The organism is Dyella sp. GSA-30, assembly GCF_027924605.1.
In the GTDB taxonomy this organism is placed as follows: Bacteria; Pseudomonadota; Gammaproteobacteria; order Xanthomonadales; family Rhodanobacteraceae; genus GSA-30.
Window position 1 is genome coordinate 2,182,686 of record NZ_AP027042.1, and the last position, 57,335, is coordinate 2,240,020.

49 protein-coding genes and 3 tRNA genes (2 of these 52 cut by a window edge) are annotated in these 57,335 nt (G+C 62.3%); 32 read left to right on the forward strand and 20 right to left on the reverse strand.

Going from position 1 to position 57,335, the window contains the following annotated elements; translation table 11 throughout:
• Positions 1-1,903 carry the 3' portion of a S9 family peptidase gene (locus tag QMG46_RS09625; protein WP_281852293.1) on the forward strand. Its footprint begins 173 nt before the window's first position, so 1,903 of the gene's 2,076 nt are visible here — the last part of the coding sequence; its start codon lies off the left edge, out of view; its stop codon occupies positions 1,901-1,903.
• 81 nt (positions 1,904-1,984) lie between these two features.
• Here QMG46_RS09625 and QMG46_RS09630 read toward each other — a convergent pair whose 3' ends face one another.
• The 7 genes from QMG46_RS09630 to miaB form a co-directional block, all read right to left on the reverse strand.
• The gene (locus tag QMG46_RS09630) at positions 1,985-3,004 is read right to left on the reverse strand and encodes a magnesium and cobalt transport protein CorA (RefSeq protein WP_281852295.1); all 1,020 of its coding nucleotides are present in this window, start codon (positions 3,002-3,004) and stop codon (positions 1,985-1,987) included.
• 42 nt (positions 3,005-3,046) lie between these two features.
• Complete coding sequence (locus QMG46_RS09635) at positions 3,047-4,249, reverse strand: lipoprotein N-acyltransferase Lnb domain-containing protein (RefSeq protein ID WP_281852296.1); 1,203 nt, start codon at positions 4,247-4,249, stop codon at positions 3,047-3,049.
• A gap of 96 nt (positions 4,250-4,345) precedes the next feature.
• On the reverse strand, positions 4,346-5,197 hold the full coding sequence (locus QMG46_RS09640; RefSeq protein ID WP_281852297.1) for a CorC family transporter: 852 nt from the start codon (positions 5,195-5,197) through the stop codon (positions 4,346-4,348).
• Between the two features lie 80 nt (positions 5,198-5,277).
• On the reverse strand, positions 5,278-5,739 hold the full coding sequence (gene ybeY, locus QMG46_RS09645; protein WP_281852298.1) for an rRNA maturation RNase YbeY: 462 nt from the start codon (positions 5,737-5,739) through the stop codon (positions 5,278-5,280).
• Positions 5,726-6,730, reverse strand: a complete 1,005-nt coding sequence (locus QMG46_RS09650) for a PhoH family protein (RefSeq protein WP_281852299.1) — start codon at positions 6,728-6,730, stop codon at positions 5,726-5,728. The genes ybeY and QMG46_RS09650 overlap by 14 nt, the downstream gene beginning before the upstream one ends.
• Positions 6,727-7,161: a GNAT family N-acetyltransferase gene (locus QMG46_RS09655; protein WP_281852300.1), complete on the reverse strand. Its 435-nt coding sequence runs from the start codon at positions 7,159-7,161 to the stop codon at positions 6,727-6,729. Before QMG46_RS09655 ends, QMG46_RS09650 begins: the two co-directional genes overlap by 4 nt.
• A gap of 56 nt (positions 7,162-7,217) precedes the next feature.
• Positions 7,218-8,582 carry a tRNA (N6-isopentenyl adenosine(37)-C2)-methylthiotransferase MiaB gene (gene miaB / locus QMG46_RS09660; protein WP_281852301.1) on the reverse strand — a complete coding sequence of 455 codons (1,365 nt, stop codon included), beginning with the start codon at positions 8,580-8,582 and terminating at the stop codon, positions 7,218-7,220.
• Positions 8,583-8,919: 337 nt separating this feature from the next.
• Between miaB and QMG46_RS09665 the strand changes: the two genes are divergently transcribed.
• On the forward strand, positions 8,920-9,987 hold the full coding sequence (locus QMG46_RS09665; protein ID WP_281852302.1) for a lytic transglycosylase domain-containing protein: 1,068 nt from the start codon (positions 8,920-8,922) through the stop codon (positions 9,985-9,987).
• Positions 9,988-9,993: 6 nt separating this feature from the next.
• Here the strand turns inward: QMG46_RS09665 and QMG46_RS09670 are convergent, their stop codons facing one another.
• Positions 9,994-11,193: a S1C family serine protease gene (locus QMG46_RS09670; RefSeq protein WP_281852303.1), complete on the reverse strand. Its 1,200-nt coding sequence runs from the start codon at positions 11,191-11,193 to the stop codon at positions 9,994-9,996.
• Positions 11,194-11,383: 190 nt separating this feature from the next.
• On the opposite strand from QMG46_RS09670, the gene petA reads away from it, so the two are divergent.
• The 5 genes from petA to QMG46_RS09695 all read left to right on the forward strand — a co-directional run bounded on the left by petA (position 11,384) and on the right by QMG46_RS09695 (position 15,358).
• Entirely contained in the window at positions 11,384-11,989 is a 606-nt protein-coding gene (gene petA, locus QMG46_RS09675) for a ubiquinol-cytochrome c reductase iron-sulfur subunit (RefSeq protein WP_281852304.1), read from the forward strand.
• A complete protein-coding gene (locus tag QMG46_RS09680) occupies positions 11,989-13,290 on the forward strand; it encodes a cytochrome b (RefSeq protein ID WP_281852305.1) in 1,302 nt (433 codons plus the stop codon). The genes petA and QMG46_RS09680 overlap by 1 nt, the downstream gene beginning before the upstream one ends.
• Positions 13,283-14,014 carry a cytochrome c1 gene (locus QMG46_RS09685; protein ID WP_281852306.1) on the forward strand — a complete coding sequence of 244 codons (732 nt, stop codon included), beginning with the start codon at positions 13,283-13,285 and terminating at the stop codon, positions 14,012-14,014. Before QMG46_RS09680 ends, QMG46_RS09685 begins: the two co-directional genes overlap by 8 nt.
• 65 nt (positions 14,015-14,079) lie before the next feature.
• A complete protein-coding gene (locus QMG46_RS09690) occupies positions 14,080-14,706 on the forward strand; it encodes a glutathione S-transferase N-terminal domain-containing protein (RefSeq protein ID WP_281852307.1) in 627 nt (208 codons plus the stop codon).
• Between the two features lie 199 nt (positions 14,707-14,905).
• Complete coding sequence (locus tag QMG46_RS09695) at positions 14,906-15,358, forward strand: ClpXP protease specificity-enhancing factor (protein WP_281852308.1); 453 nt, start codon at positions 14,906-14,908, stop codon at positions 15,356-15,358.
• A 141-nt stretch (positions 15,359-15,499) separates the two neighbouring features.
• Here QMG46_RS09695 and QMG46_RS09700 read toward each other — a convergent pair whose 3' ends face one another.
• From QMG46_RS09700 to QMG46_RS09715, 4 genes are all read right to left on the reverse strand, one after another.
• Positions 15,500-15,898 (reverse strand): DUF3301 domain-containing protein, encoded by a 399-nt coding sequence (locus QMG46_RS09700; RefSeq protein ID WP_281852309.1) that lies wholly within the window; start codon positions 15,896-15,898, stop codon positions 15,500-15,502.
• A gap of 221 nt (positions 15,899-16,119) precedes the next feature.
• Positions 16,120-16,977, reverse strand: coding sequence for a carboxylating nicotinate-nucleotide diphosphorylase (gene nadC, locus QMG46_RS09705; RefSeq protein WP_281852310.1), 858 nt, complete (start codon positions 16,975-16,977; stop codon positions 16,120-16,122).
• Positions 16,974-19,271, reverse strand: a complete 2,298-nt coding sequence (locus tag QMG46_RS09710; RefSeq protein ID WP_281852311.1) for a DUF1631 domain-containing protein — start codon at positions 19,269-19,271, stop codon at positions 16,974-16,976. Before QMG46_RS09710 ends, nadC begins: the two co-directional genes overlap by 4 nt.
• A gap of 153 nt (positions 19,272-19,424) precedes the next feature.
• Positions 19,425-19,697, reverse strand: a complete 273-nt coding sequence (locus QMG46_RS09715; RefSeq protein ID WP_281852312.1) for a Trm112 family protein — start codon at positions 19,695-19,697, stop codon at positions 19,425-19,427.
• A 72-nt stretch (positions 19,698-19,769) separates the two neighbouring features.
• Here QMG46_RS09715 and purE point away from each other — a divergent pair, with 72 nt between their 5' ends.
• Positions 19,770-20,273: a 5-(carboxyamino)imidazole ribonucleotide mutase gene (purE, locus tag QMG46_RS09720; RefSeq protein WP_281852313.1), complete on the forward strand. Its 504-nt coding sequence runs from the start codon at positions 19,770-19,772 to the stop codon at positions 20,271-20,273.
• A 56-nt stretch (positions 20,274-20,329) separates the two neighbouring features.
• On the forward strand, positions 20,330-21,430 hold the full coding sequence (locus tag QMG46_RS09725; RefSeq protein ID WP_281852856.1) for a 5-(carboxyamino)imidazole ribonucleotide synthase: 1,101 nt from the start codon (positions 20,330-20,332) through the stop codon (positions 21,428-21,430).
• 217 nt (positions 21,431-21,647) lie between these two features.
• Here the strand turns inward: QMG46_RS09725 and sodB are convergent, their stop codons facing one another.
• On the reverse strand, positions 21,648-22,226 hold the full coding sequence (gene sodB, locus QMG46_RS09730; protein ID WP_281852314.1) for a superoxide dismutase [Fe]: 579 nt from the start codon (positions 22,224-22,226) through the stop codon (positions 21,648-21,650).
• A 120-nt stretch (positions 22,227-22,346) separates the two neighbouring features.
• Here sodB and grxD point away from each other — a divergent pair, with 120 nt between their 5' ends.
• The 9 genes from grxD (at position 22,347) to QMG46_RS09775 (ending at position 34,711) form a co-directional block, all read left to right on the forward strand.
• Complete coding sequence (grxD, locus tag QMG46_RS09735) at positions 22,347-22,673, forward strand: Grx4 family monothiol glutaredoxin (RefSeq protein ID WP_281852315.1); 327 nt, start codon at positions 22,347-22,349, stop codon at positions 22,671-22,673.
• Positions 22,670-23,449, forward strand: coding sequence for an SDR family NAD(P)-dependent oxidoreductase (locus QMG46_RS09740; RefSeq protein ID WP_281852316.1), 780 nt, complete (start codon positions 22,670-22,672; stop codon positions 23,447-23,449). The genes grxD and QMG46_RS09740 overlap by 4 nt, the downstream gene beginning before the upstream one ends.
• Before the next feature lie 37 nt (positions 23,450-23,486).
• Positions 23,487-24,086, forward strand: a complete 600-nt coding sequence (locus QMG46_RS09745; protein WP_281852317.1) for a YhgN family NAAT transporter — start codon at positions 23,487-23,489, stop codon at positions 24,084-24,086.
• A 131-nt stretch (positions 24,087-24,217) separates the two neighbouring features.
• Entirely contained in the window at positions 24,218-25,936 is a 1,719-nt protein-coding gene (locus QMG46_RS09750; RefSeq protein WP_281852318.1) for a bifunctional ornithine lipid synthase OlsF, read from the forward strand.
• 458 nt (positions 25,937-26,394) lie between these two features.
• Positions 26,395-28,821 carry a TonB-dependent receptor gene (locus tag QMG46_RS09755; protein ID WP_281852319.1) on the forward strand — a complete coding sequence of 809 codons (2,427 nt, stop codon included), beginning with the start codon at positions 26,395-26,397 and terminating at the stop codon, positions 28,819-28,821.
• A gap of 322 nt (positions 28,822-29,143) precedes the next feature.
• Positions 29,144-32,446 (forward strand): TonB-dependent receptor, encoded by a 3,303-nt coding sequence (locus QMG46_RS09760; RefSeq protein WP_281852320.1) that lies wholly within the window; start codon positions 29,144-29,146, stop codon positions 32,444-32,446.
• 160 nt (positions 32,447-32,606) lie between these two features.
• Positions 32,607-34,007, forward strand: coding sequence for a nucleotide 5'-monophosphate nucleosidase PpnN (gene ppnN / locus QMG46_RS09765; RefSeq protein ID WP_281852321.1), 1,401 nt, complete (start codon positions 32,607-32,609; stop codon positions 34,005-34,007).
• 61 nt (positions 34,008-34,068) lie between these two features.
• Positions 34,069-34,145, forward strand: a tRNA-Asn gene (locus tag QMG46_RS09770).
• Between the two features lie 176 nt (positions 34,146-34,321).
• On the forward strand, positions 34,322-34,711 hold the full coding sequence (locus tag QMG46_RS09775; protein ID WP_281852322.1) for a cupin domain-containing protein: 390 nt from the start codon (positions 34,322-34,324) through the stop codon (positions 34,709-34,711).
• A gap of 27 nt (positions 34,712-34,738) precedes the next feature.
• Here the strand turns inward: QMG46_RS09775 and QMG46_RS09780 are convergent, their stop codons facing one another.
• Positions 34,739-35,257: a GspH/FimT family pseudopilin gene (locus QMG46_RS09780; RefSeq protein ID WP_281852323.1), complete on the reverse strand. Its 519-nt coding sequence runs from the start codon at positions 35,255-35,257 to the stop codon at positions 34,739-34,741.
• 174 nt (positions 35,258-35,431) lie between these two features.
• Here QMG46_RS09780 and uvrB point away from each other — a divergent pair, with 174 nt between their 5' ends.
• The 12 genes from uvrB (at position 35,432) to QMG46_RS09840 (ending at position 46,237) form a co-directional block, all read left to right on the forward strand.
• A complete protein-coding gene (gene uvrB, locus QMG46_RS09785) occupies positions 35,432-37,462 on the forward strand; it encodes an excinuclease ABC subunit UvrB (protein ID WP_281852324.1) in 2,031 nt (676 codons plus the stop codon).
• A 149-nt stretch (positions 37,463-37,611) separates the two neighbouring features.
• A tRNA-Val gene (locus QMG46_RS09790) sits at positions 37,612-37,686 on the forward strand.
• Positions 37,687-37,750: 64 nt separating this feature from the next.
• Positions 37,751-38,170 carry a CopD family protein gene (locus QMG46_RS09795; RefSeq protein WP_281852326.1) on the forward strand — a complete coding sequence of 140 codons (420 nt, stop codon included), beginning with the start codon at positions 37,751-37,753 and terminating at the stop codon, positions 38,168-38,170.
• A 284-nt stretch (positions 38,171-38,454) separates the two neighbouring features.
• Positions 38,455-40,356 (forward strand): threonine--tRNA ligase, encoded by a 1,902-nt coding sequence (gene thrS, locus QMG46_RS09800; RefSeq protein WP_281852327.1) that lies wholly within the window; start codon positions 38,455-38,457, stop codon positions 40,354-40,356.
• Positions 40,357-40,401: 45 nt separating this feature from the next.
• Complete coding sequence (infC, locus tag QMG46_RS09805; protein WP_345781800.1) at positions 40,402-40,926, forward strand: translation initiation factor IF-3; 525 nt, start codon at positions 40,402-40,404, stop codon at positions 40,924-40,926.
• A 358-nt stretch (positions 40,927-41,284) separates the two neighbouring features.
• Positions 41,285-41,482, forward strand: coding sequence for a 50S ribosomal protein L35 (gene rpmI / locus QMG46_RS09810; protein WP_019467379.1), 198 nt, complete (start codon positions 41,285-41,287; stop codon positions 41,480-41,482).
• A 15-nt stretch (positions 41,483-41,497) separates the two neighbouring features.
• Positions 41,498-41,857, forward strand: coding sequence for a 50S ribosomal protein L20 (rplT, locus tag QMG46_RS09815; protein WP_017463630.1), 360 nt, complete (start codon positions 41,498-41,500; stop codon positions 41,855-41,857).
• A 105-nt stretch (positions 41,858-41,962) separates the two neighbouring features.
• The gene (pheS, locus tag QMG46_RS09820) at positions 41,963-42,958 is read left to right on the forward strand and encodes a phenylalanine--tRNA ligase subunit alpha (RefSeq protein WP_281852331.1); all 996 of its coding nucleotides are present in this window, start codon (positions 41,963-41,965) and stop codon (positions 42,956-42,958) included.
• Between the two features lie 25 nt (positions 42,959-42,983).
• A complete protein-coding gene (pheT, locus tag QMG46_RS09825) occupies positions 42,984-45,362 on the forward strand; it encodes a phenylalanine--tRNA ligase subunit beta (RefSeq protein ID WP_281852332.1) in 2,379 nt (792 codons plus the stop codon).
• Between the two features lies 1 nt (position 45,363).
• On the forward strand, positions 45,364-45,663 hold the full coding sequence (gene ihfA / locus QMG46_RS09830) for an integration host factor subunit alpha (RefSeq protein ID WP_281852333.1): 300 nt from the start codon (positions 45,364-45,366) through the stop codon (positions 45,661-45,663).
• Positions 45,644-46,000, forward strand: a complete 357-nt coding sequence (locus QMG46_RS09835; RefSeq protein WP_281852334.1) for a MerR family transcriptional regulator — start codon at positions 45,644-45,646, stop codon at positions 45,998-46,000. The genes ihfA and QMG46_RS09835 overlap by 20 nt, the downstream gene beginning before the upstream one ends.
• Positions 46,001-46,160: 160 nt before the next feature.
• A tRNA-Pro gene (locus QMG46_RS09840) sits at positions 46,161-46,237 on the forward strand.
• Between the two features lie 63 nt (positions 46,238-46,300).
• Here QMG46_RS09840 and serA read toward each other — a convergent pair.
• Entirely contained in the window at positions 46,301-47,533 is a 1,233-nt protein-coding gene (serA, locus tag QMG46_RS09845) for a phosphoglycerate dehydrogenase (protein ID WP_281852335.1), read from the reverse strand.
• Between the two features lie 104 nt (positions 47,534-47,637).
• On the opposite strand from serA, the gene QMG46_RS09850 reads away from it, so the two are divergent.
• Positions 47,638-49,044, forward strand: a complete 1,407-nt coding sequence (locus QMG46_RS09850) for a D-2-hydroxyglutarate dehydrogenase (RefSeq protein WP_281852336.1) — start codon at positions 47,638-47,640, stop codon at positions 49,042-49,044.
• 2 nt (positions 49,045-49,046) lie between these two features.
• Here QMG46_RS09850 and QMG46_RS09855 read toward each other — a convergent pair whose 3' ends face one another.
• The gene (locus QMG46_RS09855; protein ID WP_281852337.1) at positions 49,047-50,459 is read right to left on the reverse strand and encodes a sugar porter family MFS transporter; all 1,413 of its coding nucleotides are present in this window, start codon (positions 50,457-50,459) and stop codon (positions 49,047-49,049) included.
• A gap of 162 nt (positions 50,460-50,621) precedes the next feature.
• Here QMG46_RS09855 and pip point away from each other — a divergent pair, with 162 nt between their 5' ends.
• Positions 50,622-51,578: a prolyl aminopeptidase gene (gene pip / locus QMG46_RS09860; RefSeq protein ID WP_281852338.1), complete on the forward strand. Its 957-nt coding sequence runs from the start codon at positions 50,622-50,624 to the stop codon at positions 51,576-51,578.
• Positions 51,579-51,813: 235 nt separating this feature from the next.
• Here the strand turns inward: pip and QMG46_RS09865 are convergent, their stop codons facing one another.
• The 4 genes from QMG46_RS09865 to QMG46_RS09880 form a co-directional block, all read right to left on the reverse strand.
• The gene (locus tag QMG46_RS09865) at positions 51,814-54,675 is read right to left on the reverse strand and encodes a lamin tail domain-containing protein (protein ID WP_281852339.1); all 2,862 of its coding nucleotides are present in this window, start codon (positions 54,673-54,675) and stop codon (positions 51,814-51,816) included.
• Between the two features lie 170 nt (positions 54,676-54,845).
• A complete protein-coding gene (gene upp / locus QMG46_RS09870; protein ID WP_281852340.1) occupies positions 54,846-55,487 on the reverse strand; it encodes a uracil phosphoribosyltransferase in 642 nt (213 codons plus the stop codon).
• Positions 55,488-55,598: 111 nt separating this feature from the next.
• The gene (locus tag QMG46_RS09875) at positions 55,599-55,931 is read right to left on the reverse strand and encodes a PsiF family protein (RefSeq protein ID WP_281852341.1); all 333 of its coding nucleotides are present in this window, start codon (positions 55,929-55,931) and stop codon (positions 55,599-55,601) included.
• A gap of 118 nt (positions 55,932-56,049) precedes the next feature.
• Positions 56,050-57,335, reverse strand: partial view of an aminotransferase class III-fold pyridoxal phosphate-dependent enzyme gene (locus tag QMG46_RS09880; protein WP_281852342.1) — the 3' portion only. Its footprint extends 214 nt past the window's final position; the window shows 1,286 of its 1,500 coding nt (coding positions 215-1,500); its start codon lies off the right edge, out of view; the stop codon is at positions 56,050-56,052.

Here is a 57,335-nt window from a genome sequence, read left to right on the forward strand (position 1 = left end):
GGCCACCGACTATGCCGCGAACAAGGGCGTTACTGCGATCTATCTGCTCGATCTGGGCAAGGGCGGTCAACCGGTCAAGCTGGTCGACAAGGCCTCGACGCCGCGCTGGTCGCCGCAGGGCGATGCGTTCTATTACACCGCAGCGAAGGATGGCGTGTCGCAGCTCTGGCGCCGCGGTTTTGCCAATGGCAAAGCCGTCGATAGCGCCACGCAGGTGACGCATGTCGCGTTGGATGTCGATGGCTACAAGATCTCCCCAGATGGCAAGAAAGCCCTGTTGAGCTACGAGGTCTACACCGACTGCGCCGACCTGGCCTGCACTAAGGAGCGCCTCGATGGCCGTGCCGCGGACAAGTCCAGTGGGACGGTCTACAACAAGCTGTTCGTGCGCCACTGGGATACCTGGGAAGACGGTCGTCGCTCGCAGCTCTACATCGCCGACATCAATGGTGGCGAAAGCGCCCAGCCGGTATTGCTGAGCCGCGGCATCGATGGCGATGTGCCAAGCAAGCCGTTCGGTGGCGATGACGAATTCTCGTTCTCGCCCGATGGCCAGACGGTGTATTTCGATGCGCGCATCGCCGGCAATAGCGAGCCGTGGTCGACCAACTTCGACGTGTACAGCGTGCCGGCCGATGGTTCGGCAGCACCGAAGAATCTCACCGCCGACAATCTCGCCTGGGATGCCAACCCTGTGGCTTCGCCGGACGGCAAGACGCTTTACTACCTGGCGATGAAGGAGCCGGGTTCCGAAGCGGACCGTTTTGCGATCATGGCGCTGGATTTGTCCACTGGCCAGAAGCGTGAGGTCGATCCGAGCTGGGATCGTTCTGCGGGTGGCCTGCAGATTTCCGAAGACGGCAAGACGCTTTATGCCACCACTGACGACAATGGCCAGCACCCGTTGTTTGCGATCGACGTGGCGACCGGCAAGGTCACCAAGCTGGTCACGGACGGTTCGGTAGGCGCCTATTCGCTGGGCAAGTCACGCGTGCTGCTGTCGCGCGATGATCTGAAGCGCCCCGCCGATCTCTATACCGCCACGCTTGCGGGCAAGGATCTCAAGCAGGTAACGCATTACAACGCGCAGCGCCTGAAGAATGTGCGCATGGGCGACCCGGAGTTCTTCACCTTCAAGGGTTGGAATAACGAGACGGTGCAGGGCTATGTGGTCAAGCCGGCCGACTATAAGCGCGGTAAGAAGTATCCGGTGGCCTTCATCATCCACGGCGGTCCACAGGGCGCAATGACCAATAGCTGGAGCTATCGCTGGAACGCGCAGACGTATGCGGGCCAGGGTTTTGCGGTGGTAACGATCAACTTCCACGGGTCGACCGGTTATGGCCAGGCCTTCACCGAGTCCATCTCGGGCGATTGGGGCGGCAAGCCGCTGGAGGATCTGAAGCTGGGCTGGAAGTCAGCACTGGGCAAGTACAGCTTTCTCGATGGCGATCGCGCCTGCGCGCTCGGTGCCAGCTACGGCGGCTACATGGTTTATTGGATGGCCGGCGTGTGGAACGAGCCGTGGAAGTGCCTGGTCGACCATGACGGCGTATTCGACGCGCGTGCGATGTACTACGACACCGAAGAGCTGTGGTTCGAAGAGAAGGAGAACGGCGGTACGCAGTTCGAGCACCCGGAGAACTACGAGAAGTTCAACCCGATCAATCATGTGAAGGATTGGCGCGTACCGATGCTGGTGGTGCATAGCGGTAAGGATTTCCGCATCCCCGACACACAGGGGATGGGTGCGTTCACGGCTTTGCAGCGTCGCGGCATTCCGAGCCAGCTGTTGCACTTCCCGGATGAGAACCATTGGGTGCTCAAGCCGCAGAACAGTGTGCAGTGGCATGAGACGGTCAATGCCTGGTTGAAGAAGTGGACGGCGCCGGACGGTAAGTAAGAGGTTTCGTGTGAAGAAAACGGCCACCTCTGAGGTGGCCGTTTTTTTGGAGGTTGTCGCGACTTCAGTCGCAATCCACGGTCAAAGCCACTTATTCCGTTTCAACCCCAGGAAAATTCCGCCGACTACACACACCACCACCGTGATGATGATCGGATAAGCCCAGGGCGAAGCCAGCTCGGGCATATGAGTGAAGTTCATGCCGTACCAACTGGTGATCAGCGTCGGCGCAGCAAGCATCGCAGCCCAGCCCGCCAGCTTCTTCATCACCTCGTTCTGACCGAACGTCACCAGCGACAGGTTGACGTTGATCGCCGCAGCGAGCATTTCGCGCATCGCGCTGATCGATTCGTTGACGCGAAAAACGTGATCATAGACATCGCGGAAATACGCGCGCAGCTCGTCCTGAATCAGGTGTGGGTGCATACGCACCAGCTGGCTGATGATGTCCTGCAGTGGCGCGACAGCTAGGCGCAACGTCATCAGGTCGCGCTGCATGTCGTAAAGACGTCGCACCGTCTGGCGCTTGAACGTCTCCGCAAAGATGTCTTTTTCCAGATCCTGCAACTCTTCGCGGAAATCGCGCACGATCGGCAACAGGTTGTCGACGATGAAGTCGAGTACGCCGTAGAGCCCGTAGCTCGGCCCTAACGCAAGCAACTCGGGTGAGTGCTCGCAGCTGCGTCGCGCCGGTGCGTAGGAGAGCGAGGCACCGTGGCGCACGGTTACCAGATAGCGCGGTCCCAGGAAGATATGCGTTTCGCCAAAGGCGATGTGGCCACCGACCAGCTGAGCGGTCTGTACGACGATAAACAACGAATCGCCATAGGCTTCGATCTTGGTGCGTTGATGCGCCTGCTGTGCGTCTTCGATCGCAAGATCATGCAGGTCGAATTCTTCCTGCAGTTTCAACAGCAGCTTCTCGTCGGGCTCGTGCAGGCCGACCCATACGAAGGTATCGGGCTCCTTCAGCACGTCACTGATGTGGTCGAGGCTGATGTCGCCGATGCGCTTCCCGTCGTTACGGTAGGCAACGCAATTGACCACCATGGAGGGCGCGAGTGCGGGTTCTAAGCTGGGCGTTGGGCTGGGTAGCGACATGCGCGCATGATGCCGCCCCACAAGAGACAGGGCAATGACGGCCTAAGCCGGGCGATTTCTGCGCAGCGTGAAAGCCAAGGCCAGCCAGCAAGGCAGGGCAAACAGGAGCCAGGGCTGGTTCTGCTGCACGACGCCTGGCAGCAGGTGCAATCCGATAGCAAGCAGTGCTGCCACGAGCTGTACGACTAGCACGATGTTCGCAAAGCGCGACGCGGACACGCCGCGCCGGGCTCGCCACACGCTGGCCAATAGCAGCCATGCCAGCGGATTGAACAGCAGCAGGTTGGCATTGGCCCAGGCGGAGTGATGGGCGGTCCCTAGCCAGAGGATCAGCAAGATGACGCCGACGACACCGGCCAGCAACAGATAGAGGCTGGCGAGGAGGGCGTAGCCGATCGGCCAGATTCGCTGCAGTGCGATCAACAGAGCCGCGAACACGAGGCCGGCAATGGCCAGTGGCAGGCGCAGGTCCGGTGCGTTATCCGGTGGTGCCTGCAGGCGATTGGGTGAGAGGACTTGTTCGTCGATAACCAGTGCGCGGCCGTCGCCGGTCTTGATGCCGGCGAGCTCGCGCTGCAGCACCATCGGCAGGAAGCTTTCCTGCCACGCGTTGAGCGGCTGGTCGGCGTAGGGGCCCAGGCCGAGGTCGAGGATCAGCATCAGCCATGACTGGTTGCTCATCAGGCGTGCTGTCTGCTGACGGTAGGTCATGCCGCCGGGCTTAGCCTGTAAGGCGGTTTTCAGAATGCCGCCCAGAGCCTTGTCCAGCGCATCGCGCACACGGGTACTGCAATTGGTGACGTAGTAGTCGTAGTCGTAGCGCACGTTTTCCGGGCGCAGGTTCCATAGCAGGTAGTCGCGCAGGGCAGTGGCTTGTTCGGGCGTAAAGGCCAGGCGCTGCCGTGTGACTGAGCGGCCGGTTTCGACGTAGTAGCGCTCGTCGTCTTCGCTGTGTGCGGCATCCATCAAGTAGTGCATGCGGCCGCGGGCAAAGTTGAACAGGAATCCGCTTTCGTCGAAGTCGAACACGCCGTAGTTGAAGTTGACCGCTTCGCCGCTGACGGTGTCGCGAATCTCGATGGCGTCGTGGCCGAAGCGTTCCCAGTAGGTTTCGCCGGGGCCGTAGGTGATCAGGGAGACTTCGAGGTTGGTGCCGGGGGCGTTGGCGACGTCGGCGTGGGCCGGGAGGATGGCCAGCCAGAGCAGCAGGAGCAGGGTGGCGCAGCGACGGATGTATGTGTTCAAGCGAGAGTCCGCGGTGGATGGAGAGCCCCCCTCACCCCAACCCTGTCCCCCGGCAAGCCAGGGGAGAGGGAGCTGACTGGGGCGAGCGTGTGTCGACTAGTCGCCGTTAGTGTGGCGGGTAACTCGAAACTGCTGCACGCGGCGGTCGTCGGCTTCGGTGACGTGGAACAGGTAGCCGCTGATGGCGATTTCCTCGCCCACTTCCGGCAGGTGGCCGAATTCGGACGTGGTCATGCCACCGACGGTGTCGAATTCCTCGTCGGAGAAGTCCGCGCCGGTCTGCTCGTTGAAATCGGCAATCGGGGTCAACGCGCTGACCAGCCAGCTGCCGTTGGCCTGCGGGTGCATCAGCTGCGGCTCTTCCTCGTCGTCGTGCTCGTCGTCGATCTCGCCGACGATCTGTTCGAGCACGTCTTCGATGGTGATCAGCCCGGCGACGCCGCCGTATTCGTCGACCACCAGCGCCATGTGGTTGCGCGTGTGGCGAAACTCGGCCAGCAGCACATTCAAGCGCATTGATTCGGGGATCAATACGGCCGGGCGCAGGATCGTGTGGATGTCGAAGGCATGGCCGTCGCCGACATACTTCAGCAGGTCCTTGGCCAGCAGGATGCCGACGATCTCGTCCTTGTCCTCGCCGTGCACCGGGAAACGCGAGTGTCCCGATTCGACCGCAGTGGCCAGAATGTCCGTGAGCGGGGCTTCGGCCGAGAGCATGACGATCTGGGTGCGCGGCACCATCACGTCGTCGACGCTCAGTTCGGTCACCTTGATCGCACCCTCGACCATGGTCAGGGTGTCGTTCGAGAGCAGGCCCTTGGCCTGGGCGGCGCGCAGCTCCTCGATGAGCTCTTGGCGATTACGCGGCTCGCCGGAAAACATGTGGCCCAGTCGATCCCACCAGGAGCGGTGGGCCGGGCCGCTGGTACTGCCAGGGTCCTCGTTCATTACTCTTGCGAATGCAGCCCGTATGCGGGCGGAAATTGGAGTCTATCGGAAAAAGCGTTTCGATTCAGGGACAAGGGCCGTCAGTACGGATCGGCGATTCCCAGCTTGGCCAAAATCCGTGTCTCCAGGGCCTCCATCGCCTCTGCCTCAGCGTCGACCATATGGTCATAGCCAAGCAGATGCAGCACGCCGTGGACGGTCATATGGGCCCAGTGATGGCGCGGCGGTTTGCCTTGTTCGACGGCTTCGCGGGCGACCACCGGGGCGCAGATCGCCAGATCGCCGATCAAGGGGAGCTGGACGCCTGGCGGGAGTTCGGCGGGGAAGGACAGCACGTTGGTGGCGTAGTCCTTGCCGCGGTAGTCGCGGTTGAGCTCCCGGCCTTCGGCGGCATCGACGATGCGGATCGAAAGCTCGGCCTGCCGGCGTCGTTTGGCGCCGGCCAGGGCGGCATTTACCCACTCACGAAAGCTGGCAGCCGAAGGCACCCCGGTACGGGCGACACCGTAGCTCACATGAACCTGGTGCTCAGCGGGGGGCATTGTCCGGCCTGGCGTTGGATTTGTCGGCGTCTTCGAAGGCTTCGTAGGCGCGCACGATCTTGGCCACCAGCGGGTGGCGCACCACGTCGCGCGAGGTGAAGAAGGTAAAGCTGATGCCTTCGACGCCGCGCAGCACTTCGATGGCGTGGCGCAGGCCCGAGCGCACGTGGCGGGGCAGGTCGATCTGACTGACGTCACCGGTGATCACCGCCACCGAGCCGAAGCCGATACGGGTCAGGAACATCTTCATCTGTTCGACTGTGGTGTTCTGCGCCTCGTCGAGGATCACGTACGAATCGTTGAGGGTACGACCGCGCATATACGCCAGCGGGGCGATTTCGATCACGTTGCGTTCGATCAGCTTGGCGACCTTCTCAAAGCCGAGCATCTCGTACAGCGCGTCGTACAGCGGGCGCAGGTACGGGTCGACTTTTTGCGACAGATCGCCGGGCAGGAAGCCGAGCTTCTCGCCGGCTTCGACGGCGGGGCGTACCAGCAGCAAGCGCTGCACGCGGTTGGCCTCCAAAGCCTCGACCGCACTGGCGACAGCCAGGTACGTTTTGCCGGTACCCGCCGGACCGACACCGAAGTTGATGTCGTGTGTGGTGATCGCGTGCAGGTAGCGCGCCTGGTTCGGGCCGCGGCCCTTGATCACGCCGCGCTTCACCCGGATGGTGACTTCCTGCGCGCCTTCGGCGGCTTCATCGACCATGGCATCGATGCCTGACTCGGCCAGATGCAGGTTGATGCGCGCACCGGTGAGCGCGTCTTTGGCCGTTTCGGCATAGAGCGCGCGCAGCACTTTTTCGGCGGCGCGGGCGGCACCTTCTTCGCCGATCACCTGGAACAGCTCACCGCGGTGATCGATCTCCACGCCCAGGCGCAGTTCAACCTGGCGCAGGTGTTCGTCGAACGGGCCGCACAGGTTGGCCAGCCGCGCGTTGTCGGCTGGCTCCAGGGTGAAATCGCGTTGGTTGAGTCCGTCGCTCATAGCGTTCGATGCATCACATAAATGTCGGTCGGCCCCAACTCGGCATGGCGAAAGGCGCCGGGGACCTGGCCTACGATCTGAAAGCCATGGCGCTGCCACAAGCGCACGGCGGTGGTATTGGTCGAAACCACAAAATTGAACTGCATCGCGGTGAAGCCGCTGCGACGCGCTTCGCCCATGGAGTGTTCGCACAACATGGACGCGATACCTTGCCCGCGCGCTGCCGGCGACACCATGTAGCCGGCATTGGCCACATGATCGCCCAGGCCCGGCTGATTGGGCTTGAGCATGTAGCAGCCAAGCATCTCGTCATTGCGTTCGGCGACGAAGCAGCGGCAGGGCGGTGTCGTCCACCATGCGCGCGCCTGCTCGATGCCGAGATCGGGCGGATAACTATAAGTATCGCCACCGGCGATGACAGTTTGAAACAACGGCCAAACGCGTTCGAACTCGCCGGCCTCGATCTGTCGAACGCGTAGCGGCTCCGTCACGAGGCGAGGGCGACCGGGTTATCGGTGGTTTCGTCGTGCATCCTGAGTCGTCCGCGCAGCGAATTGCTCATCGCCTCGGTGATCACCACGTCGACGAACTGACCAATCAGGCGGGTATGGCCGGGGAAGTTCACGTAGCGCATGTTTTCGGTGCGGCCTGTGAGCTCGTTGGCGTTCTTGCGGCTGGTCTTTTCGACCAGTACGCGCTGCACGCTGCCGACCATAGCGTCGTTGATCTTCTTCGCGTTGGCGTTCAGCACGGCCTGCAGTCGGGTCAGGCGTTCGTGTTTGACGGCCATCGGCGTGTCGTCGGCGATGTTGGCTGCCGGTGTGCCCGGGCGCGAAGAGAAAATAAAGGAGAAGCTCTGGTCGAAGCCGACATCGTCGATCAGCTTCATGGTCTTTTCGAAATCCTCGTCGGTCTCGCCAGGGAAGCCGACGATGAAATCCGAGGACACGCAGATATCCGGGCGCACGGCGCGCAGCTTGCGGATCTTCTGCTTGAATTCGAGCGCGGTGTAGCCGCGCTTCATGGCGCTTAGGATGCGGTCCGAGCCTGCTTGCACCGGCAGGTGCAGGTAGTTCGCCAATTGCGGCACGCTGGCATACGCCTCGATCAGCGAATCGGAAAACTCCAGCGGATGCGAGGTGGTGAAGCGGATGCGGCCGATGCCTTCGATCTGCGCGATCGCGTGAATCAGCACGGCCAGGTCGGCCACGCCGCCGTCGTGTGTCGGTCCACGATACGCATTGACGTTCTGGCCGAGCAGATTCACCTCGCGCACGCCCTGGTCGGCGAGCTGGGCAATCTCCACGATCACGTCGTCGAACGGGCGGCTGATTTCCTCGCCGCGCGTATAGGGCACCACGCAATACGAGCAGTACTTCGAGCAACCTTCCATGATCGACACGAAGGCGGTCGGGCCTTCGGCGCGCGGCTCGGGCAGGCGGTCGAACTTTTCGATTTCCGGGAAGCTGATGTCGACCTGCGACTTGCCGGTGGCGCGCTTGGCTTCGATCAGCTCGGGCAGGCGGTGCAGGGTCTGCGGACCGAAGACCAGGTCGACATAGGGCGCGCGCTTGAGGATGGCGTCGCCTTCTTGCGAAGCCACGCAGCCGCCGACACCGATGAGTACCTGCTTTTCGCCCTGCTTGTGCTCCTTCCAGCGGCCGAGCTGGCTGAAGACCTTTTCCTGGGCCTTTTCGCGGATCGAGCAGGTGTTGATCAGGATGACGTCCGCTTCGGACTCGTCCTGGGTCAACTCCAGGCCGTGCGATGCCTTGAGCACGTCGGCCATCTTGGCCGAGTCGTACTCGTTCATCTGGCAGCCGTGGGTCTTGATGAAAAGCTTGCCGCTCATGGCGTTGGGTACCGATCGGGGAGGCAGAAGCGCTTTGCGCCGAACCGCGTAGTTTACGCCGACCCGGGGCGGCCTGCCAGTCGGGTGGGGCTGGCGGATCAAGGACTTAAAGTGATGAAAGCCCCTCCTCACCCAACCCTCTCCCCCGGCAAAGCCAGGGGAGAGGGAGCCTACTGAGGCGAGCCTCAGCGTTTCGCACTACTGCAACCTGCTCCCTCTCCCCTGGCTTTGCCGGGGGAGAGGGCTGGGGTGAGGGGGCGCTCTAGTTCCTGCCAAAGCGCACGCTTTCAAAGTTCGACTATTGAGCGCCATCCCGCAGACCTGCACACTCCGCAGCATGTTTTCCGCCGTATTCCCGCCGATAGCCCGTTTCGGAGCGACCAGCCTGCTGCTCGTCTGCGTGGCTCTGTGCCCGGCGTTGGCCAGGGCAAGCGGCTTGTATCGCTGCACCGGTTCCAGCGGCGAGACGGTTTTCAGCAACAGCACGGCAGGCTATAGCGATTGCCACAAGTTGCCAGGAACGTCGGCACCGGCGCCGCGCCCGGCGCGAGCCGCGTCGGCACCGATCGCTTCGGTGCTCGGTGTGCGTGGCTCGGTCGAGACGACCGCGCGTCCGGTCGCGGGCTCCTTCGAACCCTCACTGGCTCAGGTGCAGGGCGATACCGAAACATCGGCGCGCGTACCCGCGCCGCCGGCACCGGCGGGCAAACCCGGCCAGTGGACGTACTCGGAATCGAAAAAAGCACTGGACGATACCGCCGCCGCGATCGCCGCACCGGGCGAGCGTGTGCTGCGCGGTTCGGTGTATCGCGTGGTGCATGCCGATGGCTCGGTGGAGTACACCAACGTCGCGCCTGCGGGAGAAAAGGGGCGCGCGGTCACCATGCTTTTCAGCTACATCTCCACCTGCGCGGCCTGCAATCTGCGCTCGCCGATCCACTGGGATAGCGTCGCGCTCCATCTTACGGAGTACGCGGAGACCATTCGCGCCGCCAGTGTCGAGTTTGGCGTCGATGAGGCATTCCTGCGCGCGATCATCCACGCCGAAAGCGCGTACAACCCGCGCGCGCTGTCGATCAAGGGCGCGCAGGGGCTGATGCAGTTGATGCCGGCGACGGCCAACGACATGGGCGTGCGCGATGCCTTCGACGCTGATCAGAACATTCGCGGCGGCGCGCGTTATCTTGCGTTGCTATTGCGCAACTTCAACGGTGACGAACGCCTGGCTGCTGCTGCCTATAACGCAGGTGCCACGGCGGTGCTGCGCTATAACGGTGTGCCGCCGTACGCGGAAACCCAGGTCTACGTCGAACGCGTGGGAACCTTGCGCAAGCGCTATGGGACGGCGACGCCACGATTGCCGCCGGTGGCGGCGATGGGGATGACGGGGCCTGGCAAAGGCTGAGCGGCGTTATCCGTCCAGCGAGGCCGTCGGCGTCATCGGCGGCCTCTGCGCCAAGGTCACCTCCGCACTGAATGGCGCGCCGTTGCGCAAGCCCGAGACCTGCACCTTGCTGCCTGGCTTGAGCGCCGATTCGTGGCGGCGCAGGTCGGCCGGGTCGACGATGTCTTCCGAACCGATGCGCAGCAGGATGTCGTGTGCCTGGATGCCGGCCTGGGCGGCGGGGCCGCCGGGATAGACATCCGTTACCTGGGCGCCGCGTGCGGCTGCAGGGAGACCGCTGTCGGCGGAGATCGCGACGAAGCCGTAGTCGGCGCCCATCCAACCGCGCACCACGTGGCCGGTATCGATCAATTGTTCCAGCACGCGCTTGGCCGTACCCACGGGAATGGCAAAGCCGATGCCTTCGGCATTGGCCGCCTTGCCGATCAGCGAGGTGTTGATGCCGACCAGTTCGCCTTCTGTATTAATGAGTGCGCCGCCGGAATTGCCCAGGTTGATAGCGGCATCGGTCTGCACGAAGTCCTCGGGGCTGGTGCTGCTGAGCTGGCGGCCGATCGCGCTGATGATGCCCATGGTCACGGTCTGGGTCAGGCCGAACGGGTTGCCGATGGCCAGTACCACGTCGCCGGTACGGATGTGTTTTTCGTCGGCGATCTGGATCACCGGCGGGTTGGCCACGTCGATCTTGAGCACGGCCAGATCCGTTTCGTCGTCGGCGCCCACGACCTTGGCCTTGGCGACGCGGCCGTCGTAGAGCAACACCTGGATGTCGTCGGCGTTGGAAATGACGTGGTTGTTGGTCAGCACATAGCCCTGGTTGTTGACGATCACGCCCGAGCCCAGGCTTTGTTCGCGCTTCTGGTAGGCCGGTCCGGTGGGGATGCCACCGAACAGCCGGCGCAGCACCGGGTCGGAGTACATCTGCATGGCGCGTGCGGTGACGATCTTGTTTGCGTAAATATTGACCACCGATGGCGCCGCCTTGGCGACGGCATCCGCGTACGAGACCGGCCCGGCCTGGCGCGGGAGTGCCGGCGCCTGACTCATGCTCGTGCTGGGCGCGGCACTGTGCGCACCAGTCAAACCGATGCCTGAGCGCAATCGTTCGCCGACGCCGGGCCACAGCAGACTGATCACGAACGCAGCCGCCAGCCCCAGGACGACGAAGCGGGCAATAAAGGCGAGCGTGCCGGCGGCATGTTTCATGTCGTGAAAAGTTTCGCTGCGATGCTTACGTGATGGGCCAAGGTCGTCAGGGCTTTAGCCCATTGTTCGCTTTGATTGTACGAGTCAGGGGCTGACGCTACACTAACGCGATTTTTGGGGATAACAGATTCTGGTTCGAGTGGGTCGGTAGTCCCTGCACCTCAATGGCATGCAAGTACCGGAGAGCCTGATGGCGAACGAAGTCGTCGATCATGGCCGCCGCCGTTTCCTCACAGCAACCACCGCGGTGGTTGGTGGTGTGGGAGTCGTCGCGGCGGTTGTGCCCTTTGTCAAATCCTGGGAACCCAGTGCGCGCGCAAAAGCTGCGGGTGCTCCGGTTACCGCCGATATCGGTAAGATCGAATCGGGCCAGATGGTCACCTTCGCGTGGCGTAGTCTTCCTGTATTTGTAGTCAACCGTTCCAAGGCGCAGCTCGATGCGCTGCCGAGCCAGAACAGCCGAGTCGTCGACCCCAAGTCCGACGCGATCTCGGCTGAGCAGCAACCGAAGTATGCGCAGAACGAAAGCCGCTCGATCAAGCCCGAGTGGCTGGTCCTGGTTGGCCTGTGCACGCACTTGGGATGCGTGCCCGACTTCGTCCCGGTGATGAAGCCCGAGCCGTTCGATCCGAACTGGCAGGGTGGCTTCTACTGCCCGTGCCACAAGTCGCGTTACGACATGGCCGGTCGCGTCTATCAGGGCGTGCCCGCACCGAAGAACCTGTTGGTGCCGGACTATCACTTCATCGACGACACGCACATCCAGATCGGTGTCGCCCCTGGGGAGAAAGGCTGATGGCTAACGTGTTCACGCGGCTTGGCGATTGGGTCAACGAGCGCGCACCGAATCTGGTGCCGACCTATCGCAAGCACATGACCGAGTACTACGCACCGAAGAATTTCAATCTTTGGTACTACTTCGGCTCGCTCGCCCTATTGGTGCTGGTCAACCAGATCGTCACCGGCATCTTCCTCACCATGAACTACAAGACGAGTGCGGCGGAAGCCTTCAACTCGGTCGAGTACATCATGCGCGACGTGGAGTGGGGCTGGCTGATCCGCTACATGCACTCTACCGGCGCATCGCTGTTCTTCATCGTGGTGTTCCTGCACATGTTCCGCGGCCTGCTGTACGGGTCGTACAAGAAGCCGCGCGAGCTGGTGTGGCTGCTGGGCATGTTGATCTTCCTGTCGCTGATGGCCGAGGCCTTCATGGGCTACGTGCTGCCTTGGGGCAACATGTCGTTCTGGGGCGCCAAGGTGATCATCTCGCTGTTCGGCACCATTCCGGTGATCGGCAGCGGGCTGCAGCAGTGGATCATGGGTGACTTCCTGCCCGCCGACGCCACCTTGAACCGCTTCTTCGCGTTGCACGTCATTGCCTTGCCGCTGGTGCTGTTGCTACTGGTGGTGTTGCATCTGGCTGCGCTGCACGAGGTGGGTTCGAACAACCCCGATGGTGTGGACACCAAGCATGGTCCCAAGGGCAACCGCTGGGATGCGAACAAGCCGGCCGATGCCATTCCCTTCCACCCGTACTACACGGTGAAGGATCTGGTCGGCGTGGGCTTCTTCCTGCTGATTGCCGCGTTCATCATCTTCTTCGCGCCGACCTTCGGTGGCTGGTTCCTCGAGCACGACAACTTCATCCCGGCCAACAACCTGGTCACGCCGACGCACATCAAGCCGGTGTGGTACTTCACCCCGTTCTACGCGATCTTGCGCATGATCCCGTCGTTCTTCGGTACGGCGTTCTGGGGCGTGCTGGCGATGTTCGGCGCGATCGCGGTGTTGTTCGTGCTGCCGTGGATCGATGCCGGTCAGGTGCGTTCGATCCGCTATCGCGGCGCGGGCTACAAGTGGGCGTTGGGTCTGTTCGTGGTTTCCTTCATCTCGCTCGGTGCCGTCGGCGCCGGTGTGGTGGCCGAAGTGATCCCCGAGTGGTTCGGCAATGTCGACGTAACGGTCTGGGAAAACACCTTCGGTCGAGTGATGACGCTGATCTACTTCGGCTATTTCGTGTTCCTGTGGCTGTACACGCATCTAGGCTGGGAAAAGACCAAGCCGGTTCCGGAACGGGTGACCACGCATGACTAAGCGTTATTTTTCTTCGATTGCGCTGGCGCTCGGTTTGCTGGTCGGTGCGAGTTCCGCGATGGCCGCCGAAGAGGGTGGTCTGCCGTCCGCTGGCACCAATGTAGGCGACCAGGCGTCGCTGCAGCGCGGCGCCAAGATGTTCTTCAACTACTGCGTGGGCTGTCACTCGCTCAAGTACGTGCGTTATTCGCGTCTGGCCGAAGACCTGGGTCTGTCGGAAAAGGACGTGATGGGCAACCTCAACATGACCGGTGCCAAGTTCGGCGATCCGGTGATCTCGCACATGCCTGAGGCCAACGCGCAGCAGTATTTCGGCAAGGCACCGCCGGATCTGTCGCTGGAAGTGCGCGCCAAGGGTGCGGACTGGGTGTTCGGTTACCTCAACTCCTTCTACCTGGACCCGAGCCGTCCGGTGGGTTGGAACAACGAGGTGTTCCCGAACGCGTCCATGCCCAACCCGCTGTGGGAGCTGCAGGGTCTGCAGACCGCGGTGAAGAAGCCGGGCGAAGACACGGTCGAGAAGCTGGAGCTGTCGCACCCGGGCAAGTTGACCCCGGTGCAGTACCAGCAGGCCACCCGCGACCTGACCAACTTCCTCGAATACGCCGCCGAGCCGGCGGCCTTGCAGCGCCAGCATTACGGTATCTGGGTGCTGTTGTTCCTTGCCGGTTTCACGTTCTTGGCTTATATGCTCAAGAAGGAATTCTGGAAGGACGTGCACTGAGGCGTCCGGTCGTCATAGGCAGGCGGCGCACACGCGCCGCCTGCTCTTGAAGGGGAGAATAGTGCATGGTCCAAAGCGCACGTTCGCGTACCGTACTTACCCTCTACACCACCGCCGATGACGTTCAATGTCACCGTGTCCGGCTGGTCCTGGCGGCCAAGGGCGTCAGCTACGAACGGGTAGAAGTCGACCCGAACAAGCCGCCCCCGGAAGACCTGATCGACCTCAACCCCTACGGCACCACGCCGACCCTGGTCGATCGCGACCTGACCCTCTATGACACCGCGGTCGTCTGCGAATACCTGGACGAGCGTTATCCCCATCCCCCGCTGATGCCGATCGATCCGCTGTCCCGCGCGCGTTTGCGCCTGGCTTCGGTGCGGATCGAGCTGGACTGGCTGAGCCAGATCGCCGCCATCCGCGAAGGCGGCAAGACTGCCGATACCGCCCGCAAGCACCTGCGCGAACAGCTGTTGACGTCGCTGCCGCTGTTCAAGGCCTCCAAGTTCTTCCTGAACCCCGAAATGAGCCTGGTCGACTGCCTGGTTGCTCCGGTGATCTGGCGCCTGCCCTGGCTGGGGGTGGACCTTGGACGGGAGGGCAAGCCGATCCTGGACTACGGCGAACGCCTGTTTCACAGCCAGGGCTTTGCCCGCAGCATGACCGCCGAAGAAAAGGCGATGCGGCCCTGACGCTAGCCTGTGGCAAAGCCGCCTATCGTCGGGAAGGCGATCTGGCCGTAAACTTGTGGGTTATTCCAAAGATCCGGCAGCCATAGCCGGACTATCTGCCTGAACTGGCTTTCAGCCGGTCTGGCGTTGCACTATGCGTATGCCGCCGGAGGGCCGGCCTCGATCGAGGCGGCCTTGGCGGCCTTGACAGGCTCTATCGATGACCGACGAAAACATTCCGATGACTTCCAATCGTCCGTACCTGTTGCGGGCCATCTACGACTGGATCACCGATAACAACCTCACCCCGTATGTGCTGGTCGACGCCGCCCGCGAAGGCGTGCGGGTGCCGCCGCAGGTGATCAAGAACGGACAGGTAGTGTTGAACCTGGCCATGCGTGCGGTTGCGAACCTCGATCTGGGCAACGACTGGATTACGTTTCAGGCGCGCTTTTCCGGCGTGAGCCAGCAGATTTACATTCCGATCCAGGCGGTCCTGGCGCTTTATGCGCAGGAAAATGGCCAGGGCATGATGTTCCCGGCCGAAGAGGGCGGCGATGTGCCGCCGCCGTCCGGTCCGGAAGACGATACGCCGCCACCGACCAGCGAAAGCGACGTGGGCAGCAGCGAGAAGCCCAAGCGTTCGGCTTCGCATTTGCGCATCGTCAAATAAGCGAAACGCCGCCTAGCTTGTAGGAGCGACTTCAGTCGCGACAGGGGCGAAGCGAGGCGGCGATGACCAGCTGCATCGTGATACTGCAGAGGGACGGTCGCGACTGAAGTCGCTCCTACAAGATAGCTGTGTTTGTCCGAATCAATGCAAATTGCGATCGCGCGGACGTAACGGCACGACATTGTCTTTGCTTTCGTCGAGCCGAACCCTTGGCGGTGCCTCAGGCAGATACAGCTCGATAGTCGGCAGACTCAGGCCAGTCATGACCGTCCCGATCAGCCAGAGCCGTCCCGGCTCCCGATCGTCGCCGTCGATACTTACCTCGAAGCTGTAACAGCGCTCGACGCCAAGCCGGCCACCGACGCGGCGCAACCGCAAGCTGCGCAGCCCGACCGTCTCGTCGAGCAACTGCAATCCATGCCGCAGGCATTGCTGGCGAGCTTCGGCGGTCGCCTGCTCGCGCGCGCGATTGAGCTTGAGCCACAGCCCGACGATGGTCAGCAAGGCCAATAGCAGGAACAGGTCGGAGAGTTCGCCCATGCCGCCAGTGTGGGGATGGGGTGGGGCGGTTGCAAGGAGCGGTAGCGAGAAGCTGCGCTCCTAAAAACCACTTTCTAAACCGTCATCCCGGCGAAGGCCGGGATCCACTCCTCAGTCCTCGCTTGTCAGATGACAGACGGTGAGCATCTACGCTGAGGAATGGCGGGATGACGATGAAGGGCGAGGTTTGTCGGGGTTCGTGAGTACTTTCGTGCGGTGCGCTAGTCGAACTGCAATCGCAGCGAGAGATCGATCGCCCGCACGTGCTTGGTCAATGCGCCGACCGAAACAAAATCCACGCCAGTGCCGGCGATATCGCCGATCGTGGTCAGGTCCACGTTGCCCGACACTTCGAGCGGAATGCGGCCGGCGGTGATACGCACCGCTTCGTGCATATCCGCCAACGTGAAGTTGTCCAGCATGATGCGGTCCACGCCAGCGTCGATCGCTTGCGCCAGTTCGTCGAAGTTCTCCACTTCCACTTCGAGCAGCAGGCCGGGATGCAGGCGTCGGCCGGCTTCCACAGCCGCTTTGATGCTGCCGGCGGCGATGATGTGGTTTTCCTTGACCAGGATCGCATCAAACAGGCCGATGCGATGGTTGTGACCGCCTCCGCAACGCACGGCATATTTTTGCGCCAGACGCAGGCCCGGTACGGTCTTGCGTGTATCGAGCACCCGCGTGCGACTGCCGGCCACCTTGGCGACATGTTCGGCGGTGGCGGTTGCCGTGCCGGAAAGCAGCTGCAGGAAATTGAGCGCGGAACGTTCGGCGCTGAGCAACGCACGCGCCGAACCGCTCAGATGACAGATAATGTCGCCGGCCGCGACATGGTCGCCGTCCTGCACCTTCCACTCGATCGCAACCTGTGGATCGAGCTTGCGGAAGCAGGCGTTAAACCAGTCGATGCCTGCCATCACCGCGTTTTCGCGGCAGGTCAGGGCGGCACGCGCCTGTGCATCGGCGGGAATCAGTTGGGCGGTAGCGTCGCCGTTGCGGATATCTTCGGCAAAGGCGCGCGTTACATCGGCCTCGATCGTTTCGGACGAGGGTGGGTCAAGAGGGAGCTTGGAAGTCATTCTCGAGTAGCGGAGGCCGCAGCTGTTTGGCTAAGACGGCCAACGATAGCATCGAGCGCGCGATCGAACAGTGCCGACGAATCGAGAATGCGCGCCATACCGCCCGATATCGCGGTGGCCAGCTCATAGGGCGAGTAGTCGCCCACTTTCAGGCCGCGGCGATTGACGAACAAATAGCGTCCGCTCATCGGGCTGATCCACGACAGTTTGGCGCGTTCGGAGGTGTCTTCGCCGGTGTTGAATTCGAGCCAGCTGCCCGGCTTCAATTCGCGCACGCTGGCCAACTCGGGGCTTTCCTCAAACGGCTCTTCGGCGTCGATTTCCGGATCGGCATCGAGCGAGGTGGTATCGACCACCGGCTGGATGCTTTCGGGAATCGGCAGCGTAGTGGCTTCTTCGATCGCGCGGACCTCGGCCTCGGGTACCGCTTCGCCCAGCTGATGACGGTAATAGGTATGCAACTGCGCCAGCAGTCGTTCGATATCGCTTTCCTGGAAGGCGACGTTGGCCAGGCCGCGGCGCAATGCGCGCTCGATGCCCGGCAACATCTGCCGCAGGACGCGGCGGTCGTCCGCTTCGCGTACCGGGCGCGTGCTGGCGATGAACTCGTTGACGAAACGCAGCGCTTCGCGGAATTCGTTGGAATCCTCGCCCTGGCGCAGCAAGGTAAGCACCAGGTAGTTCGCCCAGGCGCGCGTCAGCACGCCATGCACCAGCGGCGGCAGGGTGTGATCGCCGATGCGGGTGAGGATTTCGCGGGCGGCGCGACGGCGGGCCTGTTCCAGCTTTTCGCGGCCGCGGGTGGATTCGGCGACGCGCTGCTCGGCCAGGTCGGCGCGGCGGCGGCTGGTGTCCTGGAACTCCTGCAACTCGAGGTTCAGGCGATCGAAGATGCCGATATCGTCGTCGAAATCCTGCAACAGGCGATCGACGACGGATTTGATCTTGTCGTGCAGGCGATGGTCGCGGTCCGACTCGGCCGACCAGCCCTTGGCCGCATCGGCCAGCCCGTCGAGCAGGCGGCGTGCCGGATGCTGGCGGTGCGCAAACAGCTTGCGATCGATGATCGCCGCCTTGAGATACGGAATCTGCAGGCGCGCGAGCATGGCCTGCATCTCGGTCGGCAGGTTGCGGTCTTCGAGGATGAACTCGAACAGCATGCCGACCAGATCGATGGTGTCTTCGTCCATCGTGGCGACATGGCCGGGCTTTTCGCCGCGCAGCGAACCCAGTTGCACCAGCAGCTGTTCTTTCAGCTGTTGTACTTCGAGCGCCAGCTCGGTCGAACCGAGCGTAGTAGCCACGCCCGAACTGACCGCAACGCCCGAGGCGGCCTGGCTTTGCAGGACGCTCAAGGCGCCAAGCAATTCATTGGCCGTGGGCACCTGCACCGGACCGCCCAGCGGCGCGGCGCGGCTGTCGATCGGCCCACGGCGTGCGCTGAACAAGGTGCGCAAGGTTTGCAGCAGCTCGGCGCTCGAATCTTCGGCCAGGAAACTTTCGGCCGTTTCGTTGGCTTGCACGGCGTCGACGGCATTGCCGCTGGCGGCTGCTGTGCCGGTCCCGCGCTGGGCTGCATTGCGCGGCAGTTCGTGGCGTAGCTGTGGCAGGACGCCGGCGCGTACCAGTTCGTTGTTGACTTCCTGGTACAACTCATCCAGTGAGGCCATCACGTAGCGGTCGAACAGCTTGTAGATGATCAGCTTGACGCGCATGTCCGCGGCCAGCTCGCGCATCGCATGGCGGAATGCCTGGGCGAGTGCGGCGGGGCCGATCGGGTTGTTGGTGTCGTCGATCTTGATGCCGCCGTAGATCACCGACAGGCGCTGGTTCACGGCAAACAGTTCGCGCGTCAGGCGCGTCTCGTTCTTGCCGATCATGCTGGTGATGGCCAGCGATTCTTCCAGTTCGTTATCGGCCACCAGCGACAGCTCCACCGAACCGATCGGCAGCGAAGCGGCTACCGGGTTGCTCGATGGGCTGCGGTAACTGGTAGCGAAGTCGGCCAGCTCGCGGGCGACCTGGGCGAGAAAGGTGCGTTCGACACTGGGGCGGCGCTTGCGCACTTCGCGCATGCCGTCGAAGTAATGCATCTGCGCGGCGTTGTTCTCGGCCTTTTCGGCCAGATCGAACAGCGCATCGTCGACATGCTCGAACATGCCGTTGATCAGCAACTGCAAACGCTTGCCGGCGATGTCCCGAACGTTATGCAACAGCGCGCCTCCGCGCTCACTGGACGGATCCAGACGCTGGCTCAAACTGACTATGTTTGATGGCTCACTGGCGTCTTTCATCGCCACACCCCTGAAGTGTTGTCGCCGCGATGGCGGCCGTCCGTTGCCGCAAGCATGTAGAAGACTAAGCGAAATCGCATGGCCGCGCCACGTCCCAGTTGGTGTCCCAGTTGGCATTCCCTCGCGGGAACGCCGGTTCCGGCCTGGCCTGGCTTAGGCCGCGGCGGGAAAATCCCGGAACTGGACGGTGCCGATGCCCTCTTCGGGCAGCATGACCGGGATACCGTCGTCAACGCGGTAGATCACCTTGCCGTCGACCGTGATCAGCGCCTCGCCAATCTTGTCCTTGAGCGCCACGCCCGCCACGGTCTGGGCCTGGCCTTCGGCGATGGCAGTATTTAATGCCTCCAGCTCAGCCTTGCCGGTCGGGCGGAGCGGGGTCTTGCTGACGGGGCAGCAAAGGATGTCGAGCAGACGCTTGTCCATGGAAACGGGTATCGAAAAAGCGCGCCGAAACGCGGAAAGTCCGTACAATATCCCCTTTTGGGTGACCGAGTCATGACCTCACCAGCCAAGCCGCCACGTGTCGGCGTCGTTATGGGTTCCCGTTCGGACTGGGAAACCATGGAGCATGCGGCCCAGGTGCTGACGGAGCTGGGTGTGCCGCATGAGGTCCAGGTGGTATCGGCTCACCGTACGCCCGATCTGCTGTTCCGCTACGCCGAAGAGGCGGTCGGGCGTGGGATCGACGTGATTATCGCCGGCGCCGGTGGCGCGGCCCATTTGCCGGGCATGCTGGCGGCCAAGACCCGGCTCCCGGTGCTGGGCGTGCCGGTGCAGTCCAAGGCCTTGAATGGTATGGATTCTCTGCTTTCCATCGCGCAGATGCCGGCTGGTATTCCGGTCGGCACGTTGGCGATCGGCCGCGCGGGTGCGGTCAATGCCGGCCTGTACGCCGCCGCCATCCTGGCCCTGCACGATCCGGAACTGGCCACGGCGCTCGATGCCTATCGCGCCCGCCAGACCCAGACCGTCCTGGACAACCCGGACCCGCGCGCGTGAGTACGTCGCGTCGCCAGCCCGTACTGGGCATTTTGGGAGGCGGTCAGCTGGCCCGCATGTTGGCCATCGCGGCCGCGCCGCTCGGCGTAAAGACCCTTGTCGTCGATAGTGCTCCCGATGCCTGTGCCGGCCAGGTGGCTCCGCTGATTGCCGCCGACTGGACCGACTACGACGCGCTCGAGCGCTTTGCGGCCCAGGTCGATGTAGTGACCTTCGATTTCGAAAACGTGCCGGCCGAAACCGCGCACCGGCTTGCCGAAAAGGTCGATGTGTTTCCGGCGCCGCGTGCCTTGGCTGTGGCGCAGGACCGGTTGGCCGAGAAGACGCTGTTTCGTGAGTGCGGGCTGGGTACGCCCGAATTCATGGCTATCGATACGCGCGACGATCTGGATCGCGCACTCGCATCGATCGGCGCGCCGGCGATCCTCAAGACGCGCCGGCTCGGCTACGACGGCAAGGGACAGTTCCGCATTCGCGCTTTGGCCGATGCCGATGCGGCGTGGGAAGCACTGGGTGCGCAGGCCTCGGCGCATGGCCTGATCCTCGAAGCCTTCGTGCCGTTCGAGCGCGAGCTTTCGGTGATTGCCGTGCGCAGCCGCGATGGCGATTTCCGCACCTGGCCGTTGACACAGAACTGGCACACCGATGGTGTGTTGTCGCTCAGTCTTGCGCCAGCGACCGATATCGACGCGTTGCAGACGCGCGCTACCGATCTAGCGCGCACGCTTGCCGAACGTCTCGAGTACGTCGGTGTGTTTGCGTTGGAGTTGTTCGTCAAGGACGGCCAATTGCTCGGCAACGAAATGGCGCCGCGCGTGCATAACTCCGGGCACTGGACGATCGAAGGTGCGGTGACCAGTCAGTTTGAAAACCATGTGCGCGCGGTGTTGGGTTTGCCGTTGGGCGATACGTCGGCGCGCGGGTTTTCGGTGATGTTCAACTGGATTGGCGAGCTGCCGGATCCGACCCCCGTGTTGTCCATGGCCGATGCGCATTGGCATGACTATGGAAAGCAGTCGCGCGTTGGCCGCAAGGTGGGGCATGCGACGGTGTGTGCGGTGGATGCCGGGACGCTGGTCAAACGTGCAGGTGATATTGCGCGTGTGTTGAAGCGTGATGAGCAGGTGCAGCCGTTGGCTGTGTTTGCGCAGACGTAGAGCCCCCCTCACCCCAACCCTCTTCCCCCGGCAAAGCCAGGGGAGAGGGAGCAAGTTGCGCAAGTGCGAAACAATGAGGCTCTCTCGATCTGCTCCCTCTCCCCTGGCTTTGCCGGGGGGAGAGGGTTGGGGTGAGGGGGCGGGGTGCTCGCGGGAACACCCAACAATGCACAAAAAAACGGGACCGTTGCCGGCCCCGTTTCTCGTCACCCGGCGCTTACGCCAGATTCTTCGCCGCAAAGTCCCAGTTCACGAGGTTCCAGAAAGCCTCGACATACTTCGGACGCGCGTTGCGATAGTCGATGTAGTAGGCATGTTCCCACACGTCGCAGGTCAGCAGCGGCTTGTCGCTGCCGGTGATCGGCGTGGCGGCATTGCTGGTGTTGACGATGCCCAGCGAACCGTCCGGACGCTGCACCAGCCAGGTCCAGCCCGAGCCGAAGTTGCCGACGGCGGACTTGGTGAACTCTTCCTTGAACTTCTCCAGCGAACCGAATGCCTTGTTGATGGCATCGGCCAGCTTGCCGGTCGGTTCGCCGCCGCCGTTGGGCTTGAGCGAGTGCCAATAGAAGGTGTGGTTCCAGATCTGGGCGGAGTTATTGAACACGCCGCCGGACGACTTCTTGATGATGTCGACCAGGTCCGCGTTCTCGAACTCGGTACCCTTGATCAGGTTGTTGAGGTTGGTGACGTAAGCCTGGTGATGCTTGCCGTAGTGGTATTCCAGGGTTTCCGCAGAGATATGCGGTTCCAGGGCGTTCTTTTCGTAGGGCAGGGCGGGGAGTTCAATCGCCATGTCTGATGGCTCCTTGGCTTATGGGCTAGAGGGGAGTCGGACCGGCACGGCCGAACGGCCGCCGTGGTTCGACTGATACACTACCGATCTTCGTGCATTGTAATGATGAAATCCGAAGCTATGGACGTTAACGAACGAATCAAGGCTGTCCTCTCCGAGCACGCGATCGTGCTCTTCATGAAGGGCACGCCACAATTCCCGATGTGCGGCTTTTCCAGCCGCGCCGCGCAGGCGTTGAAGGCGGCAGGGGCGGATTTCCATGCGGTCAATGTATTGGCCGACCCGGAAATGCGTGCGGCGCTGCCGCACTACGCCAACTGGCCGACCTTTCCGCAGCTCTTTATCCAGGGCGAGCTGATCGGTGGTTGCGACATTGTCGAAGATCTGAAAAACGCGGGCGAACTCGAACGCATGGTCGCCGATGTAAGTGGAGCGTCACCCGGATGAGTCTGGCCAGCGTGCAATTCCCCGCCGACTGGCAACAACTGGCGCCGGCCAGCCTGGTCGGTCGCGTCATCGTGGTCACCGGTGCTTACGGCGGGCTCGGCAGTGCTGTCGCGCGCGCCGCGGCGCGTGCAGGCGCGACCGTGGTCATCACCGGTAAGCGCAAGCGTCAGCTCGAACAACTCTACGACGCGATGATTGCCGAGCAATTGCCCGAGCCGATTATCCACCCGCTGGATATGGAAGTGGCTACGCCGCGCGATTACACGGCCATGGCCGAAGGCCTGGAGCGCGATTTCGGACGTCTGGACGGCATCGTGCACACGGCGGCGAGCTTCGCCGGCCTGACCCCGCTGGCGATGCACAAGCCCGACGACTGGCTGCGCGCGCTGCACGTCAATGTATCGGCGCCGTTTGCGCTGACCCAGGCGTGCATGCCGCTGCTGCAGGAAGCCAAGGACGCCGCGGTGGTGTTCGTGCTGGACGATCCCGAGCTGCTCGGCCGCGCGCACTGGGGCGGCTATGGCGTATCCAAGGCGGCATTGGAGCGGCTGGTGGAAATCCTGCATCAGGAAACCGACCAGAGTACGCTGCGTACGCACGCGATACTGCCGGCGCCGATGCGCACGGCGATCCGGCGACAGGCGTATTTCGGCGAGGACACGACGATCCAGCCATTGCCCGACGCGACCGCCGACGCCGTGGTGTACCTGCTCAGCGCCGCCGGCATGCCGGCACGCGGCAAGGTGCTGGATCTGCGCCGGGAAACATCGTCTTGATCGCTACTGCTGGGGGGCGCTGATCGTGGAAACGCAGATGACGACCTTGTCGGCAGCGATCCTGCTGTTCCTGATCATGGACCCGCTCGGCAATATCCCGATTTTCCTCAGCCTGCTCAAGGACGTCGCGCCCAAGCGTCGCCGTTGGGTATTGGTGCGCGAACTGCTGATCGCGCTCGGCGTGCTGCTGGTGTTCCTGATCGGCGGTACGCATATTCTCCGGCTGCTGCAGCTGCGGCAGGAGTCGATCAGTATTGCTGGCGGTATCGTGTTGTTCCTGATCGGTATTCGCATGGTCTTTCCGCCGGCCGATGGTGGCGGCATCTTCGGCAAGCCCGGCGAGGGCGAGCCTTTCATCGTGCCGATGGCGATTCCGGGCGTGGCCGGCCCCTCGGCGATGGCCGCACTGTTGCTGTTGACCAATACCCAGCCGGGCCGCACGGCCGACTGGGCCATCGCCTTGCTGGGCGCCTGGCTGGCGACCTCGGTCATCCTGCTGTGTTCGACCTATCTGTTCCGTTACCTGGGCGAAAGCGTGCTCACCGCGCTGGAGCGTGTGATGGGTATGTTGTTGATTGCACTGTCCGTGCAGATGTTCCTGGGCGGCATTGCCGCTTACCTGCATTTAACGGTTTAGCCAGGGTTTTTGCGAAAGGCAGAACGTTTCAAACATGACCTTTTACGCGATCGCAAAATCTTAGTCCCACCAACATCACCATGCTGTCATAATCCGCCCCCAGGATCGTTATAGTCCTTAAGGAGGCGGTCATGCTCAGCATTGAACAGACACTTACAGAACGTCTGCCCTGGCTGGCCCAGCATCCCAAAATCCGTCGCCCCATGGCAGGCATGTTGGGTCGCTTGGCTGACGAAGCCGGGTTTAACCGGACCATGGAACACTGCGCGGCGTTCGAGGGCTTCGACTATGTCGAGCGTGCCCTGGACGTGCTTGGCACCAGTTACCGGATCAATCCACGCGAGCGCGAGAACATCCCGCTCGAAGGCGGCGTGCTTATCGTTGCCAATCACCCGCTGGGCATGCTCGATGCCCTGGCGCTGTTGCAGATGGTCGGCTCGGTACGCAGCGATGTGCGCATCCTGGCCAACGACTGGCTGACCATGATTCCGCAGCTGAACAAGCTGCTGCTGCCGGTCGACGTGTTCGGCAAGGGCGCCACGTCGCGCCTGCGGGACGTCTATCGCGCCCTGGATCGCGGCGAAGCCTTGATCGTGTTCCCGGCGGGCGAAGTGTCGCGCATGGGGCCGGCGGGCGTGCGTGACGGACGTTGGTCCGATGGATTCGCGCGCCTGGCGCTGCGCACCAAGGTGCCGGTGTTGCCGGTCCATGTGGCCGCGCGCAATTCGGCCATGTTCTATGGCGTGTCGATGCTGGCCAAGCCGCTCAGCACGGCGATGCTGCCGCGCGAAGCGGTGTCGCGCATGAAGCGCCGTATCGCCTTCAGCGTGGGCAAGTTGATCGACGCGGAAGAATTGAACGAGCGCAGCGGCGGTTCGCCCGAACAAGCCGCCAAGCTGATGCGTCGCCATGTGTATCGCATTGGTCGCCGCCGTGGCCTGATCTTCGGTGGCCAGGCGCCGCTGGCGCATCCGGAGCCTACGGAGCGTATCGTCGCCGAGTTGGCGGCTCAGGCTGAAAAGCTGGCCGATCTCAACGATGGCAAGCAGATCCTGCTATTCAAGGGTGCGGCCGACAGCGCCGTACTGCGCGAGATCGGCCGCCTGCGCGAGCTGACCTTCCGCAAGGTGGGCGAGGGTACCGGCGCACGCCGCGACCTCGACGCGTACGACCCGCATTACGAGCACCTGGTGCTGTGGGATCCGAAGGCCCTGCACGTCGTGGGTTCGTATCGTTTCGGTCACGGTGGTCGCCTGATTGGCGAACGCGGCATGGCCGGGCTTTATACGTCCAGCCTGTTCCATTACTCGCCGGCACTGGAATCGCGCCTGGCGCAGGGCCTGGAACTGGGACGCAGCTTTATCGCGCCGGCCTATTGGCGCTCGCGTGCGCTCGACCAGTTGTGGCAGGGCATCGGCCTGTACCTGCAGCGCCATCCGGAGCTGCGCTACCTGTTCGGCCCGGTCAGCATGTCGGTCAACCTGCCGCGCGAGGCGCGCGAGTGGATTGCCGCGGCCTATCAGCATTACTTCGGCGTATCCGGGCTGGCTTCGGCGCGCCAGCCGTTCGTGGTATCGCAGGACGTCATCGACCTGGTGCGCCACGCGCTCGAGGGCCTGGACTCCACCGCTGGCCTGGGCAAGCTCAAGCATCATCTGGATGCGCTGGGTGTGAGCCTGCCTGTGCTGTATCGCCAGTATGTCGACCTGGTCGAACCCGAAGGCGTGCAGTTCCTTGGCTTCGGCGAAGACCCGGGCTTCTCGGGCTGCGTGGACGGCCTGGTCATGCTGGACCTGGACAACCTCAAACCAGCCAAGCGCGCACGTTATCTCGGCAAGGCGGCGGAATAAGCGTTAGCTTTCGCGATATGGGGGTAGGTTCCTGCCCCCTGTGACGCGTGACGCAGTAGTAAAGATACTGTCAAATTTGTATGTGACCATGGTAGTGTAATTGCAAAGCGCGGCCGTGATTTCCGATTTATAGGGAATTGGAATTACGGAGTGGGAAGCTAAATTCGTAAGTTCATGCCTGATCGTCACTGATCGGGTTTTTTTACGCCCGGAATAAACGTTTAAAATTACGTTAAACGGCATGAAATTACGTTTACTTGCAAATACTTGCGAGGCTTTGTAGGGCGGCCTTTGGGCGCTTTGGGGTCTGCAATAGGTTTGGGCTTGCATGAATGCGACAGGGTTCCCTTCTGGCGAGGGGCATCAGCTCATTCCGCGCATTCGGCCGAGAGTTGCGGCCGGCTAATTCAACCACCTTGGAATGTTGGACTTAAAAAATGAAACGAACCCATCTTTCTATGGCAATCGCCGTTGTCTTCGCTATGTCCGCCAGCATGGCGGTGGCTCAGGATGCTGCCGATCAAAATACGCAGAGCGGTCGCAAGCCGGCTGTCGGCACGGTTGCCGCTCAGCGTGGCAACGCCAATGCGTCGAGCACCTCCAACACCACCAACGACAACGCCACGCTGCGTAGCGTGCAGCAGCTCAGTGCGGTGCAGGTCAGTGCCGATTCGCTGTCGCTCGGCGGTGGCCTGATGTCGGTGCAGACGGCGCCCAAGGCGGTGTCGACGATTACCCGCGATGCCATCGTCAAGGCGGGCCCCGGCAGCAACTTCACCCAGCTGATCTCGACCATTCCGGGCGTGAACTCGTCGACCGACGACGTCACCGGCCTGTCGGACGGCAACTACTCGATCCGCGGCTTCCAGTCGAACGAAATCGGCGTGACGGTCAACGGCGCGCCCATCAACGACTCCGGCAGCTACGCCGTGTTCGCCAGCGAATACGGCGACTCGGAAAACGTCGGCGACATCACCGTGCTGCAGGGCACGCCGGACCTGGACATGCCCGATGCGGGCGCCGCCGGTGGCCACATTGCCTGGGCAACGATCGATCCGTCGCACAAGGCCGGCGTGGACATCACCGAGTCCTACGGCTCGCATGATTACCACCGCACGTTTGTTCGTCTGAACACTGGCGACCTCGGTCCGGTGCGCTCGTGGATCTCGTTCTCGGACAACAAGGTCGACAAGTGGCGCGGTGCGGGCGACCTGGAAATCCGCAAGGTCGACGGCAAGGCACTGTGGACGATCGATGACAACAACTCGGTCAGCGCCTCGCTGCAGTACAACCGCGAAACCCGCGACCAGTATCGTTTCTTGACCAAGGCTCAGGAGCAGAGCAACTACTTCCTGGACTGGGACGAAACCTACAAGCCGAAGTCGAACGATACGAACTACTACGGCCTGCACCTCAACAATTTCACCAACTACATGTTCAGCCTGGACGGCGAGTTCAAGCTGGCTGACAGCCTGCGCCTGTCGGTGGTCCCGTACTTCCAGTACGGCGACGGCGGTTCGGGCGGCGGCAGCAGCTTCTTCGCCGAAACCACCAATGTCACGCAGAACCAGAACGAGAATGCGCACCAGGATCTGAACCAGGACGGCGCGATCGTCACCGGCCCGAATGGCAAGAAGGCGCTGGTTTACTCCTTCAGCAAGAGCACCACTTACCGCCCGGGCATCCTGTTCAAGTTCAACCAGGACTTGAGCATGAACAACAGCCTCGAGTACGGCCTGTGGTATGAGCGCACTCGCCAGGAGCAGGGCGAACCGTACAGCACGGCCAATTACCTGACCGGCACGCCGGACAACGTCTGGGGCGATTCGAACTACGTTTACTACCCCAACGGCCAGATCCAGTCGCTGTACAACGAATTCACCAAGACCGAAAACGAAAAGGTCTTCGTTACCGACACCTGGACCCCGACCGACCAGTGGACCTTCCAGTTGGGCGCGGCGTACCTGCATGCCGAGCGTTCGGGTTTTGCGTATGAGTACCCGGGCAACCAGGGTGGCTTCAATCCGCCGGGCTTCGGTGGCAACTTCGACCGCGATTACCACAAGGTCACGCCGGCGCTGGGCATCAAGTACCAGATCGACGAGAACAACCAGCTGTTCTACGGCGTGGGCGAAACCTACCGCGCACCGCAGAACACTTCGGTGTCGCTGAACCTGGTTACCGGCCGCCCGTCGAACAAGCCCGAGCAGTCGTGGAACAACGATCTGGGCTGGCGCTTCTATAACGACACGTTCTCGGCCAGCGCCGAGATCTACCGCGCCAACTTCAGCAACCGCGTGGTCAACGGCTTCGACCAGGATACCGGCGAGAGCTACTCGACCCAGATCGGCCGCGTGAAGCAGCAGGGTTTCGATGCCGAAGCCAGCATCAAGTTCCTCACGAACTTCAAGCTGTACGGTTCGTACACCTACACGCAGTCCAAGCTCGAGAGCAACTTCAACGCTGGTGACGACGGTATCTACCCGACCATCGGCAAGGACATGATCAATGCGCCGCGCAACATCGGTCACCTGGTCCTGAGCTACGACAACGGTCCGTTCTGGGCCAGCCTTGGTGCGAGCTTCCACGGTTCGTTCTACGGCGACTTCATGAACACGGAGAAGAACGGTGGCTACACCACCTTCAACTTCAACACCGGTTACCACTTCGACGACTTCTCGACCTGGTTCCGCAGCCCGTACATCAAGCTCAACTTCGCCAACATCACCGACAAGCATGCGCTGACGTATGCGACCAACTCGGCGACGCTGGCCAAGGGCACGATCCGCGACGTCGATGGCGTCAAGCTGTTCACCACCACGCCGACGTACTCGCTGCTTGAGCCGCGCACGTTCATGATCACCGTGGGCGCTTCGTTCTTCTAAGCAACCATCGGCGACAACGGCGGGGCTTTAGGCCTCGCCCAGTCTCGAAACCAAAACCGGTCCCGCGAGGGGCCGGTTTTTTTTCTTTTGACAGCAAGAACTTGAGGTGTCGATGTGAGAATTGCGTCAAAAAGTTACGAAACTGTAATATGCTACGACTACAGTTGCCCGGACGTTCTTGCGCCGGCTGCGGTGTGTGGCTGCGGTAAGCGTCAAATAAAATTAGGGGAATCAGCCACTTAAGCTTTATGGCGAGGAGACACGGGATCTCCGGAGCTGGCCCCACGGTTTTTTGTTGCGAATCTTAAGGGGTTATCTCTCAATGAATCTTCGTCTCCGCACGAAAGTGCTGCCGTTAGCTATTACCGCGCTTCTGGCCTCGTCGCCGGTGCTTGCGCAGGACACTTCCTCTTCCGTGAGTGGCCGCGTCCTCGACGCAAGCGGCCAGCCGGTCGTCGGCGCCAACGTCCAGATCGTGCACGCTCCGTCAGGCACGACCAAGACCACCCAGACCGATGCCAGCGGCCGTTACTCCGCGCAAGGTCTGCGCGTGGGCGGTCCGTTCGACATCAAGGTCGACAAGGATGGTCAGCAGAGCGAACAGGATGGCGTCTACCTGCAGCTGGCTGCCGACACCGCCGTCAACATCACGCTGAGCGGCGCGCACGCGGAAGCGGCGAAGGAATTGCAGGGCATCACCGTCTCGGCCAATTCGCTGTCGCAGACCTTCACGCCGGACAACAAGGGTCTGGCGACCAACGTCTCGCGTCGTGAGCTCGAAGCCACGCCGACCCCGGGTCGTTCGATCCAGAACATCGTGCGTCTCGATCCGCGCATCACCATTACCGATCGCGCGCGTGGCGAAATTTCGCTCGCCGGCCAGAACAGCCGCTACAACAACATCACCGTCGACTCGGTCAGCGCGAACGATCCGTTCGGCCTGAACGCCAACGGCCTGCCGACGCTCGGCACGCCGATCTCGCAGGACGCCATCGAGGAATACAACATCTCGCCGGCGAACTACGACGTGGGCACCCGTCGCGGCGTGGGCGCGAACATCAACGCGGTCACCAAGAGCGGTACCAACGATTTCCACGGTTCTGTGTACTACGCGTTCCAGAACCAGAACATGATCGGCAAGAACGAGCAGGATGTTAAGTACCAGGGCTTCGACCGCACCTGGACGGGCGGTGCAACGTTCGGTGGTCCGATCATCAAGGACAAGCTGTTCTTCTTCGGTTTGGTCGAAAAGAGCACCCAGATCGGCGCGGGTAGCCCGTTCGGTCCGGAAGATTCCAATGCCGGCACCAAGATCAAGGGCCTGACCACCGCGCAGGTGGATCAGATCCGTCAGATCGCCAGGCAGGTCGGTATTACCCAGGACCTGGGTTCGATCGGCGGCGGCAATTCCAACCTGACCGACAAGCGTTACCTCGGCAAGATCGACTGGAACATCGCCGACAACCATCGCGCCAGTTTTACCTATAGCCAGACCAAGGAAAACAAGCCGATCATCACCGGCAGCACGACCAAGCTGGTGCTGTCGAGCGGCTGGTACAAGACCTCGGTCAACAACAAGAGCTACGCGCTGCATTTCTACGACGATTGGAACGATACGTTCTCGTCCGATACCACGGTCTCGTATGCGGACTTCAAGCAGAACCGCGACCCGTACAACGGCGTGGACATGCCTGACATTACCGTCTATCCGGTAAATTTCAGCGGTCCTGCTGTCGAGTTCGGCACGGAGTTCTCCACCCAGGCCAACGTGCTCCAGGTGAAAACCTTGAACGCGGCTTGGGCCGGCACGCTGTTCCTCGGCGAGCACAATGTGAAGTTCGGTGTCGATTTCGAGAAGGACAAGTACTACAACCTATTCCTGCAGGGTGCCTTCGGTAGCTACACCTTCGAAGACCTCAACAACGGCGCCACCACCGGCTTGCAGAACTTTGCCAGCGGCAACTACTGGCGATACACCTATAACCGTCCCGCCAACGGTCTGTCGCTTGGCGATGTCGCTGCGCGTTACAGCCTGAACCAGTGGGGCGTGTTCCTGCAGGATACCTGGCAGGTCACCAACAACCTGTCGTTGCAGTACGGCGTGCGTGTCGACATCCCGTTGATGGACGACAAGCCGTTGTACAACGCTAAGTACGCCAGCACATTTGGCGGCACGAATCAGACCACGATCAATGGCAACCGCGTCATCCAGCCGCGCTTGTCGTTCAACTACAACTTCGACACCGAGCACATGACTCAGCTGCGCGGCGGCGCGGGTCTGTTCGTGACGAACCAGCCGGGCGTGTGGTTGGGCAATATCTTCTCCAACTCCGGTGTGACGCAGACGCAGTACACCTGCGGTCCGACACAGGCTGCGCCCTGCAATACGGTGGCGACGATGCCTCCGTTCAGCCCGGATGCGCATAACCAGCCTGATGGCCGCACCAACGGTGGCCAGATGACGGTCAATACCATTTCGCCGGGCTGGCGCATTCCCACTGCTTGGAAGGTCAGCCTGGGCATCGACAAGGAGCTGCCGTGGTGGGGCTTGGTCGCCACCGCCGACTGGCTGCATATCGACGCACGCGATGCAGTGTGGTTCCAGAACTTCAACCTCGGTGCGCCGGTGCGCACGCTGCCTGATGGCCGCGCTTCGTACTATCGTTTGCCGAACGATCCGAACTACAAGGCCCCGGCCGGTCAGCCATCGCAGTCGCCGCGCGCCAACGCCAATACCGGATTCTCCGGCTCGAACATCAACCTGGACAACACCGGCAAGGGCAAGTCGGACAGCATCTCGCTGTCGTTGAAGAAGGCCTTCTCGAACGACTGGTCGGGCATGGTCGGCTTCACCTGGAGCCGTGCGACGGAAGTGAATCCGGGTACGTCCTCGGTGGCGAACTCGAACTACTCCAACAACTACGTCTACAACTCCAACGAGAACGTCGCCAGCCCGTCCAACTACTCGATCCCGCGTCGCGTGATCGCTTCGTTGAACTGGCAGCACGCGTTCTTCGGCGACTACGTCACCTCGGCCAGCCTGTTCTACGACGGTCACTCGGCCGCTCCGTACAGCTGGGCCTTCGGCAACGACGCCAATGGCGACGGCTATAGCAACGACCTGGTCTATATCCCGCGCCCGGGTGAAGTCGAGTTCCGTCCGGGCACGTCGCAGGCGACGATCAATCAGTTCTATGAGTACATCCAGAAGAACGACTACCTGCGCGACCACCAGGGCCAGGTGGCCCAGCGCAACGGTGACCGAGCTGGCTGGATCAACCAGATCGACCTGAGCTTCAGCCAGGAAATCCCGGGCCTGTTCAAGGGCAACAAGGGCGTGATCAAGCTGGACGTCTACAACTTCACGAACCTGCTGAACAAGAAGTGGGGTATCGAGAAGCGTGTGAACTTCCCGGGTGGTCGCTTCCTGGCCGACTACTACGGTATCGATCCGGCCACCGGCAAGTACATCTACAACATCGATTGCACCGGCAAGCCGGCTTCCTGTGCCAACTACATCCAGGGCGGCAAGTACTCGCCCAAGGAAGTTCCGACCTATATCAACAACAACGACGACCTGGCCCAGCGCTGGTCCGTCCTGTTGACGGTGAAGTACACCTTCTAAGCAAAAGCTTGCGAAGAAGCTTCGACAGGCCGGTGCCCGCAGGGGTGCCGGCCTTTTTTTGGCTTGACCGTGCCGCCCCTAGCGCGAGAAGCTAAGCGGTCCGCCAAGAAAAAGTTTACGGACGAGAAAGCCGCGAGGGCGCGGCCTAGGAGATGAAGTGATGAATGCAGTACAAGCCGGCAAGGCCGGTCGGGCCGGTACCGTCAGCGCGCGTATTTCGCCCGCCGGTGGCCTGGATATTCTTTCCCGCAACGAAGTGGCGCGCCTGCGCAATGCCAGCGGTTCGGGCATGCACATGCTGCTGCGCCGCTGCGCGCTGGCGGTGTTGACCTCGGGCAGCATGAGCGACGACCCGCGTGGCATTCTCGAGCAGTTCCCGGATTTCGACATCCAGGTGCTGCAGCAGGACCGCGGCATCAAGATCGAGCTGTCGAATGCGCCGGCACAGGCGTTTGTCGACGGCCAGATCATCCGCGGTATCAACGAGCTGCTGGTGGCCGTGGTACGCGATATCGTCTACGTGTCGACGCAGCTGGAGCAGGGCGGTTTCGACCTCGACGATACCGTGGGCCTGACCCATGCCGTGTTCGAGATCCTGCGTAATGCGCGCATTCTCAAGCCGCAGATCGATCCGAACCTGGTGGTGTGCTGGGGCGGTCATTCGATCTCGCGCGACGAATACGAATACACCAAGCAGGTGGGCTATCAGCTCGGCCTGCGCGGCGCCGACATCTGCACGGGTTGCGGCCCGGGCGCGATGAAGGGGCCGATGAAGGGCGCGACGATCGCGCACGCCAAGCAGCGCCGCAAGCACAATCGCTATATCGGCATCACCGAGCCGGGCATCATCGCTGCCGAGTCGCCGAACCCGATCGTCAACAACCTGGTGATCATGCCGGACATCGAGAAGCGCCTCGAAGCCTTCGTGCGCATCTCCCACGGCATCATCGTGTTCCCCGGCGGCGTGGGCACGGCGGAAGAAATCCTCTATCTGCTGGGTATCCTGTTGCATCCGGACAACGCCGGCATTCCGTTCCCGCTGATCTTTACCGGCCCCAAGCAGTCCGCCGCGTATTTCGAGCAGATCGACCGCTTCCTGCGCCTGACCCTGGGCGACGAGGTGGCGCAGCACTACCAGATCATCGTCGACGACCCGGCCGCGGTAGCGCGGGCGATGGTGCGTGGCATCGAGAAGGTGCGCAATTACCGTCTCGACAACAAGGACGCGTTCTTCTTCAACTGGTCCTTGAGCATCCCGTTTGCCTTCCAGGTGCCGTTCCGTCCGACCCACGAAGCCATGCGCTCGCTGGCGATCCGCCGCGACCGGCCGCGTCACGAGCTGGCCGCGGACCTGCGACGTGCCTTTTCCGGCATCGTGGCCGGCAATGTGAAGGAAGAGGGCATCCGCGCCATCGAGCAGGAAGGCCCGTTCCAGATCGACGGCGAAGCTGACATCATGCGCGCGCTGGACGAGCTGCTGAAGGCTTTCGTCGTTCAGCATCGCATGAAGCTTCCTGGTGGTACGGCCTATGTGCCGTGCTACAAGGTGCTGGCCAGCTGAAAAAGTTAGGGTCGGTTGGCTTGACAGCTCCGACCCCTTTTCGCAGAATACGCAGCTCCCCGCCCGAATAGCTCAGCTGGTTAGAGCACTTGACTGTTAATCAGGGGGTCGTTGGTTCGAGTCCAACTTCGGGCGCCATATTCAGCAAAAGGCCGCGAGCGATCGCGGCCTTTTGCTTTGTCTGTCTGCGTCAAGTGCATAGGGTGTCGGCTAGAGTCTGCGCATCACTTGATTCACTAAAGGGCTGGGGCATGGCACAGGCAGGGGCGATCGGGCGTCGAGTCCGGATGTGTGCAGGGCTGGTCGCGGGGCTTATGTTTGCGCAGCCGAGCGGGGCGGCGGATGCCGTATCGGAAACGTTGCTGAAAACGACGAAATCCTGGGATGGAGCGCTCTACAAGGCCTATCCCTCGGGGCAGCCGGAGGTTACTGTGCTGCGAATCTATATTCCGCCGCACAGCACCCTGGCCTGGCACTACCATCCAGTGATCAACGCTGCCTATGTACTGAGTGGCGAGTTGACGGTTCAGCGTCGTGACAACGGTCAGCAGCAGGCGATTCGTGCGGGCCAGGTCCTGCCTGAAATGGTCGACAACGCGCACCGCGGCTTTACCGGCGACCAATCGGCCACCTTGATCGTTTTTTATGCGGGTGCCTCGGGCACGAGTATTACTGTGCCGATCACGGTGACTGCGACACACTAGATGTGCCATGCGGTTTGATCGCCGGACTCATTCTTCGTTGCGGCAAGTCTCGGCTGCTTCGGCCGTAGCTCGGGCGCCGCGAATGCGGCCTGAGTTTGAGACAAAGACCTGCAAAGCCAGTTCGGCTCGCTTTCGATCGCAAAGCAGGATGCCGATATTGCTGCCGCTTGCGTAGCCCGTCGCGCGGAATACGACCGAACGGCGCCCCTGTGAGCTGGCGATACTTAGGTTGGCATGCCCCGAGCTTGCATGCCAAGGCTCCCCTTGGATTCGATGGGTACCGGCATCCCGCTCGGCATAGCCTGCGATCCAACCATCTTCCCACTGCACGGTGACCTCGCAGTGCTGGCCATCTCGGCTGGGACAGACGATGGTTCGCCGGCCGCTGCGGCTGGCCTGTTCTCGTGCATAACGCAGGCTGGTCATGAGCTCGGTTTGTGCCGCAGTCAGCCGCTCTCGCGATACAAGTGCGGCAAAGGAAGGTATCGCGGCGCAGGTCAGGACGGCCATCACAGCCAATGCGACGACCATTTCGACCGTGGTCATGCCGCCGTTTCGACCTTGCCGGGATGCCCGTTTCTTCGCCATAGGCGGGCATACTAGGTGGCGCGGACCATGGTGGCAGCCGGTCCAGGCGTGAGCGTGCCTTCATCCTCTGCTGACAGGTCCTGTCAGTAGGGTCAATTTAAAATCATCCCACTCGACCGCATATGGGCTGCCATGACTGACCGTTTCCAGCTCGTTTCCCCGTATAAGCCCGCCGGCGATCAGCCGGAGGCGATCAAACGCCTGGTCGAAGGCTTCCAGGCCGGCCTGGCCGCGCAGACGCTGCTGGGCGTGACCGGCTCGGGCAAGACCTTCACGATCGCCAACATGATCGAGCAGGTACAGCGGCCGACCATCGTGCTGGCGCCGAACAAGACGCTGGCGGCGCAGCTATATGGCGAGTTCAAGGAATTCTTTCCGCACAATGCGGTGGAGTACTTCGTCAGCTACTACGACTACTACCAGCCGGAAGCCTATGTGGTCGCCTCCGATACGTTTATCGAGAAGGACGCCTCGATCAACGAGCATATCGAGCAGATGCGTTTGGCGGCGACCAAGGCGCTGTTGTCGCGTAAGGACTCATTGATCGTCGCGACCGTATCGGCAATCTATGGCCTCGGTGATCCGGAAGATTATCTGTCGCTGCGCCTGATCCTGGCCAAGGGCGAGCGCATCGACCAGCGGGCACTGATCCGTCAGTTGACTGAATTGCAGTACAGCCGCAACGAGATGGAACTGCGTCGCGGCACCTATCGCGTGCGCGGCGAGGTGATCGACGTGTTTCCGGCCGAATCGGAAACCGAGGCGTTGCGCATCGAATTGTTCGATGGCGAAGTGGAAAACATGGCGCTGTTCGATCCGCTGACCGGCGAGACGATTCGCAAGGTGCCGCGTTACACGGTGTATCCGCGTACGCACTACGCGAGCACACGAGAGAGCGTGCTCAATGCGATCGAGACGATCAAGGTCGAACTGAAGGATCGGCTGGAGCAGCTCTACAAGGACAACAAGCTGGTCGAGGCGCAGCGGCTGGATCAGCGCACGCGTTTCGACGTGGAGATGATGGCCGAGGTCGGTTACTGCCAGGGCATCGAGAACTACTCGCGGCATCTGACGCGTCGCGCGCCGGGCGAGCCGCCGCCGACCTTGTTCGATTACCTGCCTCCCGATGCCTTGCTGGTGGTGGACGAGTCGCACGTCACCATTCCGCAGTTGGGTGCGATGTACAAGGGCGACCGTTCGCGCAAGGAGACGCTGGTGGAGTTCGGCTTTCGCCTGCCTTCGGCGATGGATAACCGCCCGTTGCGTTTCGAGGAATGGGAGCGTCGCGCACCGCGTTCGATCTACGTCTCCGCGACGCCGCGCGATTACGAGTTGCAGCATTCAGGCGATGCCGTGGTCGAACTGGTGGTGCGTCCCACCGGTCTGATTGATCCGGAAGTCGAAGTGCGGCCGGTACGCACACAGGTCGACGATTTGCTCAGCGAAGTGCACAAGCGCGTGGCGATGGGCGATCGCGTGCTGGTCACGACGCTGACCAAGCGCATGGCGGAAAACCTCACTGAGTACCTCGGCGAGCACAACGTCAAGGTGCGTTATCTGCACTCGGATATCGAGACGGTCGAGCGCGTGGAAATCATCCGCGACCTGCGCCTGGGCGAATTCGACGTACTGGTCGGCATCAACCTGCTACGCGAAGGCCTGGACATGCCCGAGGTGTCGCTGGTGGCGATTCTCGACGCAGACAAGGAAGGCTTTCTGCGTTCGACCGGTTCGTTGATTCAGACCATCGGCCGTGCGGCGCGCAATGTACGTGGCAAGGCGATTCTCTACGCCGACAACATCACCCGTTCGATGCAGGCGGCGATGGACGAAACCGCGCGTCGTCGCGAAAAGCAGGTGGCGTATAACGAAGAGCACGGCATCACGCCGCAGTCAGTGGTGCGGCGCATTGCCGACATCATGGAGGGTGCGCGCAGCGAAGGCGCTGGCAACCGCGGGCGTGGCAAGTCGGGCCGTGGGCGAATGGCCGTGGCGGAAGAGAGCGCCGAGTACGCCGCGCTCAGTTCCAGCGAGGCATCCAACATGATCAAGAAGCTCGAGGCGCAGATGTACAAGCATGCCGAGAATCTGGAGTTCGAGGATGCGGCGCGATTGCGCGACAAGATCGGCAAGTTGCGGGAGCATGCCCTGCGGGGCAGTTGAGGCGCGGTTACGTCACGGCCTGCCGCGGCTAAAGCCGCTCCTACAAGCTAGCCATGCCCAGCTAGCTTGTAGGAGCGACTTCAGTCGCGACCGTCCCCTACAAAAAGCTTGAACCTCCCCAGATCCCTTTGCTATATTGCGCGGCTCACGGGCGGTTAGCTCAGCGGTAGAGCACTACCTTGACATGGTAGGGGTCACAAGTTCGATCCTTGTACCGCCCACCAATACCGACGAAACGGCGCGGCCCCAGGGTTCGCGCCGTTTTTGTTTCCACCGAGGGAGCGTCCGATGGCTTATTTCATCGTCAAGAGCTTGCACGTGCTGTTCGTGATGTCCTGGGTCGCTGCGGTGTTCTATCTGCCGCGCATCCTGGTCAATCTGGCCGAGGCCGGTCAGGAACCCTCGGTAAGGACGCGGCTGGAGTTGATGGGGCGCCGGCTCTACAAGTTCGGCCACATGATGTTCGGGCTGGCTTTTATCTTCGGCCTGACGCTGTGGCTGTACTTCCACATCGCCGGAGGCTGGCTGCACGCCAAGCTGGGCCTGGTCGTCGTGTTGTTCATTTATTACATCTGGACCGGGCGCATGCTCAAGCGCAGCGCGGCCGGCGGCCCGCTGCCGACGGCGCGGTCGCTGCGCTGGTTCAACGAGCTGCCGATCCTGTTGGTGCTGGTCATTATTTACCTGGTGTTGGCCAAGCCATTTTGACCCGTCGCCGGATTGACAGAAAAACCGCGCTAAACTAGCTTTTCATCACTTTCAGCATCAGGACCCAAGGGTGGCCCGCGCCAACGCGCCGGCCGAGTGTGCGACATGGCAACTACCAACTTCCAATAAGAGCTTGCCCGCCACGCCTTGTGTACGACAAAGGGCGCCGTGGCGCCTTTTTTTGTGGCTGCGTTTTGTGCGTTCCGCATGCGGCGCCGCCTTTCCAGAAACTGTAAGACTCGCCCTTTACAAAGGGCCATCGCGCTACATATCAGGTCATACCGATGATTGAGATCACGCTACCCGACGGCAGCAAACGCCCCTTCGATCACCCCGTCTCCGTGCAGGACGTCGCCGCCTCGATTGGCGCGGGCCTGGCCAAGGCAACCCTGGCCGGCAAGGTCGACGGCAAGCTGGTGGACGCCAGTTTCCCAATCGATCACGACGCCAGCCTGGAAATCGTTACCGAGAAGAGCCCCGAGGCGCTGGACATCCTGCGCCACTCCACCGCGCATCTGCTGGCGCAGGCTGTGCAGCGCCTGTACCCGGGCGCGCAGGTGACCATCGGTCCGGTGATCGACAACGGCTTCTACTACGACTTTGCCTACGAGCGCCCGTTTACGCCCGACGATCTGGTCAAGATCGAGGCGGAGATGGAGAAGATCGTCAAGGAACAAATCCCCGTGACGCGCAGCGTGAAATCGCGCGACGAGGCGGTGGCGTTCTTCCGCGGGCTGGGCGAAAACTACAAGGCCGAGATCATCGAGAGCATCCCCTCGAACGAGGAGCTTTCGCTGTACACGCAGGGCGAATTCACCGACCTGTGCCGCGGCCCGCATGTACCCAATACGGGCAAGTTGCGCGCCTTCAAGTTGATGAAGGTGGCCGGCGCCTATTGGCGCGGCGATTCCAACAACGCGATGCTGACGCGCATTTACGGTACGTCGTGGCTCAGTGATAAGGATCTGAAGGCGTACCTGCATCAGCTCGAAGAGGCCGAGAAGCGCGACCACCGCAAGATCGGCAAGGCGCTCGATCTCTTCCATCAGCAGGAAGAATCGCCGGGCATGGTGTTCTGGCATCCGAACGGCTGGGCGATCTGGCAGGCGGTGGAGCAGTACGTGCGCGGCGTGTACCGCGCCAGCGGCTACCAAGAGGTCCGCGGCCCGCAGATCATGGACGTGAGCCTGTGGAAGAAGTCCGGTCACTGGGACAACTACAAGGAAAACATGTTCTTTACCGAGTCGGAAAAGCGCACTTATGCGCTCAAGCCGATGAACTGCCCCGGTCACGTGCAGATCTACAACACGAACCTGCACAGCTACCGCGACCTGCCGATCCGCTACGGCGAATTCGGCGGCTGTCATCGCAACGAGCCCTCGGGTGCGCTGCATGGCATCATGCGCGTGCGCGCCTTCACCCAGGACGACGGTCACATCTTCTGCACGGAAGAACAGATCGAATCGGAGGTCACGGCCTTCCACGCCCAGGCGATGAAGGTCTATGCCGACTTCGGCTTCGAGGACATTGCACTGAAGATCGCCCTGCGCCCCGACAAGCGCATCGGCAGCGATGAGGTCTGGGATCGCGCCGAGGACGCCCTGCGCGCCGCGCTGGGCACCGCTGGCGTGAGCTGGGAAGAACTGCCGGGCGAGGGTGCCTTCTATGGCCCCAAGATCGAGTACCACATGAAGGACTCGATCGGCCGTGCCTGGCAGGTCGGCACCATGCAGGTCGATTTCATGATGCCCGAGCGCCTGGGCGCCGAGTACGTGGACGAGCATAGCCAGCGCAAGCACCCGGTCATGCTGCACCGGGCCATCGTGGGCTCGATGGAGCGTTTTATAGGTATTCTGATCGAGCACCATGCCGGGAACCTGCCTGCATGGCTGGCTCCGGTGCAGGCCCAGGTGTTCTCAATTACCGACGCCCAGGCCGATTATGTCCGGGAAGTGGCGCAAACCCTTGTCGGTAAAGGTTTCCGGGTTCACGCCGATTTGCGCAATGAGAAGGTCGGCTATAAAATCCGAGAGCATACGTTGCAGAAAGTCCCCTACTTGCTTGTGGTCGGTGATCGCGAGAAGGAAGCTGGGGCGGTTTCTGTGCGTACCCGTTCGGGCGAGGATCTCGGCAGCATGCCGCTAGCCGCCTTTATCGAACGCCTGGAGACCGAAGGACGGCGCTAAGCGTCGTCCGGGTCACGAAATTTCATTCCTCTGGAGGATAGTGGTATCGCTACCACCGACAATAAGGGCAACCGCCGTAACCATGAGATTCGCGTGCCGCGCGTGCGCGTCATCGGTCCGGAAATGGAGCAGCTGGGCATTCTCACCCGTGACGAGGCGCTTCGTGCCGCCGAGGAAGCGGGCATGGATCTCGTGGAGATCCAGCCGAACGGCGATCCGCCGGTCTGCCGCATCATGGACTACGGCAAGTTTAAGTTCGAAGCCCAGAAGAAGGCCCAGGCTGCCAAGAAGAAGCAGAAGCAGGTCGAGATCAAGGAAGTGAAGTTCCGCCCGGTAACGGACGTGGGCGACTACCAGATCAAGCTGCGCAATATGCTGCGCTTCCTGGAAGAGGGCGATAAGGTCAAGGTCACCATCCGCTTCCGCGGCCGCGAAATGTCCCACCAGGACCTCGGCCAGAACCTGGCCAAGAAGATCCAGGAGGACGTCGGCGAGAACGGACAGATCGAGTCCTTCCCGCGGTTGGAAGGGCGCCAGATGGTGATGATGATCGGGCCCAAGAAGAAGTAGTTATAAAGAACGGCGACCCCAGCGGTCGCCGTTTTCTTATCGGTGCGAACCCGCACGGCCCCACGTGTTCCCCTCTCCCCTGGCTTCGCCGGGGGAGAGGGCAAAGGGGGAGGGGGGGGCTCTGGTGCGACGGTCTACGGCCACGCCAGATCAAAGCCCCTCATCCCAACCCGCTCCCCCGGCAGAGCCGGGGGAGCGGGAGTCGACGGCCTAACCCCTGGTAATCCCCCGCAAACCTCCGTACAATCGCCGGTTCGGCCCACATGGAAGGGCCGTGAACCGATTGTGGCAGGACGGAAAGAGTGGCTCGCAAAGCCACCGCCAGATCAGTCAGAAACTTTGAATACGGAGCATTCCCATGCCCAAGATCAAGACCAACCGGGCGGCGGCGAAGCGTTTTCGCAAGACCGCATCCGGCAAGTTCAAGGCCGGTCACGCCTTCAAGTCACACATCCTGACGAAGAAGTCGACCAAGCGTAAGCGCAATCTGCGCGCTACCAACCACGTCAAAGCTTGCGACACCAAGGGTGTAGCACGCATGTTGCCGTACTTGTAAGGCGAGGAGGAAACCATGGCTCGTGTAAAGCGTGGCGTTACCGCCCGTCGTCGTCATAAGAAAATCATCGGTCGTGCCAAGGGCTACTACAACGCCCGCCGCAAGGTCTTCCGCGTTGCCAACCAGGCCGTCATCAAGGCTGGTCAGTACGCCTACATCGGCCGCAAGCAGCGCAAGCGTCAGTTCCGCGCGCTGTGGATCGTTCGTATCAACGCTGCTGCGCGTCAGTTCGGTCTGTCGTACAGCCGCCTGATCAACGGTCTGGCCAAGGCCGGTATCACCGTCGACCGCAAGGTGCTGGCCGATATCGCCGTGCACGACATCAAGGCGTTTGGCGCCATCGCAGAAAAGGCGAAGGCCAGTCTGGCCGCTTGATCGTCGTAAGCGTGTAAGCGCCTGACGATATGATGTGAATCAAGCGGGGAGGAGGCCAAACGCCTCCTCCCCGTTTTCGTTTCTGACACCTGTGGGATCGCATCGATGGACGATCTGGATAGCCGCGCCGCGCAGGCGCTGGCGGAAATCGACAAGGCCGAATCGCTCGAGGCGCTCGACGCGCTGCGTGTGGGGCTGCTGGGCAAGAGCGGTATCGTTACCGCGGCCCTGAAAGCGTTGGGCGCGTTGCCGCCGGAAGAGAAAAAGAGCCGCGGCGCCGAGGTCAATCGCGTCAAGGAAAAGCTCGCCGATGCCCTGGCCGCGCGCAAGGCCACGCTGGAACAGGCCGAGCTCGACCGTCGTCTGGCTTCCGAGCGCCTGGATATTTCGCTGCCGGGTCGCGATGGCGAACGTGGCGGTATTCACCCGATCACGCGTGCGCTGGAGCGCATTGCCGCGATCTTTGCGCGCCTGGGTTACCAGCGTGCCGACGGTCCGGAGATCGAAGACGACTGGCACAACTTCGAAGCGCTGAACTTCCCGCCGCATCATCCGGCGCGCGCCATGCACGACACCTTTTATTTCGGTGACGGCCGACTGTTGCGCACGCATACCTCGCCGGTGCAGATCCGCTCGATGCAGGGACGGCAGCCGCCGATCCGTATCATCGCGCCGGGCAAGGTCTATCGCAGCGATTCGGATCAGACCCATTCGCCGATGTTTCACCAGATCGAAGGCCTGCTGGTCGACGAGACCTCCAGCTTTGCCGATCTGAAAGGCACGCTGGCCGAATTCATCCGCGCGTTTTTCGAGCGCGATTTCGAGATGCGTTTCCGTCCGAGCTATTTCCCGTTTACCGAGCCGTCGGCCGAGGTGGATATCCGCTGGGATGCCGAGGACGGCTCGACGCGCTGGCTCGAAGTGCTTGGCTGCGGCATGGTGCATCCGAACGTGCTGAAGAACTGCGGTATCGATCCGGAGCGTTACACCGGGTTTGCCTTCGGCCTGGGTGTCGAGCGCTTCGCCATGCTGCGTTATGGCGTGTCCGATCTGCGCGCGTTCTTCGAGAACGACCTGCGCTTCCTCAAGCAGTTCGCTTAACGCTCGCCGCTAGGAATCGATAGACATGAAATTCTCCGAAAACTGGCTGCGCGAGCTGGTCGAGATCAAGGCGGACCGCGCCGCATTGGCGCACGCCCTGACCATGGCCGGCCTGGAAGTCGAAGAGCTGACCGTGCTGGGCGAGCAATTGTCCGGCGTGGTCGTGGGCGAGATTGTCGCGGCGGAAAAACATCCCGAAGCCGACCGGTTGCAGGTATGCAAGGTCGATGCGGGGCAGGGCGAGTTGTTGCAGATCGTTTGTGGCGCGCCGAACGCGCGCGTCGGCATCAAGGTGCCGCTGGCGACCGTCGGCGCGAACCTGCCCGGCGGGATCGCGATCAAGGCGGCCAAGCTGCGTGGCGTGGAATCGTTTGGCATGCTGTGCTCGGCCAAGGAACTGGGCATCGATGCCGATGCGTCGGGCTTGCTGGAACTGCCGCTCGATGCGCCTGTAGGCAAGCCGTTAGCCGACTACCTTGGCCTGCCGGACGCTGCGTTCGAATTGAAGCTGACGCCGAACCGCCCCGATTGCCTGGGTCTGGTTGGCCTTGCGCACGATGTTGCCGCGCTGTTCGGCAGCGCAGTGAAGGTGCCCGAGCAAAAGACCGCGCCGGTGACCGGTACAGTCACGCGCGGCATTCGCCTGGAAGCCGGTGCCGATGCGCCGCGCTATCTCGGTCGCGTCATCGAGGGCATCGACATGGCCGCGCGTTCGCCGCTGTGGCTGGTCGAGCGCCTGCGCCGTTCCGGTCTGCGTTCGATCAGCCCGGTGGTCGACATCACCAACTATGTGATGCTCGAACTTGGCCAGCCCTTGCATGCATTTGACAACGACAAGCTCGACGGCGACATCGTGGTGCGCCATGCGCGTGCCGGCGAAATCGTCAAACTGCTCGACGGCAGCGAGGCAAAGGTCGATCCGAGCTTCGTGCTGATTGCCGACGAAAAGAAGGCGCTGGCCGTGGCCGGTGTCATGGGCGGTTACGACTCGCGTGTGACCGACGACACCCGCAGCATCTTTTTCGAGGCCGCGCATTTCGCGCCAGCCGCGATCATGGGGCGTGCCCGCAAGCTCGGCATGCATACCGATGCTTCGCACCGCTTCGAGCGTGGTGTCGACCCCGAGCTGCCGCGCCGTGCGCTGGAACGCGCCACCGAACTGCTGCTCGCCATCGCCGGCGGCAAGGCCGGTCCGGTGTCGGTGGCCGAGAACCTGGCCGATCTGCCCAAACCCGCCACGGTTGCTTTGCGTCGTGCGCGTTTGCGCCGCGTGCTGGGCGTCGAGGTGGCCGATGCGGAAGTGCTGCGTATCTTCACTGCGCTCGGCATGCGCATCGAGCCGGCCGGCGAAGGCTGGCAGGTCACCGCGCCGAGCAGTCGTTTCGATATCGAGCGCGAGGAGGATCTGATCGAAGAGGTCGCGCGCATCTTCGGCTACGACAACATCCCCACGCATACCCCGGCTGGCGCGCTGACCCTGGCGATCGACCCGGAAGCGCGTATCGGCGAACTGGCCCTGCGTGAGCAGTTGGCAGCGCGTGGCTACTTCGAGGCGGTGACCCTGGCCTTCGTCGGCGCCGACCTGCTTGGTCGCTGGGGTTTCGACAAGAACCTGGTGCCGCTGGCCAATCCCTTGTCGGCTGACCTGGCGGTCATGCGGCCCTCGCTGCTGCCGGCGCTGATCGAGGCGCTGTCGCACAACCGTGCGCGTCAGCAGGACCGGGTACGCCTGTTCGAGCTGGGCCGTACCTTCGCGGCCGGCGACCCGCCGTTGGAGACACCCTCCCTGGCCATGGTCGCCTGCGGTTCGGCGCGTGCCGAGCAGTGGGGCGAGCCGGCCCGTGTGCTGGACTTCTACGATCTCAAGGGCGAGCTCGATGCCATCGTCGCCTGGGGCGGCGAGCCGCAGCGCTGGTCGGTGCACGCCGATGGCCTGCCGGGCTGGCTGCATCCGGGCCGGGCCGCACGCGTGAGCTTTGACGGTACGACCGTCGGTTATCTTGGGGCCGTGCATCCCCAGTTGGCCAAGGCGCTGGATCTGGCTCCGGACGTCCATGTGCTGGAGCTGGCGCTGGAGCCGCTGCTGACCCGTCGCCTGCCTGCGGCCACACCGGTGCCGCGTTTCCCTTCGGTGCGTCGCGATATTGCGGTGGATCTGCCGGAGGAGGTCAGCTGGGCGCAGGTCGAGCACGCTGTACGTACCAGCCTGGGCGAGCGTCTGAAATCCCTGACCCTGTTCGACCGCTATAGCGGCAAGGGGGTCGAGGCAGGCCGAAAGAGTCTCGCTATGGGCTTGATTTTGCAGGACGCTTCACGCACCCTTACCGACATTGATGCCGACCAATGCGTAGGGGACGCGGTGTCTGCATTGGAGAAAGCATGCAAGGCAAAGTTGCGAGGATGACATGGCGCTGACCAAGGCGGAGATGGCCGAGCGCCTTTTCCTCGAAGTGGGCCTCAACAAACGTGAGGCGAAAGAATTCGTGGATGCCTATTTCGAGGTTATCCGCGAGGCGTTGGAAGGCGGCGAGCAGGTGAAGCTGTCCGGGTTCGGTAATTTCGACCTCCGGCAGAAGAACCAGCGGCCGGGTCGCAACCCGAAGACCGGCGAAGAGATTCCGATCTCCGCCCGTCGGGTGGTAACGTTCCGTCCGGGGCAGAAACTCAAGGTGCGAGTCGAGGGCTATGCTGGACCAAGGGAATAACACCGAACTGCCCGCCATCCCGGCCAAGCGCTACTTCACCATCGGTGAGGTGAGCGACTTGTGCGGAGTGAAACCCCACGTGCTGCGCTACTGGGAGCAGGAATTTCCTGCGCTCAACCCGGTCAAGCGCCGTGGCAATCGCCGCTACTACCAGCGTCATGACGTGCTGATGATCCGTCAGATCCGTTCGCTGCTGTACGACGAAGGCTTCACCATCACCGGCGCCCGTGCCCGGCTGGAAGGCCCGCAGGCGCGGATGGAAGCGAGCATGTCGCACCAGATCGTGCGCCAGGTGCGCATGGAGCTGGAAGAAGTTCTCACGCTGCTGCGTCGCTGATATAGCCGATCGCCGCTTTCCTGTGGGAGCGATATCCATCGCGGCTCACGGTTACGTTACGGTTTGTCGCGACTGAAGTCGCTTCCACGACAGATTTTCGACGCTTTAAGGGTTTCCCAGCTGCCAAGCCAGCTGTTAAACTCGATCACTTGCCGTAAGTCGGGGCGTAGCGCAGCCTGGTAGCGCATTTGCCTGGGGGGCAAAGGGTCGTCGGTTCGAATCCGGCCGCCCCGACCAATTCGGCAGCACATAAGGAAAAACGGCGCCATTGGCGCCGTTTTTTTTTGCTCCGAATCTGGCTCAGTACAGCACTCGACTGCGCAGCGTCCCCGAAATCGTCGCCAGGCGATCTTTCAGCTCGCCAGCCTGCGCTTCATCCGCCGAGACATCGATCACCACATAACCCACCTGCGAATCGGTTTGCAGGAACTGGGCATCGATATTGATGTTGCCGGCCGAGAACACTTCATTGATGCGCGACAGAACGCCCGGAACGTTGCGATGAATATGTAACAAGCGGCGGCTGCGCGGGTGTTCGGGCAGGGAGACTTCGGGGAAATTGACGGCTGAGAGGGTCGAGCCGTTATCGCTATAGCGCACCAGCTTGGCAGCCACCTCGATGCCGATATTGTCCTGTGCTTCCAGCGTGCTGCCGCCGATGTGCGGGGTCAGGATCACGTTGTCCATGCCGATCAGCGGCGAGACGAAGGCGTCGTCATTACCTTTGGGCTCGACCGGGAATACATCGACCGCCGCGCCGGCTATGTGTTCGCTGCGCAGGGCGTGGGCCAGGGCGTCGATGTCGACGACGGTGCCGCGCGAGGCATTGATCAGCATCGCGCCCTTGCGCATCTTGGCCAGTTCGGTGGCGCCGATCATCAGCTTGGTCGACGGCGTTTCCGGCACGTGCAGGGTGATCACGTCGGCGCGTTCGAGCAGATCGTCCAGGCCTGCTGCAGCGCGCGCGTTGCCCAGCGACAGCTTCGACTCGATGTCGTGGAAGATAACCCGCATGCCCAGCCCTTCGGCCAGCACGCCGACCTGGGTGCCGATGTGGCCGTAGCCGACGATGCCGAGCACCTTGTCGCGGGTTTCGAAGCTGCCGGCGGCGGACTTGGTCCAGCCACCGCGATGGCATAGCGCGTTCTTTTGCGGAATGCCGCGCAGGAGCATGATCGCTTCGGCGATGACCAACTCGGCGACGCTGCGCGTGTTCGAGTACGGCGCGTTGAACACCGGTACGCCCTGCACCTTGGCCGTTTCCAGGTCGACCTGGTTGGTGCCGATGCAGAAGCAGCCGACGGCGAGCAGTCGCTTGGCATGCGCCAGCACATCGCCGGACAGGTGGGTGCGGGAGCGGATGCCGACGATATGCGCGTCGGCGATACGGCGTTTCAGCTCGTCTTCCGGCAGTGATTTCTCGTGATACTCGATCTGGCTGTAGCCGGCTTGGCGAAAGCTTTCCACGGCGCTGCGGCTGACGCCTTCGAGCAGCAGCACCTTGATGTCTTGTTTGGGAAAGGATGTCTTCATGACCTGGAGATGACAGAAAAGGGCCGGCCCACTATGCCAGATGTCGCTGCATTTGCGGCGGCGCAACACTGGACCTCGGCGCCACTCGCTGGCAGGCTGCGAGGATGTCGACACAAGCCACCCCCCTCACCGATCCCCGCCTGGCCGAGCTGGCCGCCGAATGTCCCGCGCTGCGCCTGCTGACCGAACCGGGCGACCTGGAGCATTACGGCCGCGACTGGACGCGTCGCTGGACGCCCGCCCCGTTGGCCATCGCGCTGCCTGCTGCGGCCGAGGAGGTGCAGGCCATCGTGCGCTGGGCCAACCGGCAGCAGATTGCCATCGTGCCCTCGGGCGGGCGTACCGGGCTTTCCGGCGGCGCCGTGGCGGCGCAGGGCGAATTGGTAGTGAGCCTGGAACGGATGAACCGTGTACTCGGCTTCGATCCGGTCGACCGCACGCTCACCGTGCAGCCGGGTATTACCCTGCAAGCGGTACATGATGCGGCAAGGGAGCACGGCCTGATCTATCCGGTGGATTTCGCCGCGCGCGGTTCATGCTCGATCGGCGGCAATATCGCCACCAACGCGGGCGGCATTCGCGTCATCCGTTACGGCAATACGCGCGAGTGGATTGCCGGGCTCAAGGCGGTCTCCGGCGCGGGCGAGTGGCTGGAACTCAATCGCGGTTTGATCAAGAACTCCAGCGGCTACGATTTCCGTCATCTGTTGATCGGCTCGGAAGGGACGCTCGGCATCGTGGTGGAAGCGACGCTCAAGCTGACCGATCCGCCGCCGCCATCGCAGACCATGTTGCTGGCGCTGCCGGACATGGATGCGCTGATGCAGGTGTTCGCCTTGTTTCGTGCGCGTCTTTCGTTGCAGGCGTTCGAGTTTTTTACCGATATCGCGCAGAAGCACGTGCTGGCACATGGCGCGCAGCGGGCAATCGACGGCGACTATCCCTATTACGTGGTGACCGAGTTCGACGCTGTCGACGCGACGGCGATGGATGTCGCACTGTCCGCCTTCGAACACGGCATGGAGCAGGGTTGGATCGTCGACGGCGTGATCGCGCAGAGCGAAGCGCAGGCCGCGGCATTGTGGCGTTTGCGCGAAGGCATTACCGAAAGCCTGGCGCCGCATCGTCCCTACAAGAACGACATCTCGGTACGCATCGGTGCCGTGCCTGCCTTCCTGCACGAGATGCAGACGCTACTGTCGCACGAGTACCCGGATATCGAAGTGGTGTGGTTCGGCCATATCGGCGATGGCAACCTGCACATCAATGTGCTCAAGCCGGCTGCGCTCGACGATGCCGCCTTCATCGCCCAATGCGAACACGTCACCAAGCTCCTCGCGGCCACCTTGCGACGCCATGGCGGCAGCATCTCGGCCGAACACGGTATTGGGCTGGTCAAGAAGCCTTACCTGGAGTCGACCCGTGGCGAAGCGGAGATCGCGTTGATGCGTCAGGTTCGCCACGTGTTCGACCCCAGGGGCATTCTCAATCCGGGCAAGCTGTTCGACTGAGTTTACTGCCGACCGATATCGCGCAACTTTTCACCGGCCATCAGTCGCGTTTCGATGTGCTCCAGCGTGACGCCCTTGGTCTCGGGGATGAGCAGGAAGGTCAGCAACAGGAACAGCACGTTGAACCCGCCGTAGAGCCAGAACGTCTGCGCGGTGCCGATCCCGTTGAGCAGGCTCAGGAAGGTGAGGCCGACGATCATATTGGTGATCCAGTTGGTGAAGGTGGATGCGGCGATACCGAAGTCGCGGCCCTTCAGTGGCTGAATCTCCGAGCATAAGGTCCAGATCAACGGGCCGGCCGACATGGCAAAGCCGACGATAAAGACCAGCAGCATGATGACGGTAAACAACTGCATGCCGTGCGAGCTCGGTGCGCCACCCATCATCATGGTGCCGACCACGCCAAGGCCGATTGCCATGACGGCAAAGCCGGTATAAAGCGTCGGCTTGCGGCCCCAATGATCGATCACCGCCATGGCGATCAGCGTGGCCAGCACATTGATCAGGCCAACGAGTGCGGTGAACCACATCTGCGCTTCGGTCGCGTAGCCCATGGCCTGGAAGATCCGCGGGGCGTAGTACATCACCACGTTCATGCCGGTAAATTGCTGCATCGCCTGCAGCAATACGCCAAGCCATACCGAACGACGGAAGTTGGCGTTCTGGCGAAACAGAGCGAAGCCCATCTGCGGCTGCTTCAATTGTTCTTCGATATCGGCCATTTCCTTGTCGACCTGATCGCGCTCGCCGCCACGCAGGCGCATCAGTACATTCGCGGCTTCCTTCTTTTCGCCCCGCATCAGCAACCAGCGTGGGCTGTCAGGCAGTACGAAAAGGCCCAGCAGGAACAAGATGCCGGGCACCGCGATCACGCCCAGCATCCAGCGCCAGGAGCCGCTGTAACTGAAGGCGGTGTCGGAGAGAAACGCCACGAGGATGCCGCTGGTGATCATCAGCTGATAGGTGGAAATCATGCGGCCCCGGATGGCTTCGGGTGCAATCTCTGCGATGTAGAGCGGCGCCGTATAGCTGGCAATGCCAATGGCGACGCCAAGCACGATGCGCCCCATGATCAGGATGGATGGCGACGGCGCCAGTGCGCATCCCAGCGAGCCGATCACGAATAGAAAGCCGCCGAGGATCAGCGAACGCTTGCGGCCCAAGGATGACGATAGCCAGCCGCATCCCAGCGCGCCTGCGGCTGCGCCGAGCATCATGGAACTCACGACCCATTCCAGGGCGTGATCGCTGATATGAAAATCTTTCTGGATAAAGCTCTGGGCACCGGAAATGACACCGATATCAAGCCCGAACATCAGGCCGGCCAGCGAGGCCAGCAGGCCAATGATAAAGACGCTGGAGGCGCCGTGGGCTGGCGCGGCCGCCACGGGAGACGCGCCGGAGACGGAGGACATGATCAGGCCTTCCTTATACGCATGCCGTGGCGGAGACGGCGATAAAAGCGAGCCTAGACAGCTATCCGTGCATGGCTTGTAAAAGGCATGTCCTTCCCTCGTTGCGGCCGCTGCCGTGTTAAGGTTTGCGGCTAGCCTTGCCACTTAAGCCGGAGTGCTTTCATGTCGCAGCAACGCCGTAGCTTGTATCCCGAAATCGAGCCCTTTGATCAGGGCATGCTCAAGGTCTCAGCGTTGCATACGCTCTACTACGAGCAGAGCGGCAACCCGAACGGCAAGCCGGTGGTGTTTCTGCACGGCGGTCCGGGTGGCGGCACCAACAGCAAGTGCCGGCGTTTCTTCGATCCGAAGATCTATCGCATCGTTCTGTTCGACCAGCGTGGTTGCGGGCGTTCGACGCCGCACGCAGAGCTGGAAGGCAATACGACCTGGGATCTGGTCGCCGATATCGAGCGCCTGCGCGAACATCTTGGCGTGTCGGCTTGGCAGGTATTCGGCGGCTCCTGGGGATCGACGCTGGCGCTGGCGTATGCGCAGACGCATCCGGAGAAAGTTACCGAGCTGGTGCTGCGCGGTATTTTCATGCTGCGTCGCTGGGAACTGGAATGGTTCTACCAGAAGGGTTGCGATGCGCTGTATCCGGATGCGTGGGAAACCTATCTCAGCGTGATTCCGGAAGCCGAGCGCGGCGATTTGATGAGTGCTTACCATCGCCGCCTCACCAGCACTGATGCGACCGTCCGCACCGAAGCCGCGCGCGCATGGTCGGTGTGGGAAGGCGCGACCAGCTTCCTGTATCAGGACACCACGCATATCGCTTCCAGCGGCGAAGACGAATTCGCGTTGGCGTTTGCGCGGATCGAGTGCCATTACTTCGTGCATGGCGGTTTCTTCGAACACGACGATCAGCTACTGCGCAACGTCGATCGTATCCGGCATATTCCGACGACGATCGTGCAGGGGCGGTACGACGTGGTATGTCCGATGCGTAGTGCGTGGGACCTGCATCGTGCGTGGCCGGAGGCGGATCTTCGGATTGTGCAGGATGCAGGACATTCGGCGTTTGAGCCGGGTATTACGCATGAGTTGCTGGAGGCTACGGATCGGTTTCGCGGCTGAGCAGTAGGCTCGCTTCGCATCGCCTCCTGCCCCCCTCACCCCAACCCTCTCCCCCGGCAAAGCCAGGAGAGAGGGAGCCAAGTTGCGCAAGTGCGAAACATTGAGGTTCCCTCAATTCAGCCCCCTCTCCCCTGGCTTTGCCGGGGGAGAGGGTTGGGGTGAGGGGGGCTCTCCCAGCACAAAAAAAGGCCACGCCCAAGAGCGTGGCCTTCTTTTTCATCGCAGTGCCAGCGGATCAGTAGCCCCAGCCATGCCCGTCGTCGTGACCGTGGTCATGGTCGTCACCATGGTCGTTGTGACCATCATGATCGCCGTGGCCGTCATGGCCGTCATGCCCACCGTGCTCATCATGGCCGCCCTGGCCAAACAGACCCGGCGCGAACAGATCGACCACAAAACCATCGTGATCGGACACGCCGATCGCCTTGGTCATATCGGTGGCGGTGGTGGCGTCGTCCTCGGTCTGTACTGGTGCATCCAGGTCGGCGCGACCGTACTGCATCTTCAGGAAGCGCGCCTTGGCAACGCGATTGAGCAGCGCGTTGTCGAGCACCTGCACGGTCGGCACCTGGCGGCCCGTATTGCCCGAGCCCGCGGCGGTATAACCCTGGATCGGGCCGAAGCTCTCGGTAAACAGATACGAGTAACGGTCGTTGGCAGGCACCGAGTCCACCGCGTTCCATAGCGTCGGGCTGACGATGTTCTTGCCGAGCTTGAGCTGGTTCTCGCTGTCCTTGTACTTGCCCGAGACCAGGCCGACCACGTCCACGAAGCCATCGCTGAACTGGTAGGAGTTGAAATCACCTACCACCAACAAGGGCTGCCACGGCGCGGTGGTCTGCAGTTGCTGTACCTGGCGAGCCAGCGAGCTGGCCTGCAGGAAACGCTTCTGCCGGTCGCGCACTGCCGCGGCGGTATCGTCGTCGACATTCTGGCGCGCCTTGGCGTGCACCGAGATCACCTGGAAGCGCATGCCGCGCGCGTCGGCGGTGAGCAGGAGCGGCGGGTGGTCGTGCACGAACTCGGTCGCGCCGTTGTCGTTCCAGGTTTCGTCGGCGGCAAGCTGTTGCACCGACAGCACATGTACGCGATCGCTGCGCACCAGGAAGCCGACGTTGATGCCGCTCGGGTCGTGACCCGGGAGCAGATACGCCTGGTACTTCACGTGGTAGTCGTCACCCAGCTGCTGGGCCAGGCCTTGCAGGATCGGCAAGGTCTCGACTTCTTCCACCGACAGCACGTCGGGCAGTTTCAGCACGCTACCGATATAGGCGGACAGACGCTGCGTCTTTACCGTGACCTGATCCGGCGTGGGCTCGGTGCTGCCGCCGCTGCAGGTAAAGACGGTATCGAACGTGCTGTCGCAGAAGCGCTCGGTATTGAACGCACCGATGCGCAGCGCATACGGCGGCGTCGGCGATACCGGGCCGGGCATCGGCGCGGTGTGCGTGATCTTGATCGAGGTCGGAATAAACGTGTACGCACCGAAGTCGTACGAGATGATGCCTTCGGCGCGGAACGTGCTGCCGCCGACAAACGGCGTATTCTCCGGCACGGCACCGAAGTCGGCGGTGTTCATCTTGAACACTTCCGGGTTGCCGCTCCAGTTGGGCAGATCCACGCCATCGGGAATCGGCGTGCCAAAGCGCACACCCGGCAGGCGCAGCGAGCGCTTGCCGTTGGCGGTGATGCTGACCTCCGCAAAAGGCTGATCGCTGAAACGCTTGTTGCCGGTGTTGATCATGCCGTTCTCGATCACCACGCGCATGCCGACAAAGCACTGGAAGTTGGTCGTGCCGCAGGACAGCTTGTTGGGATCGGAGGAGGGCGTATTGGCGCCGAACACGACCGGGGCCGGCAACCGTGCACGATGCGCGGTCACGGTGACGGTCGGGTTCTCCAGCTCGGTGAGGTTGAAGAAGTTGCCGACCGACGCATCCACGTTCACCACGTCACCGACAGCCACCGTCGGTGCGCTGGTGGTGAACACGTAGACGCCGTTGGAGGTCAGCGGATCGGCATCGGCGCGGGCGTCCGGCGTCTGCATGGTGAAGCCGGCCGGGCCAACCGCGGTGACGATGTTGCCGGTGGTGATGACCGACTTGCCGGCGAGCGGCGACAACTGGTTGCGCCCCTGGATCTGCCAGATTTCGGCGGCGACCGGGATGTCGTAACGGATGGTGCCGGTGGCGGTATCGCGCGCCAGCGGGAGGTTGCCGCTGGGCTGGCTGAGCTTGACCTGGAACGCCTTGTTGTCGCTGCCGGTGGTGCGGCCGTGCACGACGACGTTGAAGCTGGCCTGGGTCTGGCCTTCGGCGAAGTTCAGCGTGGTGTCGAGGGCATCGTAGTCGCCATTGGCGACGGTCGCCGTGCCGTCCACGGTGGTCGCCTGTACGGTTACGCCGCCGGCCGGTGCCGGCTGGCTCAGCGTCACGGTGAACGGCATGTTGACGTTGGCCGCGCCATGCACGGTGGCGCTGGAGTCGGCGATCGACAGCGATTCGCCCAGAAGTGCGCAGGCGCTGGCGCTGTTGTGCGGCACGGTGGGCGAGACCACCACGAAATCCGCCTGGTTGTTGCCGGTGTTCTGCGGCAGGCCCGCGGCGTTGGTGGTGCGGCCGTAGCCCTTGTCGGCATTGGTCGTGCCCAGCGAAGTCAGCGGCGTGCCGGCCTTGTAGGCCGAGCCGGTGGACAGGCCCACCTGGTCGACGATCTGGCCCGAGGCATCGAGTACGGCCAGGCCACCGTCGTCGGTGATGCCGGTGTTGTATTTGAAGTCACCCGCGACGCTGCCGGAATAGCCGCCGCTGGCGCCATTGGTCAGCAGCAGGTAGCAGCCCGGCGCGATCGAGGTGCCGCTGGGCAGCGTCAGGCGCGTGCCCGTGGTGCCTGCATTGTTGGAGCCATTTAGCTTGAACCCGGATACATCCTGGGCGGTGGCGCCGGCGTTGAACAACTCGACGAACTCGTCGTTACCGCCGGACGGGCCGCGCACCCGAAATTGACTGATACTCAGATCGGCCGCCTGCGCGGAGGCCACCGACACGACTGCCATCAGCGCCGCCGCGAGGGCGCGCCGTACGTGCTTTGCTTCCATTGACTACTCCCTAGTAGGGTCCAGACAGGAGGACCCAGCAGGGCGAGGCTAGCGAGTTATTACGACAGGTTTGCGAAACATTTCGCGTCTTCGACAGCTTTGCGAAACATTTCTCGTTTTAGCGGGGGGCTTCGCGGCCAAACCCGAAAGCCATCCCAGGGAGCCGACTCTCAGCTTGCGGAAAGCTGCTTGGTACCGAAGATCTTGTCTCCGGCATCGCCCAGCCCCGGCAGGATATAGCCCTGTTCGTTGAGGCGCTGGTCGATCGACGCGGTGTAGATCTCGATATCCGGATGGACCGCCACGATGCGCTCCAGTCCTTCGGGTGCCGCTACCAGGAAGAGTCCCTTGATGCGCTTGCAGCCAGCGGCCTTGAGCATGTCCACGGTGGCGACCAGGGTGCCCGCTGTGGCGAGCATGGGGTCGACGATCAGCGCGATGCGTTCGTCCATGCGGCCGCTGAGCTTTTCATAGTAGGTCACCGGCTTGAGCGTTTCCTCGTCGCGCTGCAGGCCGACCACGCTGACCTTGGCCGATGGGATCATGTCGAGCACGCCAGGCAGCATGCCCAGGCCAGCGCGAAGGATCGGCACCACGGTGATCTTCTTGCCCTTGATCTGCTGCACCTGTACGGGGCCGGCCCAGCCTTCGATCTCCTGGCTCAACGTTTCCAGGTCCTTGGTGGCTTCGTAGGTCAGCAACGCGGCGACTTCGGAGGCCAGCTCGCGAAATTCCTTGGTGCTGATGCCCGCGCGGCGCATCAGGCCCAGCTTGTGCTGAATCAGGGGGTGGCGTACTTCGACGATTTTCATGGCTGGCCCTGGCAAGAGTGGCCGGCATTGTCGCCCAGCTGAGTCTTGAGCAAAAGAAAAGCGGGGCGCTGCCCAGGCCGCAGCCACCCCGCTCGAGTGCACGCTGGCCGCTTACGGCGTTGCGGGTGCACCCTTGAGGCAGCTGCTCATAAAGGCCTTGTGAGCATCGCCGGTCGGTGCCTTGGTCTTGGCTTCGGCGTTACAGCTCTTCATTTTTTCTTGCTGGGTTTGTTTGGCCGGAGCTGGCGCAGGGGTGGCCGTTCCCGAGAGGCAGGCTTTGACGGAGTTCTTGTAGTCGTCGCCCTTCTTGCCTTTGTTTTGCTTGCTGCAGTCGCTCATTTTTTGCTGCTGAGCAGTCAACGGCTTGGTGTCGGCGGCGTGAACAGTGGCGACTGCGAATACCAGTGCGGCGCTGGCAACGATCAGACTCAAACGCTTCGACATGGCGGAAACCTTCCCTATGAGTACCGGCGGGCGCCGGCGGGACAGTCTATGCCTGTGTGGGGGTGGGCCTACAAGGGGTGGGACATAAGTCCGGCGGCAAAACCGCCGGACTCCTCACTCAGGCCGCATCGGCTTCTTTCATTTTCCGCGGCCCGTGCAGCAGCGCGTGACGCACTGCACCTACGACCAGGTCCACCTCGGCGCCGGTCACGTTGAAATGCGGGGTGAAGCGCAGCGAATTGACGCCACCGTGGATCACGCCGATGCCGCGTTCGCGCATGTATTCCTCGATCGATTGCGCGCCATAGCATTTGAACTCCGGCGCCAGTTCGCAGGAGAACAGCAGGCCGGTGCCCTGGACCTTGGTGATCAACCCGCCGAGCTCGTTCTTGAGTGCATTGAGCTTGTCGACGAATTCCTTGCCGCGTTCGCGGATATTGCTGCGCACTTCGTCGGTAAGCTGATTCAATGTAGCCAACGCCACATCGAGCGCACGCGGGTTGCCGGTCATGGTGTTGCCGTAGATGCCCTTGCGATACAGACCCGCCGCGCGTTCACCCACGGCCAGCACCGAAAGCGGGTACTGACCGGCGTTCAGCGCCTTGGAGAAGGTTTCCATATCGGGCGCGGGCAACTGCTCGAAGCCCGGATAATCGGTAATCGACAGCACGCCATGCGCACGCAGGCCAGCCTGGATCGAATCGACCAGCAGGAGCGTCCCGTGTGCTTCGGTCAGCGCACGCGCCGCCTTGTAGAACTCGGGCGTCAGGGCGCGGCCGGGATCGCCTTCGCCCATCACCGGTTCGAGGAACATCGCCTCGATAAACCAGCCATGGCGGTCGGCATCGGCAAAGGCGGCTTCGAGCTGGGCAATGTCGTAAGGCGCGACGGTGAGCAGGGTGTCTTCGTGGCGATAGCTCGCCAGATGCTGCATATACGTCTTGCGCGTGGAGTCCGAATACAGCGCGGGCCGCTCGGTGCGGCCGTGGAAAGCACCTTTCACGGCCAGGCGCTTGATCGTGCGGCCGGCGTAGCGACCGCCGACATCCGTCATGGTCTTGGCGTTGACGTCGGCGATGCGGCATGCAAGCGACACCGACTCGGAACCCGAGTTGAGGCACAGGTAGCGCGTGTACGGATTGCTGCCGCGGTTGCGACCCAGCTCGCGATCCATCGCCTTTGCAAAGCGCATCTGCGAGATGTTCGGCGTCATCACGTTCGCCATCACCTGCGGTGCGCTCATCGCTGCACGAATCGCTTCGTCGTTATGGCCGAAGCCCAGCATGCCGTAGCCGCCGTTATCGTGGATCACCGCGCCCTTGAGCGTGACGACCCAGGGGCCGCGCGCAGCGGCCGGAACGTACGGGTTGATGCCATCGTCTGGGTAGAAATTGACGAAACTCG

Bases quoted from the DNA above. Each gene is read 5' to 3' on its own strand.
- QMG46_RS09665 (WP_281852302.1), top strand. From the start codon at position 8,920: ATGTTTTCCGCCGTATTCCCGCCGATAGCCCGTTTCGGAGCGACCAGC.
- ihfA (WP_281852333.1), top strand. From the start codon at position 45,364: ATGGCGCTGACCAAGGCGGAGATGGCCGAGCGCCTTTTCCTCGAAGTG.
- petA (WP_281852304.1), top strand. From the start codon at position 11,384: ATGGCGAACGAAGTCGTCGATCATGGCCGCCGCCGTTTCCTCACAGCA.
- QMG46_RS09780 (WP_281852323.1), bottom strand. From the start codon at position 35,257: ATGACCACGGTCGAAATGGTCGTCGCATTGGCTGTGATGGCCGTCCTG.
- serA (WP_281852335.1), bottom strand. From the start codon at position 47,533: ATGAAGACATCCTTTCCCAAACAAGACATCAAGGTGCTGCTGCTCGAA.
- QMG46_RS09760 (WP_281852320.1), top strand. From the start codon at position 29,144: ATGAATCTTCGTCTCCGCACGAAAGTGCTGCCGTTAGCTATTACCGCG.
- nadC (WP_281852310.1), bottom strand. From the start codon at position 16,977: ATGACTTCCAAGCTCCCTCTTGACCCACCCTCGTCCGAAACGATCGAG.
- rpmI (WP_019467379.1), top strand. From the start codon at position 41,285: ATGCCCAAGATCAAGACCAACCGGGCGGCGGCGAAGCGTTTTCGCAAG.
- QMG46_RS09775 (WP_281852322.1), top strand. From the start codon at position 34,322: ATGTTTGCGCAGCCGAGCGGGGCGGCGGATGCCGTATCGGAAACGTTG.
- pheS (WP_281852331.1), top strand. From the start codon at position 41,963: ATGGACGATCTGGATAGCCGCGCCGCGCAGGCGCTGGCGGAAATCGAC.
- sodB (WP_281852314.1), bottom strand. From the start codon at position 22,226: ATGGCGATTGAACTCCCCGCCCTGCCCTACGAAAAGAACGCCCTGGAA.
- purE (WP_281852313.1), top strand. From the start codon at position 19,770: ATGACCTCACCAGCCAAGCCGCCACGTGTCGGCGTCGTTATGGGTTCC.
- QMG46_RS09740 (WP_281852316.1), top strand. From the start codon at position 22,670: ATGAGTCTGGCCAGCGTGCAATTCCCCGCCGACTGGCAACAACTGGCG.
- uvrB (WP_281852324.1), top strand. From the start codon at position 35,432: ATGACTGACCGTTTCCAGCTCGTTTCCCCGTATAAGCCCGCCGGCGAT.
- QMG46_RS09855 (WP_281852337.1), bottom strand. From the start codon at position 50,459: ATGTCCTCCGTCTCCGGCGCGTCTCCCGTGGCGGCCGCGCCAGCCCAC.
- upp (WP_281852340.1), bottom strand. From the start codon at position 55,487: ATGAAAATCGTCGAAGTACGCCACCCCCTGATTCAGCACAAGCTGGGC.
- QMG46_RS09835 (WP_281852334.1), top strand. From the start codon at position 45,644: ATGCTGGACCAAGGGAATAACACCGAACTGCCCGCCATCCCGGCCAAG.
- pheT (WP_281852332.1), top strand. From the start codon at position 42,984: ATGAAATTCTCCGAAAACTGGCTGCGCGAGCTGGTCGAGATCAAGGCG.
- QMG46_RS09750 (WP_281852318.1), top strand. From the start codon at position 24,218: ATGCTCAGCATTGAACAGACACTTACAGAACGTCTGCCCTGGCTGGCC.
- miaB (WP_281852301.1), bottom strand. From the start codon at position 8,582: ATGAGCGGCAAGCTTTTCATCAAGACCCACGGCTGCCAGATGAACGAG.
- QMG46_RS09745 (WP_281852317.1), top strand. From the start codon at position 23,487: ATGACGACCTTGTCGGCAGCGATCCTGCTGTTCCTGATCATGGACCCG.
- QMG46_RS09755 (WP_281852319.1), top strand. From the start codon at position 26,395: ATGGCAATCGCCGTTGTCTTCGCTATGTCCGCCAGCATGGCGGTGGCT.
- QMG46_RS09640 (WP_281852297.1), bottom strand. From the start codon at position 5,197: ATGAACGAGGACCCTGGCAGTACCAGCGGCCCGGCCCACCGCTCCTGG.
- ybeY (WP_281852298.1), bottom strand. From the start codon at position 5,739: ATGCCCCCCGCTGAGCACCAGGTTCATGTGAGCTACGGTGTCGCCCGT.
- QMG46_RS09715 (WP_281852312.1), bottom strand. From the start codon at position 19,697: ATGGACAAGCGTCTGCTCGACATCCTTTGCTGCCCCGTCAGCAAGACC.
- QMG46_RS09710 (WP_281852311.1), bottom strand. From the start codon at position 19,271: ATGAAAGACGCCAGTGAGCCATCAAACATAGTCAGTTTGAGCCAGCGT.
- QMG46_RS09875 (WP_281852341.1), bottom strand. From the start codon at position 55,931: ATGTCGAAGCGTTTGAGTCTGATCGTTGCCAGCGCCGCACTGGTATTC.
- QMG46_RS09865 (WP_281852339.1), bottom strand. From the start codon at position 54,675: ATGGAAGCAAAGCACGTACGGCGCGCCCTCGCGGCGGCGCTGATGGCA.
- QMG46_RS09650 (WP_281852299.1), bottom strand. From the start codon at position 6,730: ATGAGCGACGGACTCAACCAACGCGATTTCACCCTGGAGCCAGCCGAC.
- QMG46_RS09795 (WP_281852326.1), top strand. From the start codon at position 37,751: ATGGCTTATTTCATCGTCAAGAGCTTGCACGTGCTGTTCGTGATGTCC.
- thrS (WP_281852327.1), top strand. From the start codon at position 38,455: ATGATTGAGATCACGCTACCCGACGGCAGCAAACGCCCCTTCGATCAC.
- QMG46_RS09630 (WP_281852295.1), bottom strand. From the start codon at position 3,004: ATGTCGCTACCCAGCCCAACGCCCAGCTTAGAACCCGCACTCGCGCCC.
- QMG46_RS09685 (WP_281852306.1), top strand. From the start codon at position 13,283: ATGACTAAGCGTTATTTTTCTTCGATTGCGCTGGCGCTCGGTTTGCTG.
- ppnN (WP_281852321.1), top strand. From the start codon at position 32,607: ATGAATGCAGTACAAGCCGGCAAGGCCGGTCGGGCCGGTACCGTCAGC.
- QMG46_RS09695 (WP_281852308.1), top strand. From the start codon at position 14,906: ATGACCGACGAAAACATTCCGATGACTTCCAATCGTCCGTACCTGTTG.
- grxD (WP_281852315.1), top strand. From the start codon at position 22,347: ATGGACGTTAACGAACGAATCAAGGCTGTCCTCTCCGAGCACGCGATC.
- QMG46_RS09690 (WP_281852307.1), top strand. From the start codon at position 14,080: ATGGTCCAAAGCGCACGTTCGCGTACCGTACTTACCCTCTACACCACC.
- QMG46_RS09670 (WP_281852303.1), bottom strand. From the start codon at position 11,193: ATGAAACATGCCGCCGGCACGCTCGCCTTTATTGCCCGCTTCGTCGTC.
- QMG46_RS09680 (WP_281852305.1), top strand. From the start codon at position 11,989: ATGGCTAACGTGTTCACGCGGCTTGGCGATTGGGTCAACGAGCGCGCA.
- QMG46_RS09725 (WP_281852856.1), top strand. From the start codon at position 20,330: ATGTTGGCCATCGCGGCCGCGCCGCTCGGCGTAAAGACCCTTGTCGTC.
- QMG46_RS09850 (WP_281852336.1), top strand. From the start codon at position 47,638: ATGTCGACACAAGCCACCCCCCTCACCGATCCCCGCCTGGCCGAGCTG.
- pip (WP_281852338.1), top strand. From the start codon at position 50,622: ATGTCGCAGCAACGCCGTAGCTTGTATCCCGAAATCGAGCCCTTTGAT.
- rplT (WP_017463630.1), top strand. From the start codon at position 41,498: ATGGCTCGTGTAAAGCGTGGCGTTACCGCCCGTCGTCGTCATAAGAAA.
- QMG46_RS09700 (WP_281852309.1), bottom strand. From the start codon at position 15,898: ATGGGCGAACTCTCCGACCTGTTCCTGCTATTGGCCTTGCTGACCATC.